Here is a 55,549-nt window from a genome sequence, read left to right as displayed (position 1 = left end):
GCTATCGCGTCCGTTTCGGTTCAAAAATATCGCGCGCGACGCGGATTGAGGTCGTCACCGAGGGAATCTTCTCGCGTCAGATTCTCGACGATCCCGAACTATCAGGCGTCGCCGCCGTGCTGTTCGACGAGTTTCACGAGCGTTCGCTCGATGCCGATCTGGGCCTGGCGCTGGCCCGCGATGCGCAGACCGGCTTGCGCGAGGATTTGCGCATCCTGGTGATGTCGGCGACGCTTAACGGCGCGCGGGTCGGCAAATTGCTTGGCGACGCGCCGGTGGTGGCGAGCGAAGGCCGCGCCTTTCCGGTCGAGACGCGCTATCTCGGCCGCAAGGCGGATGCACCCGTTGAGCGGCAGATGGCGGATGCGATTGCGACCGCGCTGCGCGTCGATCCCGGCTCGGTGCTGGCGTTCCTGCCGGGTGCCGCCGAAATCCGCCGCACGCAAAATTTTCTCGGCGAGCGCGTTCATGATGCGAGCGTCGAAATCGTGCCGCTCTTCGGTGCGCTCGATGCTGCCGTGCAGGACCGCGCCATCGCGCCGGCGCCGAAGGGCAAGCGCAAGGTCGTGCTGGCAACCTCGATCGCCGAGACCTCGCTGACCATCGAGGGCGTCCGCATCGTCGTCGATTCCGGCCTGGCGCGGGTGCCCCGCTACGAGCCAGACATTGGCCTGACCCGGCTGGAAACCGTGCGCGCCTCGCGCGCCGCGGTCGATCAGCGTCGCGGCCGCGCCGGCCGCACCGAGCCCGGCGTGTGCTACCGGCTGTGGGACGAGCCGCAGACCGCCTCGCTCGCCGCCTACACCCAGCCCGAAATTCTCTCCGCCGATCTTTCCTCACTGGTGCTTGATCTCGCGCAATGGGGCGTCCGTGACCCGGCGACCTTGGCGTTTCTCGATTCCCCGCCGGCGCCGGCCTTGAAGGAAGCCAACAGCCTGCTGCACGAACTCGGCGCGCTCGATTCGGATGGCCGGATCACCGCGGAGGGCAAGAGCCTGCGGGCGCTGGCGCTGCCGCCTCGGCTGGCGCGCATGATCGTGGATTCGCATCGGCTGGGGGCGGGCGAGGAGGCGGCCGACATCGCCGCCATCCTGACCGAGCGCGGCCTCGGCGGCGACAGTGTCGATCTCGATGCCAGGCTCGACCAGTTCCGCCGCGACCGCTCGCCGCGCGCTTCCAGCGCCCGTAGCCTCGCGCAGCGCTGGGCGCAGCAGGTGGCTTCGACGGAAGGGCCGGCTGGCGAGGACGCCTCGCCCTCCACCGGCATCATGCTGGCGCTGGCGTTCCCCGACCGCGTTGCGCGCAATCGCGGCAATGGCAGCTTCGTGCTCGCCAATGGCCGTGGCGCCGCCGTCGAGCAAACCTCGTCGCTGGCACGCGCGCCCTATATTGCGGTTGGCGAACTCACCGGCACGGCGGCCCAGGGGCGCATTCTGCTGGCGGCGCCGATCGCGCAAGCCGATATCGAAGCGCGCTTCGCCGATCAGATCGAGGATACCGAAGAGACTTCGTTCGATCGCGGCGCGATGGCGCTGCGCGGGCGCCGCAAGCGGACGCTGCACGCGATCACGCTATCGGAAGCGCCGATCGCGCTGTCGCCCTCGGCGGAAACCGCGCGCATTTTCGCCGCAGGATTGGTTGCGGCCGGTATCGACAAGCTGCCGTGGTCGAAATCCCTGAAGCAGTGGCGCGACCGCGTGATGTTCCTGCGCAAGGCGGAAGGCGATAGCTGGCCCGACCTGTCGGACACTGCGCTCGCTGCCGACTGCGAGAACTGGCTGGTTCCTGTTCTGTACGACAAGACCTCGCTGAAGGAGCTTTCCCCCGCCGATCTCTCGGACGCGCTGATGGCATTGTTGCCGTGGGAATTGCGCGCGCGGCTGGAGCGCGAAGCACCGACGCATTTCGAAGCGCCGACCGGCACCATGCTGGCCATCGACTATGAAGCCGAGCAGGGCCCGACCATTGCCGTGCGCTTGCAGGAATTGTTCGGGCTCAACACCCATCCCTCGATCGCCAAGGGCGCGGTGCCGCTGGTGCTGGAATTGCTGTCGCCAGCGCAACGTCCCGTGCAGGTGACGCGCGACCTTCCGGGCTTCTGGCGCGGCAGCTATGCCGCCGTGCGCTCCGACCTGCGCGGCCGCTATCCCCGCCACCCCTGGCCGGAAGACCCGGCTACCGCGCTGCCGACCCGCCGGGTCAAGCCGCGCGGGACGTAAACGCGCGCCCGTTAACGCTTCGCTCATCCTTTTCGTCAAAATGGCAGCCTCGGTCGCGTCTGTTAAGTCGCGGCTTGGCCCCTGGCGTGGTGTTATCGGTGGTCTGGGAATCGAGTGTGGCGTAATGCGTAACCTGATGATCCTTGCCGCCGTCCTGGTCGGTCTCGGCACCTACATGGGGCAGATGGCGGACAAGATGTCGCTGGCGCCGGCCTCGGCCAGCACTTCGCCGAAAACAGCGCCCGCGCAAACGGTCGCGCAGGCCTCCGGCCGCAGCCTCGACATTCCCCGCGACGCCCGCGGGCATTTCCAGACCGACGGCCACATCGACGGTCAGCGCATGAATTTCATGGTCGACACCGGCGCCTCGCTGGTGGCGCTGAACGAAAAGTCCGCGGCGCGGTTTGGCTTCCGTCCCTCACGCAGCGACTACAACGCGACCGTCACCACCGCCAACGGCACCATCAAGGCCGCGCGCACGAGGCTTGCGATGATCGAACTCGGCGGCCTTGTGGTGCGCGACGTCGACGCCGTGGTGCTGCCCGACGAGGCGCTGTCGGAGAACCTGCTTGGCCTGTCGTTCCTGTCGAAGCTGAAGCGGTTCGAATACGCCAACGGCAGGCTGGTGCTGGAACAGTAAGGTTTACCGGCTACCAATCTGCCTTAATTAGCTGCCACAAGGCGCTACTCCCGCCTATCGCCCGGCCCGCGTATTCGCTATGGCTGCGGTGTTCCCTTAAGCATTTTCACGACAAGGCAGCTCATGTTCCCCAAGCCCAAATCCATGCTGGTTCCGAATACCTATGAGTTCGAATCCGGGCCGATGGTGAAGGCAACCGGCTTTCGCGAATACGACGCGCGCTGGCTGTTCGAGAAGGAAATCAACCTGATGGGTATTCAGGCGCTGGGCATGGGGCTCGGCGCGCTGATTGCCGAACTCGGCGTCAAACAAGAAATCGTTACCGGCCATGATTTTCGCGGCTATTCGGCCTCGATCAAATACGCGCTGATCTCAGGCCTGATGGCGGCCGGCTGCAAGGTGCACGACATCGGGCTGGCGGTGACGCCGATGGCCTATTTCGCGCAGTTCGATCTCGACGTGCCCTGCGTCGCGATGGTGACGGCCTCGCACAACGACAATGGCTGGACCGGGGTCAAGATGGGCGCCAACCGTCCGCTCACCTTCGGTCCCGACGAGATGACGCGGCTGAAGCAAATCGTGCTCAACGCCGAGTTCAACAACAAGGCGGGCGGTTCCTATCAATTCCACGAGAATTTCCCGGCGCGCTACATCGCCGATCTCACCAGCCGGCCGAAGCTGAAGCGCAAGCTGAAAGTCGTGGTCGCCTGCGGCAATGGCACGGCCGGCGCGTTCGCGCCGCAGGTGATGGAAGCGATCGGCTGCGAGGTGATTCCGCTCGACACCGAACTCGATCATACGTTCCCGAAATACAATCCGAACCCCGAAGACATGGAGATGCTGCACGCGATCCGCGATGCGGTACTCAAGCACAAGGCCGATGCCGGCCTGGGCTTTGACGGCGACGGCGACCGCTGCGGCGTGGTCGACAACACCGGCGAGGAAATCTTCGCCGACAAGGTCGGCGTGATGCTGGCGCGCGACATGTCGGCGATCCACAAGGATGCGCAGTTCGTGGTCGACGTGAAATCGACCGGACTTTTCGTGACGGACCCGGTGCTGCAGAAGCAGGGCGCGAAGACGGCCTATTGGAAGACCGGACATTCCTACATGAAGCGCCGTACCAACGAGATGGGCGCGCTGGCGGGGTTCGAAAAATCCGGACACTTCTTCTTCAACAAGCCGTTCGGCCGCGGCTATGACGACGGCCTCGTCTCGGCGATCGCGATCTGCGAGATGCTCGATCGCGCGCCGGACAAGTCGATGGCGGACCTGAAAGACGCGCTGCCGAAAACCTGGTCGTCGCCGACGATGTCGCCGCATTGCGCCGACGAAACCAAATACGGTGTCGCCGACGCCGTGGTGAAGCATTTCGAGGCGTTGCAGAAAAACGGCGACAAGGTCGCGGGCCAGAAGATCCGCGACCTCGTCACCGTCAACGGCGTTCGCGTTACCGTCGAGGACGGCAGCTGGGGTCTGGTGCGGGCGTCATCGAACAAGCCGGAACTGGTGGTCGTGGTCGAGAGCCCCGTCTCCGAACAGCGCATGCGCGACATGTTCGAGGCGATGGATTCCGTGCTGCGCACGCATCCGGAAGTCGGCGCGTATAATCAGAAGATTTGAGGGGCGGACGGTGTTTGCCTAACACGCGCTCGTCATCCCCGCGAAGGCGGGGATCCAGTACGCCGCGGCTTTCCTGTTAGGTCGCTGAAGTCTCTGGAATACTGGATCGTCCACCCCAGTGCGCAATTGCGCACAAGGCGGACGATGACAGTGTTCTCGAATTCTTACGCCACGTGCAGCGAGTCCAGGAAGCTGTCGACCTCGGACTTCAGCCGGTCGGATTGCGACGACAGACCGTTCGCAGCATCCAGTAGCTTCGATGTTGCCCGGCCGGCCTCTTCGGAAGCACGGCTAACACTGACAATGTTGCCGTTGACGTCCCGCGTACCGTTGGCCGCCTGCTGCACATTGCCGGCGATTTCCCGCGTCGCTGCGCCCTGTTGATCGACGGCGGCGGCGACTTCATTGGATATCTCGTCGATCTCGGCGATGGTTCCTCCGATAGCCTGGATGGCGCTAACGGCCTGGCTGGTGGCCGTCTGGATGTCCTGCACCTGCGCGGAGATTTCTTCCGTTGCCTTCGCGGTCTGATTGGCCAGCGCCTTGACTTCGCTCGCCACCACCGCAAATCCCCGTCCATGTTCGCCGGCGCGGGCGGCTTCGATCGTGGCGTTCAGCGCCAGCAGGTTGGTCTGGCTCGCAATGCTCTGGATCAGCGTGACGACTTCGCCGATCTTCTGGGTGCCGGCGGCAAGCCCCTCAACCACGGAGTTGGTGCGGCGAGCCTCTTCGGCGGCCTTGTTGGCGATTTCGGCGGAGCGCGTCACTTGCTGGGCAATGTTGCTGATGGAGGCCGTCAGCTCCTCGGTCGCCGCCGCAACCGTTTCCACGTTCGACGAGGCCCGGGTCGAGGCGGCCGCCGCCTCTGCGGTATGCCGCGTGGTTTCCGCATTGCTCTTGCTCATCAAGGTGGAGAGGCCCTGCACCTCGTTGGCGGTTAACGCGACCGCCTCGACGATGCTGCCGATCTTGCGCTCGAAGCCCGCGGCGAGTTCGCGGCGCGTCGCGTCGCCGTCCTGCTTGGCCTGCCGTTCGGCGGTCATCCGATCGATATTGGCTCGGGCTTCGGCGGCATTTGCCGCTTCCGCCTCGGCGGTCTTCTGCGCGGTCGTCTCGAACAGGCCGGACAGCTTCACCGCCAGCCAGCTCAGCACGCCGGCCTCGATCAGAAGAATGACGGCGTGAAGCACGACGCGGCCGAGATCGGCGCCGCCGGGATAAACCGCCGCCGGAAGCAGGAAGTTCAGCACCAGATGATGCAGCGCGACCGCGACCGCGCCGGCGAGGATCGGGCGATAGTCGCAATAGGCGAGGAGACATGCCAGCGTGGCGAAGAAATACATGTGCGTGTCGACCTGCCAGGCATGGCCGGCGAGCTGGAAGGTAAACACCGACACGCTGCCCATCAGGGCGACGCCAAAGATCAGCCGCGTCGAAAGCCCGTTACCCGAGGTGCGCCACGACACGGTCGCAGCCAGCGCCATCGCCGCCGTCAGCGCGGTTGGCGCCAGCCAGTCGCTATCGCGCATCAGGCCGATAGCGAGCGCAATGGGAACATGAAGCCAGAGCAATCCCAGCAAGGCCTTGCTGGTGGTTTCGCGCAAAGCTGCAAGATCATCACTTTCAGTGGTCATTTCCGGATTCCCAATATGCATTCAATAAATAGCTGCTTTGTTTGTGAAACAGGCCGCGATCGCTTGCGGATCGATTACGAACCAGGCCCCGGCCTCGTGCAGCCGTGACAATCCCTCAACGCCGTCGGGCCGCACCACCAGCAGCGATGGAACGGCGGTCACGCGGACGATTGCTGCATTGGCTGAAGCGGCGGCCGAGAAGGCCTGCTGAGAATCCCACCAAACGGGAAATGCTACGGCCACGACTTCGGTGCCTGGGCGAGCCTGAAAAGACAGTGCTGCGACGCCGATGAAGCTGGCGATCAGCAACAGCACGGCGTTGAGCCATGCGGGCCATCGGTGGCTGAGTGTGGCATTCCGACCCATCCGCCGTGTCTATGGACACAGGGCTAATGTTCGGTGAACGGACCCGCTCCGTAGAATTACGGAGGTTACTTACGCCGCCGGCACCGGCAGCGCCGTCACCGACTTGATCTTCTCCATCGCAAAGCGCGAGGTGACGTTCTTCAGCGGCACGGCGCTGATCAGCTTTTTGTAGAACACGTCATAGCTCGCCATGTCGGCGACCACGACGCGCAGCATGTAATCGACGTCGCCGGCCATCCGGTAGAACTCCATCACCTCGGGCATGGCGCTGACGGCGCTGGCGAAGGTCTTCAGCCATGCCTCGGAATGGTCGGAACTCTCGACCGAGACGAACACCGAAATGCCCAGCCCGATCTTGTTCTGGTCGACCAGCGCGACCCGGCGCAGGATCACGCCGTCGGCCTCCAGCCGCTGGATGCGCTTCCAGCACGGCGTCGACGACAGGCCGACCCGGTCCCCGATCTCGGCGACCGACAAGGAGGCGTCCTCCTGCAGCACGGTCAGGATCTTGCGGTCGATGGCATCCAGGCGGCGGTTGGCTTCAGGGAGCTGAATGGCTAGGTCGGTCATGAGAAGAATGTTCCATACGGGAGGGTCCATCCCCTAATATATAGAAAATTCTTCTATAGCAAGCCCTGCTATTGGCCGGTCGGCGCCCGGTCTGCCACCTGGCCGTGACTCAAAAGCTCTTCAACTTCAGCACGTTGCGGGGCGGCGAAAGCGCCGCCGAAGCGGGTGCATTTCAGCGCTGCGGCGGCGGAGGCGAATCGCAGCGCTTGCCGCAATTCCTGCTTCTCGGTGATGGCCAGCGCAAACGCGCCGTGGAACACGTCGCCGGCGCCGAGGGTGTCCACAGTGTGCACCGGGAAGGCCGGGGTTTCCTGGATCTTCCCGTTCTCGTCGAGCCAGATCGTGCCCCTCGGGCCCCGGGTTCCCGCCAGGAACGACGGGGTCAATTTGGCGATCTTCTTCAGCGCCTGGGCGTCGTCGGTGACGTCTGCAGTCTCCTGCAGCGGCTCGCTCGAGAACACCAGGTGGGAGGAGGCGTTCAGCAGGCCCTCGCGCAGCGACATCGCGCGATCGACGTCGACGATCACGGGAATGCCGCGCCTGACGGCCTCGGCGCAAAGCTCGGTGCAGAATTCGGCGCAGCGGCTCTCGGTGAGAATGGCGGCGCAATCGTCCAACAGCGTGTCGAAGTCGGGCAACTTCACGTGCCACAGTTCCGGATCGCGGAAGGTCACGATGGTGCGCTCCCCGGAAGGATCGATCATCACCGCCGAGATAGGCGTCACCAGCCCCGGCATGTGGATGAGATGTTTCGTCTCGATGCCCTCATGCGCCATCTGATCGAAAATGAAGCGGCTCGATGCTTCCTTGGCATCGCCCATCGGCCCGCAGATCGAGGCGCGGCCACCGAGCCGAGCGATACCGATCGCGCCATTGAGCGCATTGCCGCCGCAGATTTCGTCGAATGCGGTGGCATTCTCCTTGGAGCCTCGCCCGGGAACACCCGGCGTATGGAAGGTAAGGTCGCGCACCGGCATGCCGATGCAGAGAATCCGTGGCGGGATTTTGGGCGCATTGTCTTGGAAGTTCATTCGGGAGTCCGTCATGTCGGTTCCGCCTTCAGCCGGAACCAAGGTCCGGAGTTAATCAACTGGTCCATGGACGGTTCCCGCTATGCGCTCGCGTCGTTTCCCCCATGCACCCAGCGGCCGATCAGATGGTGCGCAATCGCGAACGGATGCGCCGCAAATAAGCCGTCAGGATGTTCGCGCCGATGCATCAGGGCGACCTCGGCGCGATCGAACCAGCGCGCGTCTTCGAGCTCGGTGCGATCAACGACGATATCCTCGTTGAGCGCGCGCGCGGCGCATCCGATCATCAGCGATGACGGATACGGCCATGGCTGCGTCATGTAATAGCTTACGTCGGTGCAGCGGATGCCGGATTCCTCAAAAATCTCGCGGCGGACCGCGTCTTCGATGGTCTCCGCCGCTTCGACGAAGCCGGCCAGACACGACCACATCCCGGGCATGAACTGCTTCTGCCGACCGAGCAGGCATTTCTCGCCTGACGTGACCAGCATAATCACGACCGGATCGGTGCGCGGAAAATGCTCGGCCTTGCAGCTCGGGCACTCGCGCTTCCAGCCGCCTTCCTTCATCGCGGTCCGGGTGCCGCAATTGGCGCAGAAGCCGTGACGCTGATGCCAGGTCACCATCGATTTGGCCATCGCGATGGCGGAGAGCTGTTCCGGCGGCGCCGTGCCCTGCATCGCCATGCCGCGCAGCTCGGTCACGGCGACGTCGTCGCGCGTGATCAGCTTCTCAACGGCCGTGGCAGAAATGCCCATGCCGAAAACCGGCGCGCCGTCGCGCAAGCCCAAAAAGATCGTGCCGGGATTGGCGCCGAGCTTCACCGCCTCTTCGACGCCGAGCAGCACGCGCGGCCCATCCGCCTCCTGCCTCACCAGAAGCGAGTCACGGTAGATCACATAGGCGCCGGCGTTGCGCTGGCTCTCCAGCGCGAACAGTTTTTCGTCATTGGCCCGCAGATGCGCGGCGCGATCCAGAATATGGGTAACGAAAGCGGGCTTCCCCAGCGGATATTTGTCGAAGGCGGACATCTGTTCAACCCAACCAGATCTTGCGGCGAAGCGCGTTGATGAAATTCTGTACTTCCTCGGCGTCATGCGCCAGCGGCGGCATAACGCCCCAGACCGGGCGCGGCCAGGCCGCATCGCTGGTGCGCCGTGCGATGACATGGACATGCAACTGCGGCACCAGATTGCCCAGCGCCGCGACATTGAGCTTGTCGCATTTGGTGACCTCTTTCAGTGCGCGCGAAACCCGGGAGATTTCGGTTATCAACTGGGCCTGCGCGACCTCGTCGAGGTCGATGATTTCCACCGCACCCTCCCGGCGCGGCACCAGCAGCAGCCACGGGTAATGCGCGTCCTTGATGACCAGCACCTTGCACAGCGGCAGGTCGCCGATGTCGATCGTGTCCTTTTTGAGCTGGGAATGCAGCGACCAGGCGGAGGCGTCAGAGGGCATGCTCGTTCCTTCGTCATGCCCGGCCTCGTGCCTGGCATCCACGTCTTTTTTTCGCTGAATTGGAACAAGCAAGACGTGGATGGCCGGGTCAAGCCCGGCCATGACGAAACAGGGGTGGTTTCGACGCATGGCACGCGCCAACCCCGCTTGCTTTCCAGCCCTTTTGGCCCCAAATAAGGACCGGGAGATTGGCGGTGGACGAGCCACTCGCCAACCGGGTCAGGTCCGGAAGGAAGCAGCCCTAACGAGGTCCGGATCGGGTCGCTCGTCAGTCTCCTACCTGTTTTTCGAGCGAATCGCGCCAGGTGGCGGCAAAGCTTGCCCCTTGCGCCCGATTTCGTTCCTTTCCGCAAAGCCGGCCCGAGAGACAATCAATTGCGGATCGACCGATGAGTGATGCTGGCGCTCCCCCCGACAAGTCAGATGGCGCCGGCCAGAGCGGTTTTGCTCTCGGCCAAGACGAGGCGGCCAAGCCCTACCGGGTGCTGGCACGCAAATACCGCCCGTCCAGTTTTGAAGACCTGATCGGCCAGGAGGCCATGGTCCGCACCGTCTCGAATGCGTTCGAGACGGGCCGGATTCCGCAGGCCTGGATTTTGACCGGCGTCCGGGGGGTCGGCAAAACCACCACGGCGCGGATTCTCGCCCGCGCGCTGAACTACGAAAAGCCTGATGGTTCGGTGAAGGGGCCGACCATCCACATGCCGGATTTGGGCGTGCACTGCCAGCCGATCATGGAAAGCCGGCACATGGACGTGCTGGAAATGGACGCCGCCTCCCATACCGGCGTCGACGACGTCCGCCAGATCAACGACAGCGTGCGCTATGCGCCGGCCAGCGCCCGCTACAAGGTCTACATCATCGACGAAGTCCACATGCTGTCGACGGCGGCTTTCAACGCCTTCCTGAAGACGCTGGAGGAACCGCCCGAGCACGCCAAATTCGTGTTCGCCACCACGGAAATCCGCAAAGTCCCGGTCACGGTGCTGTCGCGCTGCCAGCGTTTTGATCTCCGCCGGGTCGAGGCCGACGTGCTGATGGGGCATCTCTCCAACATCGCGAAAAAGGAAGGCGTCGAGGTCGAGCCCGAGGCGCTCGGCATCATCGCCCGCGCCGCCGAAGGCTCGGTGCGCGATTCGCTGTCTTTGTTCGACCAGGCAATCGCGCATGCGGCGGGCCTTGTCCGTGCCGATGCCGTGCGGCAGATGCTGGGGCTCGCCGACCGCACCCGGGTGATCGACCTGTTCGAGCATCTGGCGCGCGGCGATATCGCCAGCGCCTTTGGCGAATTCCGCAGCCAGTATGACGTCGGCGCCGATCCGGTCGTGGTGCTGTCCGACCTCGCCGAATTCGTCAATTTCGTCACCCGCGTGAAGGTCGTCCCCGCCACCGCCGATAACGTCGCATTCGGCGAGACCGAGCGGGTCCGCGCCCGTGAATTCGCCGCAAAATTGTCGATGCGGGTGCTGTCGCGGATGTGGCAGATGCTGCTCAAGGGCATCACCGAGGTGCAGACCGCGACCCGGCCGGCGGCGGCGGCGGAAATGGTGCTGGTCCGCATCGCCTATGTCGCCGATTTGCCGACGCCGGACGAGGCGATCCGGATGCTCGACCAGAACGGCGGCGGATCGCAAATGGCCTCCGGCGGCGCGGCGCCGTCACGCCCTGCGTCCACCGCACCGGTATCTTCAATGTCTGCCGCGTCGCCGATGCGGACGCCTGCCTCGCCCCGCTCCGGCGCCGAAGCGCCCGCGCGGCCGCAAATTGTGGCGCCATCGATCCAAACCGAGTCCGCGCCCGTCCTGCGGCTCACGACCTTCCCGCAGCTCGTCGCGCTCGCCGCCGAGAAGCGCGATATCCTGACCAAGGCGGCGCTGGAATCCGACATGCGCCTCGTCCGTTTTGAGGACGGGCGGCTGGAAGTGGCGCTGGAACGTAACGCGGCGCGGGGACTGGTCAACGACCTCTCCCGCAAGCTGGAGCAATGGACCGGGCGGCGCTGGACCGTGATCGTCTCCAACGAGGCCGGCCAGCCGACGCTGCGCTCGCAGAATGAGCAGGCGCGGAACGAGCACGCCCGCGCCGCCGAGGCCGATCCGCGGGTGCAGGAGGTGCTGGCGCGATTTCCCGGCGCCAAAGTGGTCGAGGTGCGTCGACTTGCCGCCGAGCCGCCGGAATCCAATATTAACAGTGAAGAGTTGAACGAGAGCTCCGACGGCGACGACGACTGATCGGGCTCTCGAGAGGACGGACGAATGGCTGATTTTCTCGGCATGATGAAGCAGGCGCAGCAACTGCAATCCAAGATGCAGGCGATGCAGGACGAGCTCGGTAATCTCGAGGTCGAGGGCATTTCCGGCGGCGGGCTGGTCGCCGTGCGCATGACGGCGAAAATGGAAGTGAAGGGCGTCAGGATCGATCCGTCGCTGATGAAGGCCGAGGAGCGCGAAGTGCTCGAGGATCTGCTGGTGACCGCGCATAACGACGCGCGACGCAAGGCGGAAACCGCGGCGATGGAAAAAATGCAGGCGCTGACCGGCGGGCTCGGTCTGCCGCCCGGGCTTGGCCTCACCTGAAATGGCAGCCAGCGTTGCCGGCCCCGAAATCGAACGTCTGATCCAGCTCCTGGCGCGCCTGCCGGGGCTGGGGCCGCGCTCGGCGCGGCGTGCGGCGCTGCATCTGATCAAGAAGCGCGAGGCGCTGATGACGCCGCTCGCCGGTGCGCTGCAGGTCGCAATCGACAAGATCCAGGTCTGCAAGACCTGCGGCAATATCGACACGCAAAATCCCTGCACGGTCTGCACCGACCCAAGGCGCGATCCCTCGACCATCGTCGTGGTCGCCGACGTCGCCGATCTCTGGGCGCTGGAACGGGCGAATGCGACCAGCGGCCGCTATCACGTGCTCGGCGCCACATTGTCGCCACTTGACGGCGTCGGTCCGCAGGACCTGACCATCGACGCGCTGGTGGCGCGCGCGCACGAATCACAAGTCAGCGAGATCGTTCTGGCGCTGAACGCAACGGTTGATGGCCAGACCACCGCCCATTACATCACCGATCTCCTGCAGGACGCCAACGTCAAGGTGACCCGGCTCGCGCATGGCGTGCCTGTCGGCGGCGAGCTTGATTATCTCGACGAAGGTACGCTATCGGCTGCCATGCGGCAGCGAACGCTGTTCTAGCCAACACAACGGAACTGATCGACATGACGAAACCGCGATTCGGCAAGCGCTCTTGTTTTGTTTTCATGATGGCGGTGGCCTTGGCCGCGCCTTCCGCGTGGGCGCAACAGGCCGAGCCGGCGCCGAAGCCCGGCAAGCCGATCAATGCCGGCGATGTCCTGTCCGGTGAACTCAACGCCATGAAGGGCGGCAAGAAGAGCAAGCGCGCCTCGACCTACCAGATCACCAGCGAACCGCGCCGGCTGCCGCCGCCGAACGGGCTGTGCAATCTCGAAACCGGACCTGAGACGTTCCAACTCGTCACCAGCAGCGACGCCCAGGCCGCGCAACTGAAGAATTTCATCGGCAAGGAAATTTCCGTGAAGGTCGACGAGGTCGCCTGCGCGCAGGACGCCGGGCAGATGAGCGAAGCGGTGGTGACGAAGTGGAGCGTGGTGACCAAGCATTGAGGTAGCCACACGACAGGTGTCATCGCCCGGCCTTGTGCGCAATTGCGCACTGGGACCGGGCGACCCAGTACGCCGCGGCCCATCGGCTCTATCGCAACTGCTCTGGAATACTGGATCCCCGCCTTCGCGGGGATGACGATGGAGGCTAAACCTTCACCGGCCCCACTGCCTCGAAATGCCCGCGCCGCTGCAGCCAGGCCAGCAGGATCAGGCTCGGCACCGCGACCGCGACGGAGATCACGAAGAACAGAGGCCAGCCCGTGGTCTCCGCCACAAAGCCCGCGCCGGAGGATAAATAGGTCCGCCCGACTGCGGCCAGTGCGGTGAGCAGCGCATATTGGGTAGCCGTGTGTAGCGGGTTTTGGCACAGCGCCGAGAGATACGCGACGAAGATCACGGTGCCGATCGCACCAGTGAAGTTTTCGGCCGAGATGGCGACCGCCAGCGCCCATTGATTGACGCCGACATAGGCGAGCCAAGCGAACACCAGGTTGGAGATCGCCTGCAGCACGCCGCCGATCCACAGGCTTGCAACCAGCGAATAGCGCCGCGCCAGATAGCCGCCGGCAAAACCGCCGATCAGGGTCGCGATGAGGCCGACGCCCTTGACGATGGCGGCGTAGTCGTTGCGGGTGAAGCCGAGGTCGATCACGAACGGCGCGGTCATCGTGCCCGAAAATGCGTCGGTGAATTTGAACAACACCACGAAGGCCAGCGCTACCCAGGCATATTTGCGGGCGAGAAATTCGGAGAATGCCCCGATGGCCGCATGCATGACGCGCGAGAAAGCTGCCTCGCCGCGGGTCTTGGCCTCCGCGCGCACCGACTGTTCGGGTTCGGTGGCGGCCAGCGCCGTGAGGGTGCCGATCAGCACCAGCGCGGCCATGGCAACATAGCCCCACATCCATGCCGAGTTGCGCCCGATGCCGGTGTCTTCGAATGCGCTCACCAGGAACAGCACGCCGGCAGTCGAGACCAGCATACCGATCCGGTAGGCCGCGACGTAGGACGCCATGCCGGCGGCCTGTTCGCTCTCGGGCAGGCTTTCGACGCGGAACGCATCGACCACGATGTCCTGCGTCGACGACATCGTTGCAACCAGCAGCGCGCCGAGCGCGACGAACAGCGGCGAGCGCGCCGGGTCGGTCAGCGCCAGCAGCAGGATCGCACCGATCAGGAGCAGTTGTGAGAACACCAGCCAGCCGCGCCTTCGGCCGAAGGCGCGCGTGAAGATCGGCACGTGCAGTGCATCGACCAGCGGCGCCCAGATGAATTTCAGCGTGTAGGGCGTGCCGACCAGCGCAAACAGCCCGATGGTGCCGAGGTCGACGCCGGATTCCCGCATCCACACCAGCAGCGTCGATCCCGACAGCGCCAGCGGCAGCCCGGAGGAGAAGCCGAGCATCAGCACGATCAGTACGCGCGGTTGGAGATAGACCGCCCACGCCTCGCGCCAGGAGGGAGCGGGTGTGGCGGCTTTTTCGATGAAAACGGATTCTGGTGCTGTCATGGAGACGTGTTAGCAGATTCTGCTACAAAAAGACTGTCATCGCCCGGCTTGACCGGGCGACCCAGTATTCCAGAGGCCTATCCGCCGCCTCCAGCAATCTCAGGGTAAAGATCAATCCAGTCCGGATTTTGTTTCTCAATCAGCGATATCTTCCAGGCTCGTGGCCATTTCTTGAGGCGTTTTTCTCGCTGGATCGCATATTCGATCTGATCGAAGATTTCGAAATAGACCAGCCGGGTCACCTCGTGCTTCTTGGTGAAACTCTCGGCGATTTTCAACTTATGCTCGCCAATGCGTCGTACAAGATCGTTCGTCACGCCGATGTAGAGCGTGCCGCCAATACGGCTGGCCAGTATGTAGACGTAATAGCTGCGTGCCCCCATTTACCGCCTCTGGGATACTGGGTCGCCCGGTCAAGCCGGGCGATGACAGCCTGATGTGTGGCTTCGGCCGGGCAAGCCAGTCACTCCCCCGCCTGCAGCTTGCGCGGCACGGGGAACAGTTCGGCTGTTCCGCCCTTCACCACGCGCGCCGCCTCGACCGGCGCATCAGCCTTGCTGAAATCGAGTTCCTCGATCCGCCCGGCGCGCTTTTCGATCTTGTCGGCGGAGATCAAAATCTGTCGCACATCCTCGTTGACGTCGCCAAAATGCTTCTGCAGCTTCAGCACGCGCTCGCGCAGGCGCCCCAGATCGTCGCCGAGATTGAGCACTTCGGTGCGGATCTGGTCGGCGGCGTCGCGCATCCGCGCGTCTTTCAGGATCTGCTGCATCACCTGGATCGCCAGCATCAGAAGCGAGGGCGACACCAGCACGACGCGGGCGCGGTAGGCCTTCTGGATCACGTCGTCGAAACCGTCGTGAATTTCCGCATAGACCGATTCCGACGGCACGAACATCAGCGCGGTGTCCTGGGTCTCGCCGGCGATCAAATATTTCTCGGCGATGTCGTTGACGTGCTTCATCACGTCGTTGCGCAGGCGCTGGGTAGCGAATTTGCGTTCCTCGTCGCTGCGCGCGTCGTGCAACGCGGTCATCGCTTCCAGCGGAAATTTCGCGTCGATGCAGAGCGGCCGTTGGTCGGGCAGGAACACCACGCAGTCCGGCCGCTTCCCCGTCGAGAGCGTGTGCTGGAACTCGTAGGAGCCCTGCGGCATGCCGTCCTGCACGATCGCTTCCATCCGCGCCTGGCCGAAGGCGCCGCGCGACTGCTTGTTGGCGAGCACATCGCGCAGCGTGGTCACCTGCGAGGTCAGGTCGGTGAGGTTCTTGTGCGCGTTGTCGATGATGCCGAGCCGCTCGTGCAGCACGCGCAAGCTGTCCATGGTGTGGCGCGTGGTCGCTTCCATCGACTGGCCGACGCGGTGGGTCACCGAATCCAGCCGCTCGTTGACCGCGCGCGCCATCTCGGCCTGGCGGCCGGCCAGCGACTGGGCCATGGCGTCGACCCGGCCGGTGGACTCGCTCTGCGCCCGCAGCATCTGGCTTAAGCGCTCTTCCAACTCGTCGGCGCGAATCGCCTGCGCCATCGCCAGTTCCGCGCCACGGCGGCCGGAACGGGCAATGACGACGGCAATCGCCAGCAGCAGCACCAAAGCGAGCGCGCCAAAACCTGCCAGCGCCTCGCCACCGTGAATCGGCAGGTCGCCGACGATGAAAAGAATTTCGTTCATGCGGCTATGTAGCCCGATTCGCCGGCTTTCGCGAACGAAGAGGGAACATTTATGGTAAATGAAGGCTTAATTTTCGTGGTTAACGCCGCCTTAAAAATCATGGTTAAGGCCGCCTTAACGGGCGCCCCGGCGCATTGACCGCGACAAATCAGCAGCTTAAATCGCGCGCTATGGCCTTAAGAGAAATCATCATCCTGCCGGACAAGCAGTTGCGGCTGGTCTCCAAACCCGTCGAGAAGGTGACGGCGGAGATCCGCAAGCTCGCCGACGACATGTTCGAGACCATGTACGACGCGCCCGGCATCGGGCTCGCGGCGATCCAGGTCGCGCAACCCTTGCGGCTGATCACCATGGACCTCGCCAAGAAGGACGAGAACGGCGAGACCAAGCCGAGGCCGCGGGTGTTCATCAATCCGGAAATCATTTCCTCGTCGGAGGAATTGTCGGTCTACGAGGAGGGCTGCCTCTCGATCCCCGAATATTACGAGGAAGTCGAGCGCCCGGCGCAGGTCCGCATCCGTTTCACCGATCTCGACGGCAAGGTGCACGAGGAGGACGCCGACGGGCTGTTCGCCACCTGCATCCAGCACGAGATCGACCACCTCAACGGCGTGCTGTTCGTGGACTATTTGTCGAAGCTGAAGCGCGACCGCGTGTTGAAGAAGTTTACCAAGGCCGCCAAGCGCGCGGCGGAGTAGGCTCTCTTTTGCGACAATCCATCAGCCGTCATGCCCGGGCTTGTCCCGGGCATCCACGTCTTCCTTCTTGTTGCACCAAAGACGTGGATGGCCGGGAGCGCAGACAAGTGTACGTAGTCTGCGCAAGGCAGACTACTATGCCCGGCCATGACGGAGTAAATTGAACGTCCGCAGGACACTAAACCAATATGTCCCTCCGTTTGATCTTCATGGGCACGCCCGATTTCGCGGTGCCGACGCTGCTCGAACTCGTGGCCCACGGCCATGAGGTCGTGGCTGTCTACACCCGCGCGCCGAAGCCGGCGGGGCGCGGCATGAAGATGCAACCGACGCCCGTGGAGCAGGAGGCGCGGCGGCTTGGCATTCCCGTGCTGACGCCAACGACGCTGAAGACGCCGGAAGCGCTCGGTGAGTTTCGCGCGCACAATGCCGATGCGGCCGTAGTTGTGGCTTACGGCATGATCCTGCCGCAAGCCATTCTCGATGCACCGAAGCTCGGCTGCTTCAATCTGCACGCCTCACTGCTGCCGCGCTGGCGTGGAGCCGCGCCGATCAATCGCGCGATCATGGCCGGCGATGCCGAGAGCGGCGTGATGGTGATGAAGATGGATATCGGCCTCGACACCGGCGACGTCGCGATGGCCGAGCGGCTGGCGATCACGGACACCATGACCGCTGCCGATCTGCACGATGCGCTGGCGCCGCTCGGCGCTGATTTGATGGTGCGTGCGATGGGCGGGCTCGTGCGCGGCGGATTGCAGCTCCGGAAGCAGAGCGAGGACGGCGTGACCTACGCTGCCAAGATCGAGAAAGCCGAAGCGCGGATCGACTGGAGCAGGCCGGCGCGTGAAGTGCTGCGGCATATTCACGGCCTGTCGCCGTTCCCCGGTGCCTGGTGCGAGATCGCAACCGATGGCGAACCGGCGCGGATCAAGATTTTGCGCTGTGAACCCGCAAAAGGCTCTGGCACATCAGGCGAAGTGCTCGACGATCGCCTGACCATCGCCTGCGGCGACGGCGCGATCCGCATTCTCGAACTGCAACGCGCCGGCAAAACCCCGATGCAAGCGGCGGATTTCTTGCGCGGCACACCGCTCAAACCGCCGGCGCGGATCGCCTGATGCCCCGCTACAAGCTCATCATCGAATATGACGGCACGCCGTTCTCCGGCTGGCAGATCCAGGACAACGCACCGACCGTGCAGGGCGCGCTGGAAGCCGCGGTGATGGCGATCTGCGGCGAGCAGGTTCGCGTCCATGGCTCGGGTCGCACCGATGCCGGCGTGCATGCGCTGGGGCAGGTGGCGCATTGCGATATAAAAAAGCCGTTTCCGCCCGGCCGGCTGCGCGACGGATTGAACGCGCATTTGCGCCCGCATCCGATCGGCGTGCTCTCGGCGGAGATCGTCGCTGATGATTTCGAGGCGCGTTTCTCCGCCAAAAAGCGCCACTACCGCTACCGCATCACCAACGCCAGAGCCAACCTCGCGCTCGATATCAAGCGAAGCTGGCGGATACCGCGGCATCTCGATACGGACACGATGCACATCGCCGCGCAACGCCTGCTCGGCAAGCACGATTTCACGACCTTTCGCGATACTGAATGCCAGGCAAAATCGCCGGAAAAGACGCTCGATCAGCTCGATGTCGTCAGGGACGGCGACGCGGTTTCGATCCTCACTTCCGCACGCTCGTTCCTGCACAGCCAGGTGCGCTCGATGGTGGGCTCGCTGGTGTGGGTCGGCGAAGGCCGCTGGAGCGCAGACGACCTCGCCGCTGCGCTCGCTGCCCGCAACCGCGCCGCCTGCGGCCCCGTCGCCCCGCCGGAGGGATTGTATCTGGTGCGGGTGGAGTATTAGGCGCGGCTGGAGTCGGCCTCGCTTAACCTCGCCCCGCTTGCGGGGAGAGGTCGGATCGCCTCGGCGATGCGAAGCATCGTCCGGTGCGATCCGGGTGAGGGGGTACAGGTCCATCACCGCACACGACTCGTGGAAAGAGCCCCTAACCCCGACCCTCTCCCCGCAAGTGCGGGGCGAGGGAGAAGAGCTACCCAAAATATCGGTTCAACACGCCCCGATAAATCCGAGTCAGCTTTTCCAGATCCGACACCGGCGTGCGCTCGTCGATCTGGTGCATGGTCTGGCCGACCAGGCCGAACTCGATCACCGGGCAATAGCTCGAGATGAACCGTGCATCCGAGGTCCCGCCGCTCGTCGAAAGCTCCGGCTTGCGTCCCGTCACCTCCTCGATCGCGGCGACCGCGAGATCGGTGAAGGCGCCGGGTTTGGTCACGAACACGTTGGAGTTGGAATATTCCCACACGATGCGGGCGCGGATGCGGTTGCCACAGGCCTTCGCCAGCCGTTCCTCAACCAGCGCGCGCAGCGTTTCCTGGGTGTGGTTGTCGTTGAAGCGGATGTTGAATTTTGCGCGCGCCTGGCCGGGGATCACATTGCTCGCGGTGTTGCCGACATCGACGGAGGTGAATTCGAGATTGGAGGCCTGGAACTGCGCGCTGCCGTGATCGAGCGGCTCGTCGGAGAGCGCCACGATCAGCCGCGAAATATCCGGCACTGGATTGGCCGCACGGTGCGGATAGGCGACGTGGCCCTGCACGCCGTCGACATAGAGCGTGCCGGATTGCGAGCCGCGGCGGCCGATCTTGATGCAGTCGCCCAGCACCTCGACATTCGACGGCTCGCCGAGCACGCAATGATCGAATTTCTCGCCGCGCTCGGCGCACCACTTCAAAAGCTTGATGGTGCCGTTGACGGAAATGTCTTCCTCGTCGCCGGTGATCAAAAACGAAATCGAACCTTTCGGCTTGCCGCCATTATCGGCGAGATATTGCAGCACGGCTGCGACGCTGCAGGCAATGCCGCCCTTCATGTCGACCGCGCCGCGGCCATAGAGGAAACCGTCCCTGATCTCGCCGGAGAACGCGCCGAGCGTCCATGCGGTCTCGTCGCCGGGCGGCACCACGTCGGTGTGGCCCGCAAAGGTGATGTGCGGCGCTTCAGAGCCGATGCGGGCGTAGAGGTTGTCGATATCTGATGTGCCGGGTTCACCGAAGGTGACGCGATGCACCTCGAAGCCGGCGTCTTTCAGCAACCGTTCGAGGACGCTCAGCGCGCCGGCATCGGCAGGGGTGACAGACGGGCAGCGGACCAGGTCGCGGGTAATGGAAACGGCGTCATTCATAGCCCGGCTTAACACGCCAAACCGGCGGCGGGCCAGCCTTGTGCGGCACCATTTCGATCTCGCTCTGCTGGTCCCAGGGCGGCCGCGTATCGAGTGGCGGCTTCGGCGCCAGCGGGTCGGCGCCGAACCGGTTGGTCTTTCGCGAGCCCTTCAGGCAATACATTTCGATGAAGCCCCACAGGCAGAGAACGGCTGCGGCAATGGCGAGCGGCAGGTCGGCGTAGGAGTCGGGGAGCCGGTCGGCGAACTGGTTGTGGAGGCCGGGGGCGACGAAGAACGGCACCATCCACCAGCCGCTCTTGTCGCGGTCGTGCAGCCGCTTGATGGAAGTCGCGAAATAGACCCACATCAGCAGCGACGTGCCGAACAGCTTGACCAAGAGCCGGGGTAGGTCGGCCAATGTCAGGGACCGATACGCGTCGGGATCCACCAGCTTGAAGAGGTCGCTGGCGCCGAAATGGAAGGATGCGGGGCCGCCGAACAGGCTGTGGATCGCAACGATCACCAGCCCCACGGATATCATCAAGCCCAGCAGGATCGGTCCCGCGAGCCACAATTTAGCGCGGTTGATGCGGCCGTCGAAGCGGAACAGGTACCAGGTCCAGTCCATGCGCAATGCTCTAGAACCGGCGGTCGAATGCCGCCCACCCGGTACATTGGTCGCACGGGAAAGTCCCCGGTTCGATCAGTCGCGCAGCAGTTCGTTGATGCTGGTCTTGGCGCGGGTGCGCTCGTCGACCCGCTTGACGATGACGGCGCAGGCTGTCGAGGGACCGGGCTGGCCGTTCTTCAGGGGCCTGCCGGGCAGCGCGCCGGGAACCACCACGGCATATTCCGGGACCTCGCCGATGAAGGTCTCGCCGGTGTCGCGGTCGACGATCTTGGTGGAAGCGCCGAGGAACACGCCCATCGCCAGCACCGCGCCCTTGCGCACGATCACGCCTTCCGCCACTTCGCTGCGCGCGCCGATGAAGCAGTCGTCCTCGACGATCACGGGCTCGGCCTGCAGCGGCTCCAGCACGCCGCCGATGCCGACGCCGCCGGAAATATGCACGCGCTTGCCGATCTGCGCGCAGCTTCCGACGGTGGACCAGGTGTCGATCATGGTCGCCTCATCGACATAGGCGCCGAGATTGACGAAGGACGGCATCAGCACGACGTTGCGGGCGATGAACGCCGAACGGCGCACGATCGCGCCGGGGACGGCGCGGAAGCCTGCATCGCGAAAACGGTTCTCGCCCCAACCCTCGAACTTCGAGGGCACCTTGTCCCACCACGAGGCCTTGCCCGGGCCGCCGGGTATAGCGCTCATGTCGTTGAGGCGGAACGACAGCAGCACCGCCTTCTTCAGCCACTGATTGACCTTCCACTTGCCGCTGTCCTCGCGCTCGGCGGCGCGCGCCTCGCCCTTGTCGAGCAGTTCGAGCGCGTGATCTACAGCCTCGCGAACTTCGCCCTTGGTCGACGTCGAAATGCCGTCGCGGGCATCGAAGGCGGCGTTGACGGTGGATTCGAGCGCGGACAGGGACATCGGGATTTCCTCAGGCTTTCGGGCGAAGTTGACGGGCTTTTTCGGGATTTGGGAGGGGAGAGTCAAGGCGGGAAGAGCGTCGTAGCCCGAATGGAGCGAAGCGCAATCCGGGATTGTTCACCATTTGCGAGACCGTCCCCGGATTTCGCTGCGCTCCATCCCGGCTACGCAGCGCTCAACTTCTCCAAAAACCCGGTCAGATCATCCGTGACATGATCGACATAGGCCGCATCCCGGCCTTCCAGCTCCCAATCCTCGCGCACCACTTCCTTGGCGCCGTCGGGCACGACAAGCACCGTGGTCATGCCGAGCTGGTGCGGCACCACGAGGTTGCGGGCGAGATCTTCGAACATCGCCGATTTCAGGGGATCAACGCCGTGGACGCGCAGGAACTTGTCGTAGGTCTGCGGCGCCGGTTTCGGCTCCAGTTCGGCGGCGATGATGTCGAACACCGCCTCGAAATGTTCTGTTATGCCGAGTCGTTCCAGCACCGCGCCGGCATGGTCGGTCGAACCGTTGGTCAGGATCAGCTTGCGGCCGGGAAGTTTTGCGATCGCAGCCCCCATCGCGGGGTTAGGCTCCAGTGGCGAATGATCGATCTTGTGCACATAGGCCAGATAATCGTCGGCGTGCACGCCGTGCTCGGTCATCATGCCGCGCATGCTGGTGCCGTAGCGGCGGTAATAATCCTTCTGGATCACGCGGGCTTCTTCCGCGGAGATTTTCAAGAACGCGCTGATGAACTCGCCGATCCTCGCGTCGACCTGCTGCCACAGATTGACGTGATGCGGGTACAGCGTGTTGTCGAGATCGAACACCCAGGTGTCGATGTGCGTGAAGGGGCGGGGCGAGTTGGTTTTCATTGCTCCCTCATCCCGTCGTCCCTGCGGACGCAGGGACCCATACGCCGCGGCGGTTATTGGTGTGCACGGTGCGTGTTGCCTTTGGTCCTGGGTGACATCGTAGCCAAAACTCAGTTCGGTGGTTATGGGTCCCTGCGTTCGCACTAGGGTTTCTACACGTCTGGCGCGACAGATTGACTCGGTGGGTCATGATGTTATCCCGCGTTTGCGGTTTGTATGATTCTGTTTCTGACGCTTTGATTCGAAGGAGCGTCGGAGATGGAGCACGAGCCGGATTTGTCACTGGGTGAGTTTGGCGACGTTCGCCTCGATAAAAGGGGGCGGCGTTTGTGCAGGCTATGCTTTGCACGCGCAGTGTCTGCTTGCGCCGGATGGCGCAGGGTGACTGGGCCGCGTACATGGCGTACTGGCGGTTCGTGAACAATCCGCAAGTCACGACCGATCGACTGATTGAAGGCTGGAGCAGGCAGACGGCGACCGTGGTCGGCGGGCGTCATGTGCTGGCGATCCAGGACACCAGCGAGGTCAAGTTTCAGACGCGGCAGGGATGTCGGCGTGGACTGGGCAAAGTCGGCAAAGGCAATGCCCGCGGCGTGTTGCTGCATGCCATGATAGCGGTCGATGCCGACAGCGGGGCCTGTCTCGGTCTCACCGGCGGCAAGGTGTGGACGCGCAGGGGCAAAGTTAAGACCCCTCACGACGAGCGGGAGTTGGCCAACAAGGAGTCGGCGCGCTGGGTTACGACGGCTGAGCAGGGCTGCGAGGTTCTGGCTGCGGCGCGCATGATCACCGTCATCAATGACCGTGAAGGGGAGTTCTTTGCGCACTGGGCGCTGACGCCCGGCGACAACGTCCACCTGCTGACGCGGGCTATGCATGATCATGCGCTGGCCGACGGCGGAACCCTTTATCAAGCGGTGGAGCGAGTTCGCTTCTGCGACAAGGCGGTGATCGATCTGCCGCAGCGGATGGATCGCCACGGTCGCCAAGCCCATCTCTCGCTGCGCTTTGGAACCGTCGTGCTTAAGCGGCCGGCGCGACCCGGCGTGAAGGAACTGCCTGAAGGCGTCAAAGTCAGCTTCGTGGAAGTCGTCGAGTTGCACCCCCCGAAGGGGGCTGAGCCCGTTCATTGGCTGCTCTTGACCACTCATTCGATCGCCAATGCGGCCGATGCTTGGCGGATCGTCTCCTGGTACAAGCAGCGCTGGATCATCGAACAGCTCTTTCGCTCGTTGAAGAACCAGGGCTTGCGAATCGAGGACAGTCAGCTCGAAAGCGCCGAGGCCCTGATCAAGCTCGTGACGATCGCTACTAAAGCGGCATGTATCGTCATTCAACTCGTTCAGGCCCGCAATGGTGGCGAACAATTGTCGGTCAAATGCGCCTTCACCCCCGAAGAAATCGAAGCACTTGCCGCCATCAACAAAACCATGAAAGGCAGGACCGAGCTTCAGAAGAACCCGCATCGCCCCCACACGCTTCAGTGGGCGGCATGGATCATCGCCAAGCTCGGCGGATGGACCGGCTACGCCTCGCATCGGCCACCCGGACCAATCACATTTCACAACGGAATGGCTCGCTTCCAAATCATCGTCGCTGCCAGAGCCATCGAAAATGTGTAGAAACGCTAGTGCGTTCGCAGGGACGACGATAGAATTGTGACTCATCACGGCATCGCAAATCGCAGCGTCTTGCCGCCGCTCGACATATCCACCGGCGCAAAGCCGATCGGCGCGAGGCCGCGGGTGCCGCAATCGCCCTGCTCTGAAATCTCGAACTTGCTCTCGCGCGTGCAGAGCTCTTTCGCTCCGCCCCAGTTCAACGGCTTGTCCCTGTATTTGACTGCGCGGTTTTCGCCGTCGACGGCTTCGGCAAAGCTGTAGACCTGTTTGGGCTGGCCGGTCACATCGGGATGCAGGCACTTGCCGGGATCGATGCGGTACCAGCCGCGACTGGTCAGAGCCTTGCCATCGTCGGTGGCGACCGCCGCCATGATCTTGTGCGGCGTATCGTTGCACCAGGTCAGCCCGGTGGAGGAAGGCTTCTGCACGGCGTCGATCATGGTGGTGAAGAAATTTTGCGACTGCACGGTATCAGCGGCAAGCCCGCGGCTCTTCAGGAACGCCGAGAGCGCGCCTTGCGTCTTCGGCCCGTCGACGCCGTCGATCGGGGCGGCGTCATAGCCGGCGATGACCAGCAACCGCTGGATGCCGGCGAGCCGCGCCTGCTCGTCGTCATATTCGGAGTCCTCGGCGAGATAGGCGACGAGGTTGCCGTCATCGGTCCGCGTCGGCGTGATCTGCGTGAAAGGCGCAGGCGTCTGGTTGCCGCGGCACTGGCGGGCGGCGGCGATGACGAAATTTTCCGGCGCAATGCACAGCGTGTCGCTGCCGTTCTGCGGGATCGGCGAAGCGCCGTAGACGCCGAGCGCGCGCGCATTCAGAAGAATGCGGTCGGCGGTCAGCGCGCCCTGCAGCACCACGCGGCAGGCGGCGGGATCGATCCGGAACCAGCCCCGCGTCGCGGTCGCCGACTTGTCGTCGATGCCGATCGCCGCCTCGACCACATAGCTCATGCGGTTGCAGAGTTTCAGGTCGGCGAAGGCGGGCAGCGAGGAAGCGAACAGCGAGATCGCCGCGGCCGGCAGGGACATGAGGAGGCGAGTGAGGACGGATCGAAGCTGTGGCTTCGTTCTCCGCTCGTCATGCCCGGGCATAGCCGTCTGCCTTGCGCAGACTGCGTAAACTTGCCGGCGCTCCCGGGCATCCACGTTCTTCGCACGGCCGGCAAAGGCGTGGATGGCCGGGCGCAGGCTAGCGGAAGCGACGCCGTCCTTCGGACGACTATGCCCGGCCATGACGACCATCTTTTGCCGCTCGTGCATCACTTGTGGATCAGCGTGCCGGTGCCCTGGTTGGTGAACAATTCGAGCAGCACCGCATGCTGCGTCTTGCCGTCGATGATGACGACGCCCTGCACGCCCTGTTCCAGCGCGTAGATGCAGGTCTCGACCTTCGGGATCATGCCGCCGGAAATCGTGCCGTCGGCGATCAGTTTTCGCGCGTCCTTCACCGACAGCTCCGGAATCAGCTTCTTCGACTTGTCGAGCACGCCGGGAACGTCGGTCAGGAGCAGCAGCCGCTTCGCCTTCAGCGCGCCCGCCACCGCGCCGGCAAACGTGTCGGCGTTGACGTTGAGCGTCTGGCCGTCATGCGAGGTCGCGAGCGGCGCCAGCACCGGGATCAGCTCATAGCCGATCAATTGATTCAGCAGCGTGAGATCGACCTTGTCTGGGTCGCCGACAAAGCCGAGATCGATCGCCTTTTCGATGTTGGAATCCGGATCGACCATGGTGCGCGACGTCTTCGACGCCTTCACCATATTGCCGTCCTTGCCGCTTAAGCCCACGGCCTTGCCGCCGGCTTCGTTGATGTAGCCGACCAGCTGCTTGTTGACCGAGCCCGCCAGCACCATCTCGACGATCTCGATGGTGGCGGCATCGGTGATGCGAAGCCCGGCGGCGAATTCCGACTGGATGCCGAGCCGCTTGAGCATAGTCGCGATCTGCGGCCCGCCGCCATGCACCACCACCGGATTGATCGCGGTCTGCTCCAAAAGCACGATGTCGCGCGCGAACGCCTTGGCGGTTTCTTCAGCGCCCATGGCATGGCCGCCATATTTAATGACGATGGTTTCCTCGTCATATTGCTGCATATGCGGCAGCGCTTCCGACAGGATGCGGGCCTGATCGAGTGGGCTGATATTCGGCGCTGATGTCATGAAGCGGGGTCTCGCCATTCCAGATGTCGGGGCGGGTTCTATCCGATTGGCGGGCAGGGCGCAAAGTGGGGGATCGCAAAGGCCGTAGCCCGGATGGAGCCAACGGGTCGCGCGAATGCGCGCCCGATGACAGGCTCCGCGAAATCCGGGGCAGTCCCGTCCAATGATGCAGTTTTCCCGGATTGCGCTTCGCTCCATCCGGGCTACGGAATTTTACCCCGCTTCGGCCAGGCCGACGCGACAGCCAGCGCCAGCCAGCTCACAATCAACAGCGTCCCGCCGGTCGGCGCGGCCATCGGAAACAGGCCATGCCCGGCATAATGCCGCAGCGTCAGGTCGCCGGCGAACAGGCTTGCCGCTAGCACGAAGCCGAACGCGGCCACGATCCCGATGCGGCCATGGACAACCCCGCGCTCGGCCAGCGCGACGGCACCTAATACCGCGCTGGCATGAAACAGTAGCATCGACGAGGCGGAAGCCAGCCGCGACGCGTCCGCGCCATGGGCGGAGGCGGCTGCCAGCATGACGCCATCGGCGCCCATGATAGCGGCGAGCACGATCAGGATGCGGGCCGTGCGGTTCATCGGGCGCGCTCGTGCAATAGGCGCACCATCGCGGCGCGCAATTCCGGCATTCCGGCGCCGGAGCGCGAGGACGTTACCAATACTTCCGGAAACGCCGCCGGATGCTTGGCGAGCGCCGCCGTGGCTTGCTCGATGTTCTTCTCCAGCTCAGTCGCCTTCACCTGATCCGCCTTGGTCAGCACCACCTGATAGCTCACGGCGGATTTATCCAGCGTCTTGAGCACGTCCTGGTCGACATCCTTGATGCCGTGGCGCGCGTCGATCAGCACATAGACCCGCGCCAGCGTGGCGCGTCCCTGCAGGAATTGATGGATCAGCTTGGTCCATGACGCGACCTGCGTCTTGGGCGCCGAGGCGTAGCCATAGCCGGGCATGTCGACCAGCCGCAGTCCTGCGCTGTCGGGACCGTCGAAGAAGATCAGTTCCTGGGTGCGGCCCGGCGTATGCGAGGTGCGCGCCAACGCGTTGCGGCCGGTAAGCGCATTGATCAGGCTCGATTTGCCGACATTGGAGCGGCCGGCGAACGCCACTTCCACGCCCGCCATCGGCGGCAGGGTCTCGATCGAGGGCGAGGCCCAGACGAACTTCCAGTCGCCGGCGAAGAGTTTTCGGCCCTCTTCGATCAGCTTCGCATCGATGTCAGCGTTCATGCGAAGGTTCTCGGTTTCACGCCGTCATTGCGAGGAGCGTAGCGACGAAGCAATCCATCTATCCCCGTGATGAGGTATGGATTGCTTCGCTTCGCTCGCAATGACGGAGTGCATTGCGCGCAAACGCGATTATCACGTCTTCTCGACGGCCTTCTTGGGCGCGAACGTCGCCTTGATGTTGTCGAACAGCTCCACCTTCACGCCGTTCTTGCGCATGATGTAGCTCTGCTGCAGGACCGAGAGCAGGTTATTCCAGGCCCAGTAGATCACCAGACCCGCCGGGAAGCCCGCCAGCATGAAGGTGAAGATCAGCGGCATCCAGTCGAAGATCATCTTCTGGGTCGGATCCGGCGGCGTCGGGTTCAGCTTCATCTGGAACCACATCGTGATGCCCATGATGATCGGCCAGACGCCGAGCGCGAGATAAAATCCGATCACCGGTATATGCGTCGGATCGAAGGGCAGCAAACCGAACAGGTTGAACAGGTTGGTCGGATCGGGGGCCGAGAGGTCCTTGATCCAGCCGTAGAACGGGGCGTGGCGCATTTCGATGGTGACGAACAGCACCTTGTAGAGCGAGAAGAACACCGGGATCTGCAGGGCGACGGGAAGACAGCCGGCGATCGGGTTGATCTTCTCCTTGCGGTAGATCTCCATCATCTCCTGCTGCTGCTTCTGGCGGTCGTCCGGATAGCGCTCCTTCAGCGCGGCCAGTTGCGGCTGCACCGACTTCATCTTCGCCATCGAGGCATAGGATTTGTTGGCGAGCGGGAAGAACAGCAGCTTCACCAGCACCGTCACCAGCAGGATCGAGACGCCGAAATTGCCGACCAGGTGGAAGAAATAGTCGAGCGCCAGGAACATCGGCTTGGTGATGAAGTAGAACCAGCCCCAGTCGATCAAGAGATCGAAATGGTTCAGATCGAGCTGCTTGTTGTAGCCGCCGTGGCCGGCCAGCGGGAAGTTGATGCCGACGACGCCGGCTTCCTTGGCCCCCGCAAACAGCCGCGCATTGGCGCTGCCGGTGCCGCCGATCGCAATGGTCTGCGGATCCTGCAGGTAATCGGTCTGATAGCGAACCTTGGCGCCGGGTTCGGCGAGGAAGCGGGCCTTGAGGCGTGCCGTCGTGTCGGGCAACAGCGCCGCAGCCCAATACTTGTCGGTGATGCCGAGCCAGCCATTCGTGACATTGAACTCAAAACCCCTTCCGCCGCTGCCCAGAACAGGCGCCTCGGCGACGGCCTTGTAGCCGTGCTCCTGCAGGCCCTTGTCACCGAGATAGCCGATCAGGCCTTCATGCAGGATGTAGTAGCCCGAGACCTCAGGCGTGCCGTGGCGGGAGATGAGGGCGAACGGATAGAGCGTGACCGGCGCAGCGCCGACGTTGGTGACGTCGTCCTTGATGGTGAAGAGATAGCGGTCGTCGATCGCAATGGTGCGGCGGAAGGTGAGGCCTTCGCCATTGTCCCATTTCAGCGTCACCGGGGTGCCGGGCGTCAGGCTGCCGGAGCCCTCCTGCTGCCACACCGTCTCACGGTCGGGAAGCCGCGCCGTCGAGCCCGAGGCCGCGACCCAGCCGAACTCGGCATAATAGGGATGAGCCGTGTTCGAAGGCGAGAACAGCACGATCGCGGGCGACTTCGGATCGACGGTATCGCGGAATTTCTCCAGCGACAGGTCGTCGACGCGCGCGCCCTTCAGCGCGATGCTGCCCGAAAGGCGCGGCGTCTCGATCTTGATGCGGGGCGAGGCGGCGATCGCGGCGTCGCGGCTGACGACGGGCGCGGGCGCGCCCGGCTGGCCGGCCGGCGTGGTGGCGGATGGCGCCGAGCCCGGTTGTGGCGTGGTCGATCCCGGTGCCGTCTGCGGCGCCGGCTTGTTGAGCTCGGCCTGGGTCTGGGTTTGCGCGCGCTGCCGCTCCATCTGCGGCATGTTGTAGAAATACTGCCAGGCGATCAGCACGAGGCCGGACAGAATGACGGCGAGGATGGTGTTGCGATTGTCGGTCATCGTTTTTGAGGTCTCGCCATTCAATTCGGAAGTTTGGTCGGCTGCCGGTCGAGGCGATGCAGCGCCGAGCGGAGATCGTCGAGCATGGTTGAGAAGTCGCGGGTGAGCGCGGCCCGGCGGCCTACCAGCACATAATCATGGTGTGGTCGCATGGATATGACGTCCAGCCGCTTCACGAGTTCGCGAAGCCGGCGCCGGATGCGATTGCGCTCGGTGGCAGTACCGTTCTTTTTGGTAACGGTGAAACCGATCCGGATCGGGCCGTCATCGTCGCGGGAGCGGCCCTGCACGACGAAGGCAGCGCTGTTCGCCCGCGTGCCATTGGCAACGGCGAGAAAGTCCGCCCGCTGCCTCAGCCGATCCATGAATGAAATCTCCGGAAGATCCGGCTCAGGCGCTCAGACGCTTGCGGCCGCGCGCACGACGGGCGGCGAGAACCTTGCGACCGCCGGCGGTGGCGAGACGGGCGCGGAAGCCGTGACGGCGCTTGCGCACCAGTTTGCTGGGTTGATAAGTCCGCTTCACGGGTATTTCTCCGCTGACCGGGCAATTTGCCTGTTGGATTGAGATGCGTCCGGTGATGCGGGCCAGCCCGAAAAGGGGCCATTTACGGCCCAAACGAGCCGCCCCCGGTGGAACCGGGCCATCGCGGACAGTTGGCGCGGCTTATACGGGAGCGACCTGTTTTCGTCAATGTCGGGGGTTGCTGCAGCGTCAGTTCTTTGAAACGTCGCAATTGGGGCGAATATATCTGTTTTCGCGGGGTTTTTGTGGGCGAGAAGGCGGCGCGCCCCGACCATCGGAACTCGCGGACATTAGCGATCGGTAATTTGACCGGTCAGGGGCGCAGAACGCATCCTCGGAATCAGTGTACGGGTCAAGACCAGCGCCGGTCCTGTGTCCGGCAGGGCTCCAAACATGGGGCTCCAATCACATAGATATCAAGGCGGATATTCGTGTCAGCGACCGACGACCAGCCGATCCCTCAAGCCCCGCGGTGCACGGGCCCGCGTCGGCTCGGCTTGTCCGGCAAGCTTTTGCTGCTGACCATCCCGCTCGTGATGATCGCGCTCTTGATGATCTACGTGCCTTCGATCGCAAATTTCTGGACCAACCGGCTGAACGACCGCCTCGCGGCGGCCAACACGGCCGCCTTGGTGCTGGATGCGGCCCCCTTGGGGATGGTGCCGGATTCGCTGGCGCGTCAGATCCTGACCAGCGTCGGGGCACGCGCGGTTGCCATCAAGATGGGGCAGCAGCGCCGGATGCTCGCCAGCGCCGATCTGCCGCCGGCGATCGACCGCGACATCGACATGCGGACCCTGACGGTGTGGTCCGCGATCGTCGAATCCTTCGAGACGATGCTGGAGCGAGGCAACCAGACGATTCGCGTGGTGGGGCCTGCGCCCGGCGGCGCGCAATTCATCGAGGTCGTGGTCGATGAAAAGCCGTTGCGGCAGGCGATGTACCGGTTTTCCCGCAATCTGCTGCTGGTCTCGCTGGGGATCGCGATGCTCGCCGCGGGACTGGTCTATCTCGCGCTGCATTATCTGTTCGTCCGCCCGATGCGGCGGCTGACTGCAAATCTGGTCGGCTTCCACGAAAATCCGGAAAGTGCTGCGCGCATCATCGTGCCGAGCCAGCGCGGCGACGAGATCGGCGTGGCGGAACGCGAACTGTCCGACATGCAGCGCGATCTGGTCTCGATGCTCTCGCAGAAGAGCCGGCTCGCCGCGCTCGGCCTTGCGGTGTCGAAGATCAACCACGATCTGCGCAATCTTCTCGCGTCCTCACAATTGCTGTCGGATCAATTGGCCAGCGTGCCGGATCCGCGCGTGCAGCGATTTGCGCCGAAACTGATGCGCTCGCTGGAGCGCGCCATCGACTTCTGCCAGTCGACCCTTTCTTACGGCCGCGCGCAGGAGGCCGAGCCCGACCGCCGCATGATCCAGGTTGAACCCGTGGTGACCGAAGTGCGCGAATCCGCCGGCCTCGCCGCCGATGCCTCGATTACCTGGATCAGCGCGATCGAGCGCTCGCTTTCGATCGACGCCGATCCCGACCAGCTGTTTCGCGTGCTGCTCAACCTGGTGCGCAATGCCGCCCAGGCGCTGGAAAGCGCCAAGGGCGATGCCGCGACCTTGCAGATCCGCATCACCGGCCGCCGCGAAGGCTCGGTCGCGATCATCGAGGTGTCCGACACCGGCCCCGGTGTGCCGGCGAAGGCGCGCGAGCATTTGTTCGAGGCGTTCCAGACCTCCGGCCGCCTCGGCGGCAGCGGGCTGGGGCTTGCAATCGCCGCCGAACTGGTGCGCGCCCATGGCGGCGACATCCACCTGGTTGAGGGCACCATCGGCGCCACCTTCCGGATCTCGATCCCCGACCGCCCGGTGGAACTGCAGAGCATCCGCAACGAGCGGGCGCGGGCGTAACTCAGGCGCCAGGTCATTATTCCGGCTCGCAGGCCCGGCTTCATGCAAATCACTGCAGCTTGACGCCTGCCGCCTTGCCGACCTGCGCCCACTTCTCCATCTCGGCCTTCACATGTGCCGCAAACTCTGCGCCCGTGCTGCCGACCGTGGTTGCGCCCTGAAGGGCGAGCTTGTCCTTGACCTCGGCCGAGTTCAACGCCTCGGTAGCCGCTGAATAGATTTTGGCGGCGACGTCGGCTGGAATGCCGCTCGGCGCCACCAGCCCATACCAGTTGTTGGCGAGCACTTGCGGCATGCCGAGCTCGGCCGTCGTCGGCACATCTGGCGCGCTCGGGGCACGCCGGGCGCTGCCGATGGCGAGCGCACGGAGTTTGCCGGCCGTGACGTTGCCGAGCAGCACGGGAATGTCGGCGAACATCATGTTGACGTGACCGCCGAGCAGGTCGTTCACGGCGGGTGCGGCGCCGCGATACGGCACGTGCTCGATGTCGACGCTCGCCGACACCTTGAGCAATTCGCCTGCCATGTGCGGCACGCCGCCGACGCCGGTCGAGGCGAAATTGAGCTTGCCCGGTTTCGACTTGGCGAGCGCGATCAGTTCGCCGAATGTCTTCGCCGGGACGTTGTCGGCGACAACAAGCAATTCGGGAACCTCGACGACCTGCGTCAGGAGCTTCAAGTCCTTGTGCACGTCGTACGGCATCGTCTCGGAAAGCACCGGCGTGATCGCGAGCGGGCCGGCGCTTGAAAGGCCGATGGTGTAGCCGTCGGGCTCCGCTTTCGCGACCGCGGCTATTCCCGTCACGCCGCCGGCGCCGGCACGGCTTTCGATGATGATCGGCTGGCCCAGCAGAGGCGCCATCTTCTCCGTCAGCACACGCGCGATCGTGTCGGCCGGACCTCCGGCCGGAAACGGTACGACCAGCTTGATCGGCTTGTTGGGATAGGACTGCGCCTGTGCCATTTGCGGCCCGACCAGAAGCGCGGCCACGATCATCCCGCGAACAAGACTTCGCATCATTACTTTCCTCCCATGTGCGAGGCGCTTGCTGCACCTCGTTTCATTGTTTGGTGCGTTACAGCTTCGCGATCCATGCCACGATGGCGTCGACGACGGCGCCCGGCTGCTCCGGGATCAGCGCGTGGCTGGCGTTCGGAATCACGACGACGGACACGCGCTCGCCGAACTCCGCGCGGCTTTCGTTCCACTTCTCCTTCGGCTTGAACGGATCGCGGTCGGGAACCAGATCGAGCATCGGCACCGTGCCGGCCTGCCAGTATTCGGCCTGTTTCGTCGCGGATGCAGCCACGCCCTGCGCCTTGTTCGCCGCCGGTGCCCAGCCGCGGAGCCACACAGAGGCGTCATGGGCCGGAAGGAAGAAGCCCTTGCGCAAGGCCGTGAGGCGCTGCTCGTCCGGCAGGCTCGCATCGGCGGATTGCTGCACGACGGCGCGCAGTTCGTCCGGGAACGTTCTGGCGGCGGCCGCCATGAGAACGATGCCGCGCACGAGCGCGGGATGGTCGGTGGCGGTCATGCGCGCAACCCAGTTGCCGTAGGCATGACCGGCGATCACGGCCGGGCCTGCGTTCTCGCGGGCGATGACATGCGCGACATCGCGGGCGAGATCCTGCATCCGGATGCCTTCGAGCGGGCCCGTACTCCGGCCGGCGCCCCGCGGCTGCGGCCGGAGGGCGCGATAGCCGGCCGGTGCAAGCCGGGACGCGACATCGTCGAAGTCCTCGGAGTCGCGGCCGCGCGACGGCAGCATGACGATCAGCGGCCCGCGCCCTTCGGCGATGAGATCGATTTCGATGTTGTCATAGCGCACGATTTCGCGGCTGCGCGTCACCTCGGCGGACGCCGCCGGGCCAGCCATTACCGGCCCCATCGCGGCCAAAGCGACCATGCTACGCATAAGTACATAGTTATAACCTATCGGGCCCATGCCGGTTACTTGACGTCCATGTCGACGCGCACGACGTCGCCGCGGTAGATGCCCTTCGACACCAGCACCAGCCGTCCCCGCTGATCCACCGCCGAGCGATCGACAAAACAGATCGGCGCATTCAGCGGCAATCCGAGCAGTTCCGAGACTTCCAGATCCGAACTGCCGATCGTCATGGTCTGACGTGCGCTTTCGATCTGCACGCCGGGAATGCTCGCGGCGAGGCGCATCGCGGTCAGCGTGGTGACGGCGCGCTTCGGCAGGCGGCTCGCCAGGCCTGCGTCGATATAGACCTCGGCGATAAGGAACGCCCGCCCGTCGCGGGAGTGGCGGCGCCGCAGCCGCCGGTAGGTCCGCGATATCGTGCCGATATCGTGCGGCCATCGCTCGGGCGCAGGAACCAGCGCATCCTCGAGCACCTCGATCGTCGCGCCGTCGCGCGTGTTCAACATGCCGCGGAGGTCGGTCGTCACGTCGAGCCAGACATGCGCCCGGGCCTTGTTCGTGACGAACGTGCCCTTGGCGCGATAGCGCGAGACGAGGCCTTCGTCCTCGAGCAGGCCGAGCGCCTGGCGGATTGTTGCACGCGCGACGCCGCATTCGGCCATCAGCGCTTCGATGGTCGGGATCTGCGCGCCGGCGGCCCACTGGCCGGACATGATGCGGCTGCGGAACAGGGTCGCGAGCTGGATGTAGCGCGCCACGGCGCTACGGCTCAAAGGTACTCCGGCGTCGGTCAGGCTCGCCACGGCTTTCCCCCGGCTGGCAGTTCGAATTGACAAAAGTCCGTATATATGACCTTTACCGCGAAAGGAAGGCCCTTGAAGCGGCCTGCATTCTCGACGGGCGAAAGCATGAAACTGCATTGGTCTCCACGGTCGCCATTCGTGCGAAAGGTGATGGTCGCCGCGCACGAACTTGGCCTCGCCGAAAAAATCGAATGCGTGCGTAGCGTCGCGGCGATGAGCAAGCCCAACGCGGCGATCATGCTGGACAATCCGTTGAGCAAGATCCCGGCGCTGGTTCTCGGGGACGGCACGGTCCTGGTCGATTCGGCGGTCATCGTCGAATATCTCGACAGCCTCGCCGGAGGCGGCCAGTTGATCGCGCCGGCGGGTCGGCAGCGCTGGCTGGTGCTGAGCCGCCAGGCCCTCGCCGACGGCCTGCTCGACCTGCTCGTGCTCTGGCGCAACGAGCGCGACAAGCCGGCCGGCCGGCAGACGCACGAGTGGCTCGACGCCTTCGCCGTCAAGGCCGCCGCCACGCTCGACCGCCTGGAGGCGGAGGCAGCCGCACTGGAGAGCGAACCGTTCGGAATCGGGCACATCGCGGTCGGCTGCGCGCTCTCCTATCTGGACTTCCGCTTTGCCGATCTCGCGTGGCGCGAGGGCCGGCCCCGGCTGGCGGCGTGGCAGGCCACGTTCGCGGCGCGCCCGTCGGCCCGGGCGACGGAAATCGTCGATGGCTGAGGCGGCGCAACCACGCACGGGTCCATTGACGCACATCCGCGTGCTCGACCTCGGGCGCATCATGGCGGCGCCCTGGGCGACGCAGATTCTCGCCGACCTCGGCGCCGACGTCATCAAGATCGAGCGGCCGGGCGCAGGCGACGATACGCGCGCCTGGGGGCCGCCGTTTCTTAAGGGCCGGGAGGGCAGCGCCACCGGTGAAAGCGGCTATTTCCTCTCGGTCAATCGCGGCAAGCGATCGGTTGCCGTCGACATCGCGACCGCCGAGGGCCAGCAATTGATCCGCGCCATGGCGCAGCGATGCGATGTCGTGATCGAGAATTTCAAGGTCGGCGCTCTCGCGAAGTACGGTCTCGATGCGGCGTCGTTGCGCGGGCTGAAGCCGTCGCTCGTCTACTGTTCGGTCACCGGTTTCGGCCAGGACGGTCCGAGGAGCCAGAACGCCGCATACGACTTCGCGATCCAGGCCATGGGCGGCCTGATGAGCGTGACCGGCGAGCGCGACGGCGAACCCGGCGGCGGCCCGCAGAAGGTCGGCGTTCCCGTTGTCGATCTGATGACGGGCATGTACGCGACTGTGGCCATTCTTGCGGCACTCGCACGACGCGCCGAGACGGGGCATGGCGAGACCATCGACCTCGCCATGCTCGATGTCGCGGCGGCGTTCCTCGCCAACCAGGCGATGAATCATCTAGTCTCCGGCAAAACGCCGCAGCGCGGCGGCAACCGCCATCCCAACATCCAGCCGCAGGACGTGTTTGCGGCGTCCGACGGACATTTCGTGCTCGCGGTCGGCAATGACGGTCAGTTCGCAAGGCTGTGCGAGGTGATCGGCGACGCTGGTCTCGCGCGCGACCCGCGCTTCGCGACCAACGCGGCCCGCGTCCGCGCCAATGCCGACCTGACGGCGCTGTTGTCCGGGGCCTTCGCCGCGTGGCAGCGGGACGCGCTCGTTGCGGCGCTGGACGCCGCCGGCGTGCCGGCCGCGCCGATCAACACCATCCCTCAAGTCTTTGCCGATCCCCAACTGCAACATCGCGGGATGCTGCGGCACCTGGCGCATCCGCTCGCCGGCAGCGTCCCCCAGGTCGTGAGCCCGATCAGGCTCGCCGATGCGCCGTTGCGCTTCGACCGGGCGCCGCCCCTGCTCGGTCAACATACGCAGGAGGTGCTGCGCGAACTCGGGCTGCTCGCGGCAGGCGCATCGTGACCGGCGTCGAGGACCAGCGCCCGCGCATTCCACTGCTCGACGTCGCAGACATGAACGCCGAGCAGCGCCGTCTCCACGACTCGGTCGTGTCGGGTCCGCGCGGGCAGATGATCGGTCCGTTGCGCGCCGCGATCCACAGCCCGGAGCTGGCGTCGGCATGGTCGGTGCTCGGCGAGTTTCTGCGCTACCGCACCTGTTTGCCGGCACGCCTCAACGAACTCGCGATCATCGTGACGGGACGGCGTTGGACAGCGCAGGTGGAGTGGTGGGTGCATGCGCGCGCCGCGGTAGCGGCGGGCCTGAAGCAGCAGATCGTCGATACCATCGCAGCCCTCGAAAGCCCGGCGTTCGACGACGCGGCGGAGTTCGAGGTCTACGAGTTCGCGCGCGCTTTGCAGCAGACCGGGCGCGTGCCGGCAGACACGTATGACGCCGTATTGCGCCGCTGGGGCGCGCGCGGCGCGGTCGAGCTGACGGCCGTGATCGGCTATTACACGATGGTGGCGCAGACGTTGAATGCGCACCAATTGCCGTTACCCGAGGGCGCGACGGGTCTGGAGCCCGAGACGATCCTGGTCACCCTGCTGCCGGGTCGCCACGGGAGCGCGTCGTGACGGCGGCCGGCTTCGAGACCGTTCCGGCGCCGAACGCCAGCGTGCCGGGCTGGGCGCTGCCGCCCGGCGCGTGCGATGCGCATTTTCACGTGTTCGGCCCGCACGATCGCTTCCCTCCGGCGGCGCGGCCGGTCTACGCGCTTCCCGACGCGACGCCGCAGGTCGCGGCCGCCCTGCGCCGGACGCTTCGCCTGACGCGCGGCGTGCTGGTTCAGCCGGCGCCCTATGGCAGCCATCCCGATGCAATGCTGAGCGCCATCGCGGACGCGCCCGACACGCTCCGCGGCATTGCGGTCGCATATCCCGGCGTCGACACCGGCACACTCGCGGCCTGGCGCGCCGCGGGCATCGTCGGGCTCCGCTTCGTCGAAATGCGCGCACCGGATGGGAACCGTTATCCCGGCAGCGTCGGCTTCGATGCCATCGGGGTGCTGGCGCCGCGCATGCGGGCGGTTGGCCTTCACGCCCAGCTATGGGCCAGGGCGGATGTTCTCGCGGACTGGCTGCCGCATTTGCTGCGGTCGAACGTGCCGCTGGTGCTGGACCACATGGCGTGTCCTGACCGGCTGTACGGGCCTAATGCCGCTGCCTTCAGATCCATTCGCGCGCGCCTCGCCGACAGCGACGTCTGGGCCAAGCTGACGGTTTGCCGTGTGTCGCAACAACCCGGGCATAACGATGCGCGCGTCTTCCACGACGCCCTGATCGCCGCTGCGCCGGAACGTGTCGTGTGGGGGTCTGACTGGCCCTATGTGCGCATGAACCCGGCGCCGAATGCCGGTCAAATGCTCGATCTCCTGCGCCGCTGGGTGCCCGATCCGGTGCAGCGCACCCGCATTCTTGTCGACAATCCGGCTAGCCTCTACGGCTTCGAAAGGACTACCCCATGAAAGGTCTCGAAACGCTCGAACGTTTCCGCATCGACGTCACCGATCACGTCGCGACGCTGACGATCACAGCGCCGCCGGTGAACTCGCAGGATCGCAAGTTTCGCGAAGAGATCATCCGGATTTTCGACGTGCTCGGCGCCGAGATCGACGTGCGCGCGATCGTGCTGACAGGCGACGGCAAGATTTTCTCGGCCGGTGCGGATCTGTCGGAGCGCCCCGCGCTGCTGCAGGAGCCGGGCGGCTATTCGCGTCACAACCGTCTGGTGCGTGCCTCGTTCGATTGCGTGATGGAATGCCCGAAGCCGGTGATCGCGGCCGTCAACGGCGCGGCGATCGGCGCCGGTTGCGTGCTCGCCCTCGTCTCCGACATCCTCGTCATCGCCGAGGAAGCCTACATGTCCATGACCGAGGTCGACTACGGGCTCGCAGGCGGCGTCCGCCACGTCTTGCGCTCGTTCAGCCCGTCGGATGCGCGCCTGATGATCTATACGGCCAAGCGCATGTCGGGCGCCGAACTCTACCGCATGAACGTCGCGTCCGTCTGTGTGCCGCGCGAGCGCGTCGTGGCCGAGGCGCAGGCGATCGGCAAGACGATCGCGGAGAAGGTGCCGCTCGCGGTCGTCGCGGCCAAGCGTTCGTTCGGATTGACCGAGGAACTGCCGCTGCGCGACGGCTATCGCTACGAGCAGAGCCAGACAGCGGCGCTGGCCGAAACCGAGGACACGAAGGAGGCGCTCGCGGCGTTCCGCGAGAAGCGCAAGCCGGTGTTCAAGGGGCGGTGAGGCGCCCGCGGGGGCCTACGGATCCCGCTGCGTCGGACGGCTATCCGGGCGGGGCCCCGCCACCGCCAAATTCTTGCTTGCGACGGCTGCAAATCACGCGTGGCCGGCGGCATGTCCCGGCTGGGGCATCGCGGTGCGACGGACCGGTAATTATTTATAATTACAAGTAAATTTCGGATGCGCTCCGCTGGGCACCCGGAAATGACGTCAAATTGTCGGCCTCCGTTTCGGCCGGCAAATCGCACGAAGCGGACCTTGCAAAGCGGGGCCGGAGCAGGTAGCTAAAGCGCTCTTTCGCGACCGTCCGGACCTTATTCGGACGCATCCGGGCCCCTTAAGCCCAAATGCCAAGCGAAACGCGCCCGTAGCTCAGCTGGATAGAGCACCAGACTACGAATCTGGGGGTCAGGAGTTCGAATCTCTTCGGGCGCGCCACTTCGGGTACAAAACTGGGCACTCCAAAACCCTGCCGATTTTGCGCTGGACGCCGCGACAAGGGTGCGCAACAGCACGCTTTTTGACCCCATGATGCGAACCTCTTTCGCGTCCACGTCGATGCGCTGGGCCAGCGCGCGCAGGTGGTCGCGGCGGTAGCCACCTGACTCGGTGCGCATGCGCCTGCGGGCATGGCTGGCGAAGGTTTTGAGCGCGGCGCGCATTCTCCTTCATCGCCCGCAGCGTGTGCTTGGCGTTCTCCTTGGATTGGTATTCGTCGAACAGCGCCCGGCCCAAATCGACCGCAGCGACTCGTCGCTTTTATCTTGCCATCAAGCTCGACCGCCTCGCCGAACCGATGCCGGACACGTCGCAGGCCCGTCAAGGCTCGCACTGCGCGCGCCCGGCTCCGCCGGCTTGCGGCCTTGACTGGCCAGCGCCGGTCCGGCTGTTGGCTGCCAAGCGCTCACGGCTTCGCGTCCCGACGCCCACGCCAGCCTGCTGAAGCTGCCACCCCCTCAAATTATTTTTTGTGCCGCGACCCCGGCGCCGGGTTTGCGCCCTCTTGTCTGGGTGAATGCGCCATAGCGGCGCGTCACGAACCGGAGCACAGAACCATGTGGTATAGGAAGAACGTTGGCGGGTGGGAGCGCGCGGCCAGGCTGATCGGCGGGGGCTTGATGCTCATCTGCGGCGTGGTTGCGCTGCACGCTTCGCCGCTCGGGCTACTGCTCAGCGGCGCGGGTGTCGTGACGCTGGTCACCGGCGTGTTCGGCTATTGCCCAGCCTGCGCCATCGCCGGGCGCGAGCCACTGAAGGGGTGACTGCCTTGGCGCGCGTATCAGACGATCTCTTGCTCGCGGCACGGTCGGGTGACCGGCACGCGCTGACACAGCTATTGGTGGCGCTGCAGCCGGACATTCGACGCTACGCCCGGCGCCTTTGCTACCGCACCTCGGTTATCGAAGATGTGGTGCAAGAAGCACTCATCGTCGTGTACCGGCGCGTGGGCACGATCCGCAGTCCAGCCGCACTCGCCGGCTGGCTGCTGACCATCATCGCGCGCCTTTGCATGCTGCCGGCGCTGATGCTGATGCGCGGAGTCGAGGAGCTCGCCAGCCTGGAAGAGTCACGCGAGCTCGCAAAGGTCCCGCCGGACGAGTTGCGCATAGACTTGGTCAATGCGATCGAGTCGCTTTCGCCGTCCCATCGCGAAGTGCTGCTGCTGCGAGATCTCGAAGATCTGACGATTTGGGAAATCGCCGGGCGGCTCGGCGTGACGCGCGAAGCGGCCAAAAGCCGCCTGCGCCGCGCCCGCACACTGGTGCGCGAATACCTGCTCGGCACAAAGGACAGCGGACGAGAGAGCACATGAATTACTTTCGTGGAGTCGGCATGTTCGGGAGCGCCTTCCTGGGCGCACACCTGATGCGCGGCGCAGCTGCGGCGGCGCTACTCGCTTGGGCTATCGTCTACCAGACCGCGCACCCTTGGCTATCCTTGGGCGCGGGCGTTGCCGCCCTCGTCGCGCTACGCGGATGCCCGATGTGCTGGACAGTGGGCCTGGTCGAGACGCTTTCGCAAGGCCGTCGTGATTCAACGATCAGATAGTTGTTGGCGTGCGTGAGCCGGCGCCTCGATGGGGGGCTGGCGCGCCACGGTCGATGAAGATGGGCACTTCCTTCGCGATCGCGCTATGATGTGGGAGGGGCGTGGGAGCACGCAATGTCGAAAGCAATTGCCGTCTTGGGCTCCGCTCTGTTCTTCGTCATTGCGCCGTTGGCGCTGGCAGGCTTCGTCCCCTGGTGGGTCACGCAGTGGGAATTTCGGCCAGCTTTTTTCGGCGTCGATCTAACCCGCATCCTCGGCGGTATATTGATCATCGTCGGAGTGCCCGGACTTGTGGATTCATTTGCCCGTTTTGCGCTGGAGGGGCTGGGGACGCCCGCCCCGATCGCGCCGACACAAAAGCTCGTAGTGACTGGCCTTTATCGCTACGTGCGAAATCCGATCTACATCGCCGTCGTCGCAGTCATTTTTGGTCAGGCCCTTTTGTTTGGTGACTGGCGTCTCCTCTGGTACGGCGCGCTACTCTGGCTTTTTTTTCATGTCTTTGTGGTGATGTACGAAGAACCGACGCTCAAGCAAACATTCGGCACGGAGTACGAGAGCTTTCGGACTAATGTGCCGCGCTGGATTCCGCGGTTGACGCCATGGCGAGCCGCATAAAGGATCGCTGCAAGCGGCTCGATGCCGGCTGCAACAAACAGTGCGAGACGGCGAAGCGTAGCAAGCGCGCCTAGCGGCCTCGCCCCGGAGGGCCCACTACCTTAGCCGCCAGGTCGAAATAACGCATGGGCCGGGCAACTGCTCCGCGCGCCGTGTCTTTCCGCGCCAAATAGGGCTTGCTTATTGGGGTACTTCCGCCATCGGCGTGGGCGCGGGCCCGTGATCGCAGATGGGGCACACCGTGACTGCGTGTGGAGCCCGCAATCGCGGTGATGAAGCGTAGCGCTTAATCGTAGGCCTTCGCTTTTTCAGCTAGGGCGGCGTGTCGTAGGCTCCCACATCATAGCGCGATCGCGAAGGAGTAGTGCCCATCTTCATCGACCGTGGCGCGCCACTTCGGAATACGCTATCGCAGCCAAAATCGGCCGCTTCTTTGATTGAACCCGTCACGAATTGAGTGCGCTGTCACCGTAATACGCCTGCCTACCAAGGAAGCCCGAAGCTTAAAGCACCAAGCTTTTCCAATGGCGTCAGAACTTGTAGCTCAACCCTCCGCGAACGACATCGATGCTGAGCTCGTAATTAACCGGCACCGCACCGCGAATTAGGTTAGGGTAAGTTGCCGAGCCGAATCCATAATGTAGATATTCGGCGCGCAGCAGGAGATTTTGCCAAAGTCTGTATTCCACGCCGCCACCGGCCGTCCATCCGAAATGGTCATTGAAAAAGGTGTTTGAGAAACTGTCCACCACCGTGCCGTTGATGCTGAGGGTTGCCGAGCCGGTTGCCGAATCGTGCGCCCACCCAAAGCCGGCAGTCCCGTAGAACAGCCAATCCGGCGTCAGAAGAAAGCCGGCGCGTGCCCGTGCCGAGCCGAAATAATCGACTTTTGATGAGACTGTAACTGTCTCGCTGACGAAAGCCCCGCCAATCACAGCGGTGCCTGTGATGCTTTGCGAATGCCTTAAGTCGGCGCCAGAGAAGTCAACTTCGAGGCCTCCGACGATGCTGCCGTATTGCCAGTTGTAGCCGGCTTGGCCGCCGAACACGCCGCCCCTGGGCGATGGGTTCGAGAACGGGGAGATGTCGCCGGCTACGTTGTCATGGCCCCAGCCGTAACCGCCATGGATGCCGAGATAAAAGCCACTCCATTGCGCCGGCAACGGTCCCGCAAGAGCGGGCGCCTTGACGGCCAAGTCGGCCGCGAAGGCCGGGCCGGCAAGAATTAACGTGGCCGCAACGAAACCCAGTTCCTTCGTCATGTGCAACTCCGTCCCTACCAAGCCGTGGCTCAGCGACCCGAGTCGCCGCAGTGACGTAGCAACAATGTAACATTCCCGATTGGCGATAGCCGGACTGCCGCAATCAGGAGCGATAAGGTGGCCGAGAGCGAGTCTGCTTTATGTTTGTGTCTAGAGTTGGCCCATCAGCGGATAAGGGCAGACCGTGCGGCAAGCCGACCGAGCACGTCGAGCAGTTGGAGTTGGGAGTTGCAGAAATACGTAATGGTGTCTCCCTAATCCCGGATCGGTCGCGCCTGGGGCCGCTGTCCTCATCCAAACGACGTCGTGCCCGACTGCCTCCAGAGCGACCGCTGCCATCGCAGAACGGGAGAGTGCTTTCGGCGATGCGCGCAAGCAGTGGCGTGGCTCGGCGAACTGCATCATAGCGTCACGGCGAAGCAATGGTGCCCATCTTCATCGGCCGTGGCGCGCCAGTCTACGATTTCGCACGACATCGTTACCAATCGGCGCGCAGACGCAACATCGGGCCGCCGACGGCGCACGGGAAACTTGCTCGCGGTTGTCTGCTATACGCTGCCCGCCCTGGCCGACCTTGCATCGATTCTGGACTACATTGCTGATCGCTCCCCGCAGGGAGCCGCACGCATCGGCTGAACGTATTCGCGGGCATGTTCGCGGTTGGCACGTTGGCGGCCGCCGTAGGTTCGAGATCGAGAGGAGCGCAGGCATGAGCACCGACCGGGACACCGTGCGGTCCTATGACGCGGTCGCGGCGGAGTACGCCGCGGAGGCCGCGGCGATGCCCGAATGGGTCGCGACAGAGATCGATGCGTTCGTGACCGAGCTGGGTGGCTCGGGCAGGGTGCTGGAGATCGGAAGCGGTGGCGGGCGAGATGCACTAGAGCTCGAGAAGCGGGGGATGAGCGTCCGGCGCACCGACATCTCGAAGGGTTTCACCGAACTGCTTCGCGAGAGTGGCTTCGAGGCCGACCTGCTGGACCCGCTGACCGAAGACCTGACCGACCCGCAGCGTCCCGGCACGCCGTACGACGGGATCTGGGCCTGTGCCTGCCTAATTCACGTCGCGCGCGAGGATTTCGGCACGGTGCTTGGACGGCTTGCCGAGGCGACCCGGACCGGTGGCCGACTGCACGCCTCGGTTAGAGAGGGCGATGGCGAGGATGTGTCCACACACGGCAGCGCGTCGGCGCCTCGGCGGTACGTCGAGACGTACTGGCGCGAGCCCGCCCTGCGGTCCGCACTCACAGACTCCGGCTGGATCGTCAGCGACGTACGTCGGTGCATCGGAAGGCCGGATGATCGGTGGCTGAGCGTTCGGGCGAGTCGGGCATGAGGCACACAGAGTTCTGGGCCCGGATGGAGGCGGCGCTGGGGGAGTCCTTTGCCCATTTCTGGGCCGGTCAGCATGTCTCGGCAGATCCTGCGATATCGGGAGGCCCACGACCCGGGTAGCAAGATCGCGGGACGTCGTAGGCTTGCCGATTGGAGCGCGCGGCAGGCTGCTGCATCATAGGGGCACAGCGAACGAATAGTGCCCATCTCCGTCGACCGTGGCGCGCCACTTCGAATACGCTATCGCCGCCAGTCGTTGCGGTTCCTTCGCCTCTATCTTTTAGGCTGCGCCTGCCGGACGGACGCGCCGCATGATCTCGGCTCCGTGCTCTCGCGTGATGCGCTCCGGGCCAAACCTCGATCAAGGTTCCGCGATGACGAAACTTGACGGACCATCGACGCGTTGAGGTCCTATTGTACCTGCAGTACGGCAGGTAACTGATGTCCGGAAAGATCGGTCGCGAGCGGTTGGTTGCGGCTTTCGCCGCAATTTACTTTTTGTGGGGAGGAACATACCTGGCGATCGCACTGGGCCTGCAATCGATTCCGCCTTTTCTCTTGGTCGGATCACGATCGGTTCTCGGCGGTTTAGTGCTGTTTGCGCTGTCGCAGCTGGACCGGTTGACCGTGCGATCGTGGCAGGACTGGCGCCACGCCGCGGTCAGCGGTCTACTCCTGTTTGTGGGTTGTCACGGGGCGCTAGCCTACGCCCAGCGTTTCGTCCCCTCCGGACTATCCGCGATCATTCTAGCGACCATTCCATTCTGGATTGTATTCGTCGACCTCGCCATTGGCGACAGGCAACAGCTGAAACGGCTCATCGGACTTCTGCCCGGCTTCTTTGGCGTTGCGCTTATCGCATGGAATGAGACGTCGAATGGTGAGAATTCTCTGCCAATCTCGATGATTGTTCTCCTCCTGGCTTCGGCCCTCGCCTGGGCGCTCGGCACTGTATACGCGCAAAGACGTGCAGCCTGTATTCCGCCCCGCGATCTTGCCGGGATGCAGTTGATCTGCGGTGGCGCAGTGTTGCTGATGCTCAGTGGGCTAAGCGGCGAATGGGCGAACTTCGCGCCGCAACAAGTCACAGTCGTTTCGCTCGCCAGCCTGATCTATCTCGCTCTCCTCGGCAGCGTCATCGGCAACACCGCCTATCTGTGGCTCCTGGACCGCATGCCAGCGCCCATCGTTGCAACCTACACTTTCGTAAATCCAGTGGTCGCGGTCATCCTTGGTGTGGTGATTCTGGGTGAACACATTGCCCTCCGCAGCTTGGTTGGTGCGGCGCTGGTAATCAGCTCCGTGGTGGTGCTGCTGTGCATTGCCAATGTTAATCAGCCGACAGAAAAATCGCCTGCGGGCCGCGATGTAGGCCAAACCGCCCTGAGAAACGCCGATGAGGTGTAGTGCAAGATCGCAGGCCATCGCAGATTAGCTGATTGGGGCTGCTCAGTCCGGTTAGACCTCATAGCGTCACGGCGAAGCAATAGTGCCCATCTTCATCGGCCGTGGCGCGCCAAATCCCGCCGCAAGTCGCTGAAACTACGACAAAGCCGCACTGGCTACGACGGCGGAAATCGGAACACTCTTAGATATCGTTAGTTCGGCGATCCCGGACGGCAGAAAAGTTCGAATCGCTTCTGGCGGAATGGCTACAGGGCCTGGGGATCGCCGAGTCGATCGAATCTCGTCGAGATGGATTCGATCTGGGGGGCGGCCGGCAACGCAGCGCGCTCGGTCCCCCTTGCATGCCGCCAATCCGTGCGCTACATACTGAACCGAATGGTTCAGTATTCCCGGACCCGCTTAGATGCCTCGTTCGCCGCGCTCTCGGACGCCACCCGACGCGGCGTTCTGGAGCGGCTCGGACGTGCAGACGCTTCGATCACGGACCTTGCCGAGGCGTTCCAAATGACCCTCACGGGCATGAAGAAGCACGTCGGCGTCTTGGAGCAGGCGGGACTCGTCACCACGGAGAAAGTCGGCCGAGTGCGGACCTGCAAGCTCGGCCTACGCCGACTGGAGGAAGAGGCGGCATGGATCGAAAGGCACCGCCATCTCTGGGACGCACGCTTCGACGAGTTGGACAAGGTTGTCGAGGAATTGAAACGGAAGGAGAAGGTCGATGGACAAAAGAAGAGAGGGTGAGTCCACCCCCATAAAGAACCACACGACGGTGGAACGGAAGTCCGACCGGGAGCTGGTCGTTACGCGAACCTTTGACGCGCCGGCGCGCACCGTGTTCGAGGCCTGGACCAAGCCCGAGCTGTTCATGCGGTGGTGGGCACCGAAGTCGATGGGCGTGCCCCTGCTTTCCTGCGAGATGGATGTTCGTGCCGGAGGCAAATACCGCCTCGAGTTCGGACATGATGCCTCAAACTCCTCGGCATTCTTCGGCAGGTATATCGAAGTGACACCGCACTCGCGCCTCGTCTGGACCAATGACGAAGGTGGTGACGGTGGACCGGTCACCACGGTGACCTTCGAGGAAAAAGGTGGCAAGACGCTGCTGGTCATGCACGAGCTCTATCCCTCGAAGGAAGCTCTCGACGCTGCCGGCACCGGGGCGGCGGACGCGATGCCCGAGCAGTTCGAGCAGCTGGACGAGCTTCTCGTCGCCCTGGGCGCGAGCGCGGGACAGTCATGAAGTCGTCGATCTCGCGGTCGGCCGCTTGGCTCCTCACCCTAAAATTCTCCGATCCTTAGGGCGTTATGTTCGCCCTCAGCGGAGCGAAGCGCTGAGCAAGTAGCAGACCGCGCCGATGTTGCCGCAACACGGATCAACAATTCCGGTGATCATTGCACGCGTTGACTTTATGAGAGACGTCCGACCGACCTTCGTCGTCTCCGCACAATCGAAAAAATGTGCTCTACGGAGCAGTGAGTCGTAACAGCCTTGGCGGTTCTCGGCTACGCACGGCGGTATTCGCAGGCTGGAGGGTAGGATATCATAGCGCCCCAGCGGAAATGTAGTTATCAGTTTCATCCACGCTGGGGCGCCATTTTTACGCCGGATCTGCGAAGTCGACGATCAGGCGATTCCAAACATCACCTTTCGACCATCGGGATCGACTACGGTTATGACAACGTCGTCTGTGGCGTATGGCATGAGCCCGCAGTTCTTCAGATGCGCAAGAAAGCGGCTCTGATCCTCGATGCTGAAGTAGAGATGGGTTAGATTCGATTCGGGCAGCGCGGGATGAGTGTAATCGGCAAACGCCTTGGCGTCGTGAATCGCCAATTGCATGCCATCCCGATCCATCCGCCAGTAGATGTATCCGCCTTCTACCCCGACCTTTTCCATCGGTAGCTGGGCGATCTGTGCGTAGAAGCGGGCCGCTACCTCAGGATTTTCGGAGGTCAGGAAAACGCCACGCAGCCTCATCATGCCAGTCCCTCAGAGATACTTCGCACGGCCGGCGTGCATGTGCCGCCTTTTGCCTTGCTCTACGTTGGTGCGTCATTCTGCAATTAACAAAAATCAATACCGCTCATCGGAATAATTGGTTTTTGCATTGGAGACAAACCGGTTAGTCCTCTTGGAGGGAGGCGCTCCGCAATGGACACGGTTGCACTAGGCATATTTTTGACTGCGGCGGTCGGATTGCTTGGATCGCCAGGTCCTGCGATCGCGGCCCTTATCGCGGTCGGTCGCGCCCGAGGCCTTGTTGGAGGGTTGCCGTATTTCCTGGGGCTTCAGTTGGGTTTGGCAACGGCTGCCGGCATTACGGCCGCAGGACTGTTTTCGTTGCTGGCAGCATTCCCGTCCGCGCTGCGCGTGATGACGATAGCCGCCACGGTTTATCTGATCTATCTCGCCTACAAGATTGCGTCGTCCCCGGTCGGAGAAACCGCCCAGGCAAGCAACGGCGCGCACGCGTCGCCTGCGGCCGGATTTCTCCTGGGTGTGACAAATCCGAAAGCCTATCTGGCATTCGCATCTCTGCTTGCGTCCTATACCGTGATCAAAGGCAGCGCGCAGCAGGATACCCTCACCAAATGGTTTTTGCTGGTAGTGGTGATGATCGTGGTGGACATCGTCTGGCTCTACGTCGGGGCCTTCCTGCGAGGATTGATGATGTCGCCAAACAGCGAACGTGTGCTCAATGTCACGCTCGGATTGACGGTGCTGATCGCTGCCGGATTGGCATTCGTTTAGCCATCCGGAAACTGTCCGAGATGGTTTCGTCAGAAATGATGCACGCCCAGCGCCGAGAATGCGCCGTCATGCGGCTCGTGGCCGTCCATGGTCGGCTGGCCGAGAAAGCCGAGTTGCAGCGGCATCGGATGCAGCAGCGACGTCGGTATCGCGCCTGCGGTGTCGAGCAGCGGTATGTCGTGCTGCGCGGCGCCGGAAAGATCCGTCGTGCTGGATGTCAGTCCGGAAAGGTCCGTCGCCAGCGGCGCAAGCAGGCCCGTGGCGGGTGTGTCATGGAGCAAGCCGCTCACCGCGCCGGTAAGACCATCGACCAAGTGACCGACGGTGTCTGTTACCGTCGACGTCAGTTGCCCGACCGTGGTGTTCAGGCTCGATATCGTGCTCGACACCGCTGTGAGTGCGGTGTCGACGATGCCGGTGACGGTGTCGGCAAGCGTGTGAACAGATGCGCCGAGATCGAGCGTGGGTGATGCGATGCTGCCGCCGGTCCCGCTGCTCGCGCCCGCTGATGGCGCGTGATCGAAGGCGCTGAAGCTCGACAGCGCAGGCGACGATGCAAGAGCGTTCGTGGCCAGCACTTCGCCTGCCGGCGTGTGGTCGAGGGTCGCGCCCGCATCCTGCGGCGGGACCGCTGCCGTTGCGTCGGCGTGGACCGCCGGTGAAAGATCCGCGGCCGGAGAGTCGATCGTGCCGGCATGCTGCTCCCCGTGGCCCGGCCCCGGATCGGCCGGCGCCAGCGTCGCTGGAATGATTTCTGCCGGAAGCGGATGCACGGCAGCCGATTCCGCCGCGCGTGCCTCCCCCTCGTGCTCCAGGCGATGCAGCGCCGTGTCGGCGTCGTTGAGCAGGCCGAGCAGCATGGTGGCGAAAGCAACCGACTCGGTTGCCGAGATATGACGGCTGCGCTCGGCTTCGTCGGAGCGGCGGGCGTTCTTTTCGGATTCGGCCATGGCCACCTCCTCGTCAGCGTTCGCGGAACGCGCGGGTGATTTCGTCGCGCAGCGGTCCGAGCAGATACTCGAACAACGTGCGCGGACGCGTCGGCACGATCACCTCGGCCGGCATGCCGGCCTGCAGATCGATGCGCGATTTCTTGACGTCGTTCGGATCGAGCGCGACCTCGACGGCGTAATAGCCCTGTCCGGATTTGTCATCGGTCAGGCGGTCGGCGGACACCGTGTGCACGGTGCCGTAGAGCCGGGGGCGCTCGATATAGTTGACGCCGGTGAGCTGCACTTCGGCGCGGTGGCCGACGGCGACGTCGTTGATGTCGGACAGTTTCAGCTTCGCGGCCGCGATCAGCGGATTGTCGGTCGGCACGATGTCCATCAGCCGCGCACCGGGCTGGATCACGCCGCCCTCGGTGAAGACGTCGAGGCCGACCACGGAGCCGGTCGCAGGCGCCGTAATCCGCGTGCGGGTCATCACATCAGTGGCGGCGTCGATCTTGGGCGTCAGTTCGGCGAGCTTGTTTTCGGTCGCGCGTAACTGGTCGGTGATCTCGCTCATTCGCGCCCGTTCCACCCTGGCGATCTCGAGATCGTTCTGCGCGATCTGCTGCTGCATGCCGGCGATGCCGGCCTGCTGCGCGCCGATATCCGCCTGCAGTTTTGCGTCTTCGCGCTGCAAAGCGAGGATGCGGGTCTTCGGCGTATAGCCTTGCGCGAATAGATGCTGCGCGCCGTTCATCTCGTCCGTCAGCAGTTCCCGCTGCTTCTCGGTGCCGGCAAGCTGCGCCTGCGTCCCCGTGATCTGCGACTCCAGCTCCTTGATCTTGCCGCGCAGCACCGCCGTCTCGGCGGCGAACTGGTGTTTGCGCGCCGCCATCATCGCCGTCTCGTTGGCCATGGCTTGCCGCACGGCGGACAGTTCGCTGCGCGCGCGGAGACCTTCGTCGAAATCCGGCGCATCGCTTTTGTCGCGTTCGGCCATCAGCCGCGCGCGCGCCGCCAGCGCGGCGTCGCGGTCGGCGGTGAGAACGTCGAGCTTGGCGCGCGGGTCGCTGTCGTCGAGCCGGATCAGGAGCTGGCCTTTTTCGACGCGCGCGCCGTCACGCACGGTGAGCTGGCGGACGACGCCGCCATAAGGATGCTGCACGCTCTGCCGCCGGCCTTCGACCTGGAGATTGCCGTTGGCGATGGCTGCGCCCGAAATTGGCGCGAGCGTTCCCCACATCGTCATCGCGGCCGCGAACGCCGCGACCACGCTGCCGCCGATCAGCGCCGGCCGGGCGGGCCGCGCGTAGCGCGCGCGGTCACGCATCGGGGTGAAGCCGTCGTCGATCGTCGTCATGATGCGCGCCCCGCGGCGGCCTGCTGCAAGGCGTGATAGACCTCGCCCGGCGGTCCGAGCATGTCGAGCATGCCGCCCCGCAGCACCATCATGACGTCGACGATGTCGAGAATGGTGGTCCGGTGGGTGATCACGATGACGGTGGCGCCCTCGTGCTTGGCCTGCAGCAGCGCGATCTTGAGCGCCTCTTCGCCGGGGGCATCGAGATTGGCGTTGGGCTCGTCGAGCACTAGCAGCGGCGGCCGGCCGAGCAGCGCGCGAGCCAGCGCCAGACGCTGGCGCTGCCCGCCGGACAGGCCGACGCCGCCGGGACCCAATCGCGTATCGTACTGCTTCGGCAGGTCGAGCACCATCTCGTGAATGCCGGCGCGCTTGGCGGCGTCGATGATCTCTTCCGTCGAGGCGTCGCCGAAACGCGCGATGTTTTCCCGCACGGTGCCGGCGAACAGGCCGACGTCCTGCGGCAAATAGCCGACATGGCGGCCGAACTCGAGCGGATCCCAATGGCTGTAGTCGAGCCCGCCGAAACGCAACCGCCCGTCGGCCGGTGCGATGGCGCCAACGAGAAGGCGGGCCAGCGTGCTTTTGCCGGAGCCGCTCGGGCCGACGATGCCGAGCGCCTGGCCGCCGCCAAGCTCGAACGTCAGGTCCTTGATGACGGGCTCCTTGCGCGCCGGCAGCAGGCAGCGCAGCTCGCGCACCTCGATGGTGTTGCGTGCCCGCGGCACGATGGTGTGCGGCGGCGTCAGGTCGATCTCGCTGAGCAACTCGCGCACTTCCGCATAGGCCTCGCGCGCGCCGATGAACTGCTTCCAGGTGCCGACGGCCTGTTCCACCGGGACCAGCGCCCGGCCCATCACAATGCTGGCGGCGAAGATGGTGGCCGGCGTGATGGCATGGTCGATGGCGAGCCATGCGCCGGTGCCGAGCATCAGCGACTGCAGCAGCAGGCGGAAGAAGCGGATAGAGGACGTCATCACCGCGTTCTTGTCGCTGGCCTGCGCCTGCTGCACCAGCATCGACGAGCGCTGGCTCTGCCAGTTGCGCTCGACCGCCGGCTGCATGCCCATCGCGCGGATGACGTCGGCGTGGCGCAGGATGTTCTCGGTGAACACGTAGGACTGGTTGCCGGCGGCCTCCGCTTCCTTCATCGGCTCGCGGGTCATCACCTCGTTGAGGCCGGCAAGCCCGAGCAGCAGGATGGCGCCGATCGTCGCGACGATGCCGAGCAGCGGATGGATGAAGAATAGCAGCATGAGATAGATCGGTATCCACGGCAGGTCGAACGCGAAATAGATGCCTGGACCGGTCACGAAGGTGCGGAACTGATCGAGATTGCGCAATTGCTGCGCGCCACGCGAGGCGCCGCGCTGCGCCGAGCGCACCACCAGCGCCTCGAACACGCGCGCCGACAATTCCATGTCAAGGCGGATGCCGCAGCGGATCAGGATGCAGGAGCGCACCGCGTCCAGCGCCGCCATGGTGAGCAGCGCGATCGCAAGTATCAGCGTGAGCAGGACGAGCGTGGAAACGTTTTCGTTGAGCAGGACGCGGTTATAGACCTGCATCAGATAGAGCGGCGAACTCAGATAGAGCAGGTTGATGGCGCTAGAGAACAGCCCGGCCCAGAGGAAGTGCGGCCACAGCGCAATCAGCGCCTGGCGAACGTCGTCGGTCCGGCGCTGCGGGGCGACGGATTCATCAAGCGCAGTCAGCGTGCCCGTAGGCATTTGGCGATCACCTCAAGGCGCAGGTCGACAGGACGCTGCGCAATCAACTCGTGCAGCGCAGGTGGTCGAGACGTGGCGTGGGGATGCGTTCCCCACGCCACGCATTTTTGAATGTCTGAGGCTCAACTGGTGTTAGGCGAGGCCGTGGAGCAGGCCGCCAACATCGAGGTGACCGACATCGGCGCTGGCACCGATCAGGGTCGGTGCGGAAACCGAGGCGTCGACACCGTCGAGTCCGGCGGAGAGGTCGATGCTCGGGCTCGTCTCGATCACTGCGCCGAGATCGAGCGTGTGCGACAGGTCCGCCGTGGTGCCGGCGCTTGCAGAGGCGCTGCCGCTAGCGCCTGCGCCGCCAAGAACGCCGGTGGCGGTTCCGAGCAGGCCATCGACGGTACCAAGCAGGTTTCCGAGTAGAGCAGCCATGTAGTCAACTCCTTTGATAGTTGGCTGAAATGCGACGAACGTCGCGCTGCACAAAGCCATGGCAGGCGGAAAGGTTGCGGACTCACATGCGGCGTTTTGGTGATGATTTGTTGGGAGCGGAACCGGCTGTTCCCTGCGTAGCGGTGTACGCTTTGGCATCGTCATTCCGGCGTGGCCATTCCGGCGTGGCCATTCCTATCGAAGCCGGACATTGGCGGGCGGGCCACGATGTGAAATGTTCCCGTGATTATATTTGGAAAGTCGATGTCGGAAGAAAAAACTGAAGTCGTGGTGCTCGGCGCGGGCATCGTCGGTGTGTCAACAGCCTATGCCGCGCGGCAGCGCGGGATGTCGGTCATTCTCGTCGACCGGCGCGAGCCGGGCAGCGAGACCTCCTACGGCAATGCCGGCATCATCAGCGGCGGCTCGATATCGCCGCTCAACAATCCCGCGCTGTGGAAGGCGCTGCCGAAATACCTGACCAACCGCCACGCCGCGTTGCGCTGGAATCCGGTCTGGGCGGTTCAAAACGCGGGATGGGTCGTGCGTTTTCTGGCCGATTCGGCAGCGTCGCGTTTCAGGCCGCGGGCGACCGCCCTGCATGGTTTGATCGCCGCATCGGCAAAACTGCACCGGGAATGGATCGTGAAAGCGGAAGCGGGGCATCGCATTCGCGAGACCGGCTGGCTGAGGGCGTGGCGCGGCGATGCGATCGCGGCGGCAAAGCAGGAACAGGCGCTGCTGGCCGAATACGGCATCGCCAGCGAACTGCTTGACCGCCAGGCCATCTCCGCGCTCGAGCCCGGCATCGTGCCCGTCTATAAAGTGGGCATGCTGCACACGGAGACCGCTTCGGTCGACTCGCCGGGCGAGGTGGTCAAGGCCTATGCGCGGATGTTCGCCAGCGCCGGCGGCGATATCAGGCAGTCGGATATCAAGGCGATCGCGCCTGACGGCGATCGTTGGCGCGTTGTGCTGGCCGATGGTGAGATTTCGGCGCGCCATGTCGTGGTCGCGCTGGGACCCTGGTCGGCAGAAATCCTGCGGCCGCTCGGCTACCGCGTTCCGCTTGCGTTCGAGCGTGGCTATCATCGCGAATTCAAGCCGAACCCGGCACGTCCGTTGCGGCGTCCAATCTATGACATCGACGGCGGTTTCATCATGACCCCGATGGAGCAGGGCATCCGTGTCACCTCAGGCGTCGAGCTGACCGGCCGCGACGCGCCTTCCTCATTCGCCCAGCTCGATCAGGTGGTTCCGCTGGCGCGCGGCGTGGCCGAATTCGGCGATGCGGTCGGCGATGCATGGCGAGGCTCGCGGCCGACGCTGCCGGACAGCCTGCCGATTATCGGTCCGGCGCCCCGGCATGCCGGCCTGTGGCTTGCTTTCGGCAACCAGCATATCGGCTTCACGACCGGTCCCGCGACCGGCGCCGCCACCGCGGCCATGATCGGCGGCGCGCCGCCGCCTTTCGACGTCGCGCCGTTCGCGCCGGATCGCTATATTTCTTGACGCCGCTGGCGCACCGCCGCTGCCCCGGCAGCGACCAGCATGAAGAAGCTGAGCACGCCGCTCACCCCGGCGGTGACGAAGAACGGCTTCAGGTCCGCGCCGGGGCTGACGTCGAGCACGATCGGCGGCGATGCGACCGCGATGTTGTTCTTGCGATAGCCCTCGCCGACGGCCCCGGGAAGACCATCACGCACCAGAACGCCCGGTTGCGTCGTGATCTGGAAGGCCGGCGTTCTCGGCGAAAGCATCAACATGCTGCCGCCACCGGGCGGCACATAGGCCGTCGTGTTGGTTTTCATGAAATAGACGAGAGGCTGGCCCGGGCGCCAATTCGCCGGAGTCAATGGAATGTAGCGGTCGAGTATCGTCGTGCCGGAGCTTTTGGTCCCGAACTCGATGATGTATTCGGTCCGCGCGATGCCGGTGATCGTCACATGTGTTGATCGTGGCGTGTCGCCCTTCGACAGGTCGAGGCTCTCGACGTCGACCGTTTCCGTCGACTTCACGTAGCCGTACCAGCCGGCGCCGGCCGCGATCGCCAGGGCCAGGACACCCAGCAAAACGAAAGTCACGGGCGATCCGGCGCCCGCAGTGGCACCGCGCAGTTGATCCTGCATGCCGGTAAGCGTGACGAGCAGGGCGGCTGGAGTAAGCAGCACCATGAGCGGAAAGATCAGGGTGCGCTTCAGCCCGTAGGAGCCGAACTGCTCCAATTGCCACTCGGCGGCCAGCCGGTAGAGCCCTGCGTAAGCGTACCACTCGTAGAAAATATAAGCGCAGGCCGCCGCGATGTAGAGCCAAATGACCCACTTAAGAACGGACTTCATCATTCCCCCTCAAAGGCGCGTCGGCTGCAAATGCGCGGGCTGTGATGGTTGGTCGAGATTGCGTCAACCCTGCGATGCAGACTGAGACAAAATTTAGACGTCACGGAATAGGACGGATGACTCGCGTTTTTTCCCTGGGGGAGTCCGCAAAAAATGATCGACCGCACCTGCCCGGCAGCACGAGACCGAGTGTGGCCCGAACGATGCAAGCGAAGATCTCCGCATGAGTGCGGGCAAAGCTGCCGGGCAGCATCGCGAGCGCCGCAAGCAAGACACCAGCTCGGACTCGTTCGCTGCCGATGAGCCCCGACGACGCGCAACCGGCGGC

Annotated in this window: 57 protein-coding genes, 1 tRNA gene and 1 other RNA gene (1 of these 59 running past the window's edge); 29 read left to right on the top strand and 30 right to left on the bottom strand. The window is 64.2% G+C overall.

The window, feature by feature from the left end:
* The 3 genes from hrpB to V1286_RS31645 form a co-directional block, all read left to right on the top strand.
* Nucleotides 1-2,219, top strand: the 3' portion of a protein-coding gene (gene hrpB / locus V1286_RS31655; RefSeq protein WP_334486450.1) for an ATP-dependent helicase HrpB. 259 nt of this gene lie to the left of the window's left edge; 2,219 of the gene's 2,478 nt are visible here — the last part of the coding sequence; its start codon lies beyond the left edge, outside the window; it ends in the stop codon at nt 2,217-2,219.
* A 124-nt stretch (nt 2,220-2,343) separates the two neighbouring features.
* Nucleotides 2,344-2,859 carry a TIGR02281 family clan AA aspartic protease gene (locus V1286_RS31650; RefSeq protein ID WP_334486447.1) on the top strand — a complete coding sequence of 172 codons (516 nt, stop codon included), beginning with the start codon at nt 2,344-2,346 and terminating at the stop codon, nt 2,857-2,859.
* 123 nt (nt 2,860-2,982) lie between these two features.
* Complete coding sequence (locus tag V1286_RS31645) at nt 2,983-4,482, top strand: phosphomannomutase/phosphoglucomutase (protein WP_334486444.1); 1,500 nt, start codon at nt 2,983-2,985, stop codon at nt 4,480-4,482.
* A 164-nt stretch (nt 4,483-4,646) separates the two neighbouring features.
* On the opposite strand, the gene V1286_RS31640 is transcribed toward V1286_RS31645, so the two are convergent.
* The 6 genes from V1286_RS31640 to V1286_RS31615 form a co-directional block, all read right to left on the bottom strand.
* A complete protein-coding gene (locus tag V1286_RS31640; RefSeq protein ID WP_334486441.1) occupies nt 4,647-6,116 on the bottom strand; it encodes a methyl-accepting chemotaxis protein in 1,470 nt (489 codons plus the stop codon).
* Nucleotides 6,117-6,137: 21 nt separating this feature from the next.
* Nucleotides 6,138-6,431: a hypothetical protein gene (locus V1286_RS31635; RefSeq protein WP_108512793.1), complete on the bottom strand. Its 294-nt coding sequence runs from the start codon at nt 6,429-6,431 to the stop codon at nt 6,138-6,140.
* 120 nt (nt 6,432-6,551) lie between these two features.
* A complete protein-coding gene (locus tag V1286_RS31630; protein WP_334486436.1) occupies nt 6,552-7,052 on the bottom strand; it encodes an Lrp/AsnC family transcriptional regulator in 501 nt (166 codons plus the stop codon).
* A gap of 68 nt (nt 7,053-7,120) precedes the next feature.
* A complete protein-coding gene (locus V1286_RS31625) occupies nt 7,121-8,083 on the bottom strand; it encodes a sugar kinase (RefSeq protein ID WP_334486433.1) in 963 nt (320 codons plus the stop codon).
* 80 nt (nt 8,084-8,163) lie between these two features.
* Nucleotides 8,164-9,114: an NAD(+) diphosphatase gene (nudC, locus tag V1286_RS31620; RefSeq protein ID WP_334486430.1), complete on the bottom strand. Its 951-nt coding sequence runs from the start codon at nt 9,112-9,114 to the stop codon at nt 8,164-8,166.
* A 4-nt stretch (nt 9,115-9,118) separates the two neighbouring features.
* Nucleotides 9,119-9,544 carry an HIT family protein gene (locus V1286_RS31615; RefSeq protein ID WP_334490034.1) on the bottom strand — a complete coding sequence of 142 codons (426 nt, stop codon included), beginning with the start codon at nt 9,542-9,544 and terminating at the stop codon, nt 9,119-9,121.
* A 183-nt stretch (nt 9,545-9,727) separates the two neighbouring features.
* On the opposite strand from V1286_RS31615, the gene ffs reads away from it, so the two are divergent.
* The 5 genes from ffs to V1286_RS31590 all read left to right on the top strand — a co-directional run bounded on the left by ffs (nt 9,728) and on the right by V1286_RS31590 (nt 13,176).
* Nucleotides 9,728-9,824: signal recognition particle sRNA small type (gene ffs, locus V1286_RS31610), an RNA gene on the top strand.
* Between the two features lie 109 nt (nt 9,825-9,933).
* Nucleotides 9,934-11,775, top strand: a complete 1,842-nt coding sequence (locus tag V1286_RS31605) for a DNA polymerase III subunit gamma/tau (RefSeq protein WP_334486428.1) — start codon at nt 9,934-9,936, stop codon at nt 11,773-11,775.
* A 24-nt stretch (nt 11,776-11,799) separates the two neighbouring features.
* Complete coding sequence (locus tag V1286_RS31600; RefSeq protein ID WP_108512314.1) at nt 11,800-12,120, top strand: YbaB/EbfC family nucleoid-associated protein; 321 nt, start codon at nt 11,800-11,802, stop codon at nt 12,118-12,120.
* 1 nt (nt 12,121) lies between these two features.
* Nucleotides 12,122-12,727, top strand: a complete 606-nt coding sequence (gene recR / locus V1286_RS31595; protein ID WP_247834175.1) for a recombination mediator RecR — start codon at nt 12,122-12,124, stop codon at nt 12,725-12,727.
* Between the two features lie 23 nt (nt 12,728-12,750).
* Nucleotides 12,751-13,176 (top strand): hypothetical protein, encoded by a 426-nt coding sequence (locus tag V1286_RS31590; protein ID WP_334486420.1) that lies wholly within the window; start codon nt 12,751-12,753, stop codon nt 13,174-13,176.
* 145 nt (nt 13,177-13,321) lie between these two features.
* On the opposite strand, the gene V1286_RS31585 is transcribed toward V1286_RS31590, so the two are convergent.
* The 3 genes from V1286_RS31585 to V1286_RS31575 form a co-directional block, all read right to left on the bottom strand.
* Nucleotides 13,322-14,686 carry an AmpG family muropeptide MFS transporter gene (locus V1286_RS31585; protein WP_334486418.1) on the bottom strand — a complete coding sequence of 455 codons (1,365 nt, stop codon included), beginning with the start codon at nt 14,684-14,686 and terminating at the stop codon, nt 13,322-13,324.
* Nucleotides 14,687-14,763: 77 nt separating this feature from the next.
* A complete protein-coding gene (locus V1286_RS31580; RefSeq protein WP_334486416.1) occupies nt 14,764-15,069 on the bottom strand; it encodes a GIY-YIG nuclease family protein in 306 nt (101 codons plus the stop codon).
* Between the two features lie 80 nt (nt 15,070-15,149).
* Complete coding sequence (locus V1286_RS31575; protein ID WP_334486413.1) at nt 15,150-16,358, bottom strand: DNA recombination protein RmuC; 1,209 nt, start codon at nt 16,356-16,358, stop codon at nt 15,150-15,152.
* Nucleotides 16,359-16,528: 170 nt separating this feature from the next.
* Between V1286_RS31575 and def the strand changes: the two genes are divergently transcribed.
* From def to truA, 3 genes are all read left to right on the top strand, one after another.
* The gene (def, locus tag V1286_RS31570; protein ID WP_108512310.1) at nt 16,529-17,056 is read left to right on the top strand and encodes a peptide deformylase; all 528 of its coding nucleotides are present in this window, start codon (nt 16,529-16,531) and stop codon (nt 17,054-17,056) included.
* Between the two features lie 188 nt (nt 17,057-17,244).
* On the top strand, nt 17,245-18,177 hold the full coding sequence (gene fmt / locus V1286_RS31565; protein ID WP_334486410.1) for a methionyl-tRNA formyltransferase: 933 nt from the start codon (nt 17,245-17,247) through the stop codon (nt 18,175-18,177).
* Nucleotides 18,177-18,914, top strand: coding sequence for a tRNA pseudouridine(38-40) synthase TruA (gene truA / locus V1286_RS31560; protein ID WP_334486407.1), 738 nt, complete (start codon nt 18,177-18,179; stop codon nt 18,912-18,914). The genes fmt and truA overlap by 1 nt, the downstream gene beginning before the upstream one ends.
* 187 nt (nt 18,915-19,101) lie before the next feature.
* On the opposite strand, the gene dapE is transcribed toward truA, so the two are convergent.
* From dapE to V1286_RS31540, 4 genes are all read right to left on the bottom strand, one after another.
* Complete coding sequence (dapE, locus tag V1286_RS31555; RefSeq protein ID WP_334486404.1) at nt 19,102-20,256, bottom strand: succinyl-diaminopimelate desuccinylase; 1,155 nt, start codon at nt 20,254-20,256, stop codon at nt 19,102-19,104.
* Nucleotides 20,249-20,866: a DUF805 domain-containing protein gene (locus tag V1286_RS31550; protein WP_334486401.1), complete on the bottom strand. Its 618-nt coding sequence runs from the start codon at nt 20,864-20,866 to the stop codon at nt 20,249-20,251. Before V1286_RS31550 ends, dapE begins: the two co-directional genes overlap by 8 nt.
* A gap of 75 nt (nt 20,867-20,941) precedes the next feature.
* A complete protein-coding gene (gene dapD / locus V1286_RS31545; protein WP_334486398.1) occupies nt 20,942-21,787 on the bottom strand; it encodes a 2,3,4,5-tetrahydropyridine-2,6-dicarboxylate N-succinyltransferase in 846 nt (281 codons plus the stop codon).
* Nucleotides 21,788-21,951: 164 nt separating this feature from the next.
* Nucleotides 21,952-22,650 carry a pyrimidine 5'-nucleotidase gene (locus tag V1286_RS31540; protein WP_334486395.1) on the bottom strand — a complete coding sequence of 233 codons (699 nt, stop codon included), beginning with the start codon at nt 22,648-22,650 and terminating at the stop codon, nt 21,952-21,954.
* 338 nt (nt 22,651-22,988) lie between these two features.
* On the opposite strand from V1286_RS31540, the gene V1286_RS31535 reads away from it, so the two are divergent.
* The gene (locus tag V1286_RS31535) at nt 22,989-24,272 is read left to right on the top strand and encodes an IS4 family transposase (RefSeq protein WP_334489483.1); all 1,284 of its coding nucleotides are present in this window, start codon (nt 22,989-22,991) and stop codon (nt 24,270-24,272) included.
* 44 nt (nt 24,273-24,316) lie between these two features.
* Here the strand turns inward: V1286_RS31535 and V1286_RS31530 are convergent, their stop codons facing one another.
* The 7 genes from V1286_RS31530 to rpmH form a co-directional block, all read right to left on the bottom strand.
* Complete coding sequence (locus V1286_RS31530) at nt 24,317-25,303, bottom strand: DUF1036 domain-containing protein (RefSeq protein WP_334486392.1); 987 nt, start codon at nt 25,301-25,303, stop codon at nt 24,317-24,319.
* Nucleotides 25,304-25,533: 230 nt separating this feature from the next.
* Nucleotides 25,534-26,430 (bottom strand): acetylglutamate kinase, encoded by an 897-nt coding sequence (gene argB / locus V1286_RS31525; RefSeq protein WP_334486388.1) that lies wholly within the window; start codon nt 26,428-26,430, stop codon nt 25,534-25,536.
* 203 nt (nt 26,431-26,633) lie between these two features.
* The gene (locus V1286_RS31520; RefSeq protein ID WP_334486385.1) at nt 26,634-27,014 is read right to left on the bottom strand and encodes a DUF423 domain-containing protein; all 381 of its coding nucleotides are present in this window, start codon (nt 27,012-27,014) and stop codon (nt 26,634-26,636) included.
* Nucleotides 27,011-27,664, bottom strand: a complete 654-nt coding sequence (yihA, locus tag V1286_RS31515; protein ID WP_334486384.1) for a ribosome biogenesis GTP-binding protein YihA/YsxC — start codon at nt 27,662-27,664, stop codon at nt 27,011-27,013. Before yihA ends, V1286_RS31520 begins: the two co-directional genes overlap by 4 nt.
* Nucleotides 27,665-27,796: 132 nt before the next feature.
* Nucleotides 27,797-29,674: a membrane protein insertase YidC gene (gene yidC / locus V1286_RS31510; protein WP_334486382.1), complete on the bottom strand. Its 1,878-nt coding sequence runs from the start codon at nt 29,672-29,674 to the stop codon at nt 27,797-27,799.
* Nucleotides 29,675-29,694: 20 nt separating this feature from the next.
* Nucleotides 29,695-30,039: a ribonuclease P protein component gene (gene rnpA, locus V1286_RS31505; RefSeq protein ID WP_334486379.1), complete on the bottom strand. Its 345-nt coding sequence runs from the start codon at nt 30,037-30,039 to the stop codon at nt 29,695-29,697.
* Nucleotides 30,040-30,064: 25 nt separating this feature from the next.
* Nucleotides 30,065-30,199, bottom strand: a complete 135-nt coding sequence (rpmH, locus tag V1286_RS31500; protein WP_008542748.1) for a 50S ribosomal protein L34 — start codon at nt 30,197-30,199, stop codon at nt 30,065-30,067.
* 431 nt (nt 30,200-30,630) lie between these two features.
* Here rpmH and V1286_RS31495 point away from each other — a divergent pair, with 431 nt between their 5' ends.
* Nucleotides 30,631-32,106 (top strand): HAMP domain-containing sensor histidine kinase, encoded by a 1,476-nt coding sequence (locus V1286_RS31495; protein ID WP_334486377.1) that lies wholly within the window; start codon nt 30,631-30,633, stop codon nt 32,104-32,106.
* 49 nt (nt 32,107-32,155) lie between these two features.
* Here V1286_RS31495 and V1286_RS31490 read toward each other — a convergent pair whose 3' ends face one another.
* The 3 genes from V1286_RS31490 to V1286_RS31480 all read right to left on the bottom strand — a co-directional run bounded on the left by V1286_RS31490 (nt 32,156) and on the right by V1286_RS31480 (nt 34,801).
* On the bottom strand, nt 32,156-33,127 hold the full coding sequence (locus tag V1286_RS31490; protein WP_334486374.1) for a Bug family tripartite tricarboxylate transporter substrate binding protein: 972 nt from the start codon (nt 33,125-33,127) through the stop codon (nt 32,156-32,158).
* Nucleotides 33,128-33,182: 55 nt separating this feature from the next.
* Nucleotides 33,183-33,995, bottom strand: a complete 813-nt coding sequence (locus V1286_RS31485) for an alpha/beta fold hydrolase (protein WP_334490031.1) — start codon at nt 33,993-33,995, stop codon at nt 33,183-33,185.
* Between the two features lie 62 nt (nt 33,996-34,057).
* Nucleotides 34,058-34,801 (bottom strand): GntR family transcriptional regulator, encoded by a 744-nt coding sequence (locus tag V1286_RS31480; RefSeq protein ID WP_334486372.1) that lies wholly within the window; start codon nt 34,799-34,801, stop codon nt 34,058-34,060.
* 72 nt (nt 34,802-34,873) lie between these two features.
* Here V1286_RS31480 and V1286_RS31475 point away from each other — a divergent pair, with 72 nt between their 5' ends.
* The 9 genes from V1286_RS31475 (at nt 34,874) to V1286_RS31435 (ending at nt 41,681) form a co-directional block, all read left to right on the top strand.
* Nucleotides 34,874-35,521: a glutathione S-transferase family protein gene (locus tag V1286_RS31475; protein WP_334486370.1), complete on the top strand. Its 648-nt coding sequence runs from the start codon at nt 34,874-34,876 to the stop codon at nt 35,519-35,521.
* On the top strand, nt 35,514-36,731 hold the full coding sequence (locus V1286_RS31470; protein ID WP_334486367.1) for a CaiB/BaiF CoA transferase family protein: 1,218 nt from the start codon (nt 35,514-35,516) through the stop codon (nt 36,729-36,731). Before V1286_RS31475 ends, V1286_RS31470 begins: the two co-directional genes overlap by 8 nt.
* Nucleotides 36,728-37,345, top strand: a complete 618-nt coding sequence (locus V1286_RS31465) for a carboxymuconolactone decarboxylase family protein (RefSeq protein ID WP_334486364.1) — start codon at nt 36,728-36,730, stop codon at nt 37,343-37,345. Before V1286_RS31470 ends, V1286_RS31465 begins: the two co-directional genes overlap by 4 nt.
* The gene (locus tag V1286_RS31460) at nt 37,342-38,235 is read left to right on the top strand and encodes an amidohydrolase family protein (RefSeq protein WP_334486361.1); all 894 of its coding nucleotides are present in this window, start codon (nt 37,342-37,344) and stop codon (nt 38,233-38,235) included. Before V1286_RS31465 ends, V1286_RS31460 begins: the two co-directional genes overlap by 4 nt.
* Nucleotides 38,232-39,017, top strand: coding sequence for an enoyl-CoA hydratase/isomerase family protein (locus V1286_RS31455; protein ID WP_334486358.1), 786 nt, complete (start codon nt 38,232-38,234; stop codon nt 39,015-39,017). Before V1286_RS31460 ends, V1286_RS31455 begins: the two co-directional genes overlap by 4 nt.
* A 358-nt stretch (nt 39,018-39,375) precedes the next feature.
* Nucleotides 39,376-39,452, top strand: a tRNA-Arg gene (locus V1286_RS31450).
* A gap of 617 nt (nt 39,453-40,069) precedes the next feature.
* The gene (locus V1286_RS31445) at nt 40,070-40,276 is read left to right on the top strand and encodes a YgaP family membrane protein (protein WP_092512150.1); all 207 of its coding nucleotides are present in this window, start codon (nt 40,070-40,072) and stop codon (nt 40,274-40,276) included.
* Between the two features lie 5 nt (nt 40,277-40,281).
* Nucleotides 40,282-40,827 (top strand): RNA polymerase sigma factor, encoded by a 546-nt coding sequence (locus V1286_RS31440; RefSeq protein ID WP_334486355.1) that lies wholly within the window; start codon nt 40,282-40,284, stop codon nt 40,825-40,827.
* Nucleotides 40,828-41,177: 350 nt separating this feature from the next.
* Complete coding sequence (locus V1286_RS31435; RefSeq protein ID WP_334486351.1) at nt 41,178-41,681, top strand: methyltransferase family protein; 504 nt, start codon at nt 41,178-41,180, stop codon at nt 41,679-41,681.
* A 530-nt stretch (nt 41,682-42,211) separates the two neighbouring features.
* On the opposite strand, the gene V1286_RS31430 is transcribed toward V1286_RS31435, so the two are convergent.
* Nucleotides 42,212-42,943, bottom strand: coding sequence for an outer membrane protein (locus V1286_RS31430; protein ID WP_334486348.1), 732 nt, complete (start codon nt 42,941-42,943; stop codon nt 42,212-42,214).
* A gap of 709 nt (nt 42,944-43,652) precedes the next feature.
* Here V1286_RS31430 and V1286_RS31425 point away from each other — a divergent pair.
* The 5 genes from V1286_RS31425 to V1286_RS31410 all read left to right on the top strand — a co-directional run bounded on the left by V1286_RS31425 (nt 43,653) and on the right by V1286_RS31410 (nt 46,925).
* The gene (locus V1286_RS31425) at nt 43,653-44,279 is read left to right on the top strand and encodes a class I SAM-dependent methyltransferase (RefSeq protein WP_334486345.1); all 627 of its coding nucleotides are present in this window, start codon (nt 43,653-43,655) and stop codon (nt 44,277-44,279) included.
* Entirely contained in the window at nt 44,276-44,398 is a 123-nt protein-coding gene (locus V1286_RS39070) for a DUF3046 domain-containing protein (protein WP_417021201.1), read from the top strand. The genes V1286_RS31425 and V1286_RS39070 overlap by 4 nt, the downstream gene beginning before the upstream one ends.
* 321 nt (nt 44,399-44,719) lie before the next feature.
* Nucleotides 44,720-45,685, top strand: coding sequence for an EamA family transporter (locus tag V1286_RS31420; protein ID WP_334486342.1), 966 nt, complete (start codon nt 44,720-44,722; stop codon nt 45,683-45,685).
* Between the two features lie 375 nt (nt 45,686-46,060).
* On the top strand, nt 46,061-46,426 hold the full coding sequence (locus V1286_RS31415) for an ArsR/SmtB family transcription factor (protein WP_334490028.1): 366 nt from the start codon (nt 46,061-46,063) through the stop codon (nt 46,424-46,426).
* Nucleotides 46,404-46,925, top strand: a complete 522-nt coding sequence (locus V1286_RS31410) for an SRPBCC family protein (protein ID WP_334486339.1) — start codon at nt 46,404-46,406, stop codon at nt 46,923-46,925. Before V1286_RS31415 ends, V1286_RS31410 begins: the two co-directional genes overlap by 23 nt.
* Before the next feature lie 384 nt (nt 46,926-47,309).
* Here the strand turns inward: V1286_RS31410 and V1286_RS31405 are convergent, their stop codons facing one another.
* Complete coding sequence (locus V1286_RS31405) at nt 47,310-47,666, bottom strand: VOC family protein (protein ID WP_334486336.1); 357 nt, start codon at nt 47,664-47,666, stop codon at nt 47,310-47,312.
* A gap of 171 nt (nt 47,667-47,837) precedes the next feature.
* On the opposite strand from V1286_RS31405, the gene V1286_RS31400 reads away from it, so the two are divergent.
* Nucleotides 47,838-48,437, top strand: a complete 600-nt coding sequence (locus V1286_RS31400; protein ID WP_334486333.1) for a LysE family translocator — start codon at nt 47,838-47,840, stop codon at nt 48,435-48,437.
* 29 nt (nt 48,438-48,466) lie between these two features.
* Here the strand turns inward: V1286_RS31400 and V1286_RS31395 are convergent, their stop codons facing one another.
* From V1286_RS31395 to V1286_RS31380, 4 genes are all read right to left on the bottom strand, one after another.
* A complete protein-coding gene (locus V1286_RS31395) occupies nt 48,467-49,387 on the bottom strand; it encodes a hypothetical protein (RefSeq protein WP_334486330.1) in 921 nt (306 codons plus the stop codon).
* A 13-nt stretch (nt 49,388-49,400) separates the two neighbouring features.
* Complete coding sequence (locus V1286_RS31390) at nt 49,401-50,729, bottom strand: HlyD family type I secretion periplasmic adaptor subunit (RefSeq protein WP_334486327.1); 1,329 nt, start codon at nt 50,727-50,729, stop codon at nt 49,401-49,403.
* Nucleotides 50,726-52,459 carry a type I secretion system permease/ATPase gene (locus V1286_RS31385; RefSeq protein ID WP_334486325.1) on the bottom strand — a complete coding sequence of 578 codons (1,734 nt, stop codon included), beginning with the start codon at nt 52,457-52,459 and terminating at the stop codon, nt 50,726-50,728. Before V1286_RS31385 ends, V1286_RS31390 begins: the two co-directional genes overlap by 4 nt.
* 132 nt (nt 52,460-52,591) lie before the next feature.
* Nucleotides 52,592-52,882, bottom strand: a complete 291-nt coding sequence (locus V1286_RS31380) for a hypothetical protein (RefSeq protein WP_334486323.1) — start codon at nt 52,880-52,882, stop codon at nt 52,592-52,594.
* A gap of 264 nt (nt 52,883-53,146) precedes the next feature.
* Here V1286_RS31380 and V1286_RS31375 point away from each other — a divergent pair, with 264 nt between their 5' ends.
* The gene (locus tag V1286_RS31375; protein ID WP_334486320.1) at nt 53,147-54,394 is read left to right on the top strand and encodes an FAD-binding oxidoreductase; all 1,248 of its coding nucleotides are present in this window, start codon (nt 53,147-53,149) and stop codon (nt 54,392-54,394) included.
* Here V1286_RS31375 and V1286_RS31370 read toward each other — a convergent pair.
* Nucleotides 54,382-55,221, bottom strand: coding sequence for a hypothetical protein (locus V1286_RS31370; protein ID WP_334486317.1), 840 nt, complete (start codon nt 55,219-55,221; stop codon nt 54,382-54,384). The two genes, V1286_RS31375 and V1286_RS31370, sit on opposite strands and share 13 nt — an antisense overlap.
* Nucleotides 55,222-55,549: the final 328 nt, after the last annotated feature.

The sequence above is a fragment of the Bradyrhizobium algeriense genome, assembly GCF_036924595.1.
Lineage (GTDB): Bacteria > Pseudomonadota > Alphaproteobacteria > Rhizobiales > Xanthobacteraceae > Bradyrhizobium > Bradyrhizobium algeriense.
The sequence above is the reverse complement of the archived record's forward strand: the minus strand, read 5'-3'. Positions and strand labels throughout refer to the sequence as shown.

Bases quoted from the DNA above. Each gene is read 5' to 3' on its own strand.
- V1286_RS31650 (WP_334486447.1), top strand. From the start codon at position 2,344: ATGCGTAACCTGATGATCCTTGCCGCCGTCCTGGTCGGTCTCGGCACC.
- V1286_RS31645 (WP_334486444.1), top strand. From the start codon at position 2,983: ATGTTCCCCAAGCCCAAATCCATGCTGGTTCCGAATACCTATGAGTTC.
- V1286_RS31640 (WP_334486441.1), bottom strand. From the start codon at position 6,116: ATGACCACTGAAAGTGATGATCTTGCAGCTTTGCGCGAAACCACCAGC.
- V1286_RS31630 (WP_334486436.1), bottom strand. From the start codon at position 7,052: ATGACCGACCTAGCCATTCAGCTCCCTGAAGCCAACCGCCGCCTGGAT.
- V1286_RS31625 (WP_334486433.1), bottom strand. From the start codon at position 8,083: ATGAACTTCCAAGACAATGCGCCCAAAATCCCGCCACGGATTCTCTGC.
- nudC (WP_334486430.1), bottom strand. From the start codon at position 9,114: ATGTCCGCCTTCGACAAATATCCGCTGGGGAAGCCCGCTTTCGTTACC.
- V1286_RS31615 (WP_334490034.1), bottom strand. From the start codon at position 9,544: ATGCCCTCTGACGCCTCCGCCTGGTCGCTGCATTCCCAGCTCAAAAAG.
- V1286_RS31605 (WP_334486428.1), top strand. From the start codon at position 9,934: ATGAGTGATGCTGGCGCTCCCCCCGACAAGTCAGATGGCGCCGGCCAG.
- V1286_RS31600 (WP_108512314.1), top strand. From the start codon at position 11,800: ATGGCTGATTTTCTCGGCATGATGAAGCAGGCGCAGCAACTGCAATCC.
- recR (WP_247834175.1), top strand. From the start codon at position 12,122: ATGGCAGCCAGCGTTGCCGGCCCCGAAATCGAACGTCTGATCCAGCTC.
- V1286_RS31590 (WP_334486420.1), top strand. From the start codon at position 12,751: ATGACGAAACCGCGATTCGGCAAGCGCTCTTGTTTTGTTTTCATGATG.
- V1286_RS31585 (WP_334486418.1), bottom strand. From the start codon at position 14,686: ATGACAGCACCAGAATCCGTTTTCATCGAAAAAGCCGCCACACCCGCT.
- V1286_RS31580 (WP_334486416.1), bottom strand. From the start codon at position 15,069: ATGGGGGCACGCAGCTATTACGTCTACATACTGGCCAGCCGTATTGGC.
- V1286_RS31575 (WP_334486413.1), bottom strand. From the start codon at position 16,358: ATGAACGAAATTCTTTTCATCGTCGGCGACCTGCCGATTCACGGTGGC.
- def (WP_108512310.1), top strand. From the start codon at position 16,529: ATGGCCTTAAGAGAAATCATCATCCTGCCGGACAAGCAGTTGCGGCTG.
- fmt (WP_334486410.1), top strand. From the start codon at position 17,245: ATGTCCCTCCGTTTGATCTTCATGGGCACGCCCGATTTCGCGGTGCCG.
- truA (WP_334486407.1), top strand. From the start codon at position 18,177: ATGCCCCGCTACAAGCTCATCATCGAATATGACGGCACGCCGTTCTCC.
- dapE (WP_334486404.1), bottom strand. From the start codon at position 20,256: ATGAATGACGCCGTTTCCATTACCCGCGACCTGGTCCGCTGCCCGTCT.
- V1286_RS31550 (WP_334486401.1), bottom strand. From the start codon at position 20,866: ATGGACTGGACCTGGTACCTGTTCCGCTTCGACGGCCGCATCAACCGC.
- dapD (WP_334486398.1), bottom strand. From the start codon at position 21,787: ATGTCCCTGTCCGCGCTCGAATCCACCGTCAACGCCGCCTTCGATGCC.
- V1286_RS31540 (WP_334486395.1), bottom strand. From the start codon at position 22,650: ATGAAAACCAACTCGCCCCGCCCCTTCACGCACATCGACACCTGGGTG.
- V1286_RS31535 (WP_334489483.1), top strand. From the start codon at position 22,989: ATGCTTTGCACGCGCAGTGTCTGCTTGCGCCGGATGGCGCAGGGTGAC.
- V1286_RS31530 (WP_334486392.1), bottom strand. From the start codon at position 25,303: ATGTCCCTGCCGGCCGCGGCGATCTCGCTGTTCGCTTCCTCGCTGCCC.
- argB (WP_334486388.1), bottom strand. From the start codon at position 26,430: ATGACATCAGCGCCGAATATCAGCCCACTCGATCAGGCCCGCATCCTG.
- V1286_RS31520 (WP_334486385.1), bottom strand. From the start codon at position 27,014: ATGAACCGCACGGCCCGCATCCTGATCGTGCTCGCCGCTATCATGGGC.
- yihA (WP_334486384.1), bottom strand. From the start codon at position 27,664: ATGAACGCTGACATCGATGCGAAGCTGATCGAAGAGGGCCGAAAACTC.
- yidC (WP_334486382.1), bottom strand. From the start codon at position 29,674: ATGACCGACAATCGCAACACCATCCTCGCCGTCATTCTGTCCGGCCTC.
- rnpA (WP_334486379.1), bottom strand. From the start codon at position 30,039: ATGGATCGGCTGAGGCAGCGGGCGGACTTTCTCGCCGTTGCCAATGGC.
- V1286_RS31490 (WP_334486374.1), bottom strand. From the start codon at position 33,127: ATGATGCGAAGTCTTGTTCGCGGGATGATCGTGGCCGCGCTTCTGGTC.
- V1286_RS31485 (WP_334490031.1), bottom strand. From the start codon at position 33,995: ATGGGGCCGGTAATGGCTGGCCCGGCGGCGTCCGCCGAGGTGACGCGC.
- V1286_RS31470 (WP_334486367.1), top strand. From the start codon at position 35,514: ATGGCTGAGGCGGCGCAACCACGCACGGGTCCATTGACGCACATCCGC.
- V1286_RS31455 (WP_334486358.1), top strand. From the start codon at position 38,232: ATGAAAGGTCTCGAAACGCTCGAACGTTTCCGCATCGACGTCACCGAT.
- V1286_RS31445 (WP_092512150.1), top strand. From the start codon at position 40,070: ATGTGGTATAGGAAGAACGTTGGCGGGTGGGAGCGCGCGGCCAGGCTG.
- V1286_RS31435 (WP_334486351.1), top strand. From the start codon at position 41,178: ATGTCGAAAGCAATTGCCGTCTTGGGCTCCGCTCTGTTCTTCGTCATT.
- V1286_RS31430 (WP_334486348.1), bottom strand. From the start codon at position 42,943: ATGACGAAGGAACTGGGTTTCGTTGCGGCCACGTTAATTCTTGCCGGC.
- V1286_RS31425 (WP_334486345.1), top strand. From the start codon at position 43,653: ATGAGCACCGACCGGGACACCGTGCGGTCCTATGACGCGGTCGCGGCG.
- V1286_RS39070 (WP_417021201.1), top strand. From the start codon at position 44,276: ATGAGGCACACAGAGTTCTGGGCCCGGATGGAGGCGGCGCTGGGGGAG.
- V1286_RS31420 (WP_334486342.1), top strand. From the start codon at position 44,720: ATGTCCGGAAAGATCGGTCGCGAGCGGTTGGTTGCGGCTTTCGCCGCA.
- V1286_RS31415 (WP_334490028.1), top strand. From the start codon at position 46,061: ATGGTTCAGTATTCCCGGACCCGCTTAGATGCCTCGTTCGCCGCGCTC.
- V1286_RS31410 (WP_334486339.1), top strand. From the start codon at position 46,404: ATGGACAAAAGAAGAGAGGGTGAGTCCACCCCCATAAAGAACCACACG.
- V1286_RS31405 (WP_334486336.1), bottom strand. From the start codon at position 47,666: ATGATGAGGCTGCGTGGCGTTTTCCTGACCTCCGAAAATCCTGAGGTA.
- V1286_RS31400 (WP_334486333.1), top strand. From the start codon at position 47,838: ATGGACACGGTTGCACTAGGCATATTTTTGACTGCGGCGGTCGGATTG.
- V1286_RS31395 (WP_334486330.1), bottom strand. From the start codon at position 49,387: ATGGCCGAATCCGAAAAGAACGCCCGCCGCTCCGACGAAGCCGAGCGC.
- V1286_RS31390 (WP_334486327.1), bottom strand. From the start codon at position 50,729: ATGACGACGATCGACGACGGCTTCACCCCGATGCGTGACCGCGCGCGC.
- V1286_RS31385 (WP_334486325.1), bottom strand. From the start codon at position 52,459: ATGCCTACGGGCACGCTGACTGCGCTTGATGAATCCGTCGCCCCGCAG.
- V1286_RS31380 (WP_334486323.1), bottom strand. From the start codon at position 52,882: ATGGCTGCTCTACTCGGAAACCTGCTTGGTACCGTCGATGGCCTGCTC.
- V1286_RS31375 (WP_334486320.1), top strand. From the start codon at position 53,147: ATGTCGGAAGAAAAAACTGAAGTCGTGGTGCTCGGCGCGGGCATCGTC.
- V1286_RS31370 (WP_334486317.1), bottom strand. From the start codon at position 55,221: ATGAAGTCCGTTCTTAAGTGGGTCATTTGGCTCTACATCGCGGCGGCC.